The organism is Streptomyces sp. OR43 (assembly GCF_008042275.1).
In the GTDB taxonomy this organism is placed as follows: domain Bacteria; phylum Actinomycetota; class Actinomycetes; order Streptomycetales; family Streptomycetaceae; genus Streptomyces.
Genome location: NZ_RDBK01000011.1, coordinates 1 through 57,671 on the forward strand (window position 1 = coordinate 1; position 57,671 = coordinate 57,671).

Annotated in this window: 34 protein-coding genes and 1 pseudogene (1 of these 35 running past the window's edge); 21 read left to right on the forward strand and 14 right to left on the reverse strand. The window is 72.2% G+C overall.

Going from position 1 to position 57,671, the window contains the following annotated elements; genetic code table 11:
- Positions 1-196: 196 nt before the first annotated feature.
- The 3 genes from EAO72_RS07930 to phnE are packed head-to-tail and all read left to right on the forward strand — an operon-like array spanning position 197 to position 2,633.
- Positions 197-1,105 carry a phosphate/phosphite/phosphonate ABC transporter substrate-binding protein gene (locus tag EAO72_RS07930; protein ID WP_148016527.1) on the forward strand — a complete coding sequence of 303 codons (909 nt, stop codon included), beginning with the start codon at positions 197-199 and terminating at the stop codon, positions 1,103-1,105.
- Positions 1,105-1,818: a phosphonate ABC transporter ATP-binding protein gene (locus EAO72_RS07935; protein WP_148016528.1), complete on the forward strand. Its 714-nt coding sequence runs from the start codon at positions 1,105-1,107 to the stop codon at positions 1,816-1,818. Before EAO72_RS07930 ends, EAO72_RS07935 begins: the two co-directional genes overlap by 1 nt.
- Positions 1,815-2,633, forward strand: coding sequence for a phosphonate ABC transporter, permease protein PhnE (gene phnE / locus EAO72_RS07940; protein WP_148016529.1), 819 nt, complete (start codon positions 1,815-1,817; stop codon positions 2,631-2,633). Before EAO72_RS07935 ends, phnE begins: the two co-directional genes overlap by 4 nt.
- Positions 2,634-2,640: 7 nt before the next feature.
- On the opposite strand, the gene EAO72_RS07945 is transcribed toward phnE, so the two are convergent.
- Positions 2,641-3,531, reverse strand: a complete 891-nt coding sequence (locus tag EAO72_RS07945; RefSeq protein ID WP_148016530.1) for a helix-turn-helix transcriptional regulator — start codon at positions 3,529-3,531, stop codon at positions 2,641-2,643.
- Positions 3,532-3,763: 232 nt separating this feature from the next.
- Here EAO72_RS07945 and EAO72_RS07950 point away from each other — a divergent pair, with 232 nt between their 5' ends.
- Positions 3,764-4,780, forward strand: a complete 1,017-nt coding sequence (locus EAO72_RS07950; protein WP_148016531.1) for a zinc-dependent alcohol dehydrogenase family protein — start codon at positions 3,764-3,766, stop codon at positions 4,778-4,780.
- Between the two features lie 82 nt (positions 4,781-4,862).
- Positions 4,863-5,291, forward strand: a complete 429-nt coding sequence (locus EAO72_RS07955; protein WP_148016532.1) for a (R)-mandelonitrile lyase — start codon at positions 4,863-4,865, stop codon at positions 5,289-5,291.
- A 17-nt stretch (positions 5,292-5,308) separates the two neighbouring features.
- Here EAO72_RS07955 and EAO72_RS07960 read toward each other — a convergent pair whose 3' ends face one another.
- A complete protein-coding gene (locus tag EAO72_RS07960) occupies positions 5,309-5,986 on the reverse strand; it encodes a GAP family protein (protein WP_148016533.1) in 678 nt (225 codons plus the stop codon).
- A 306-nt stretch (positions 5,987-6,292) separates the two neighbouring features.
- Here EAO72_RS07960 and EAO72_RS07965 point away from each other — a divergent pair, with 306 nt between their 5' ends.
- Positions 6,293-6,778: a DUF1269 domain-containing protein gene (locus EAO72_RS07965; RefSeq protein ID WP_148016534.1), complete on the forward strand. Its 486-nt coding sequence runs from the start codon at positions 6,293-6,295 to the stop codon at positions 6,776-6,778.
- Between the two features lie 422 nt (positions 6,779-7,200).
- The gene (locus tag EAO72_RS07970; protein WP_148016535.1) at positions 7,201-11,292 is read left to right on the forward strand and encodes a S8 family serine peptidase; all 4,092 of its coding nucleotides are present in this window, start codon (positions 7,201-7,203) and stop codon (positions 11,290-11,292) included.
- 25 nt (positions 11,293-11,317) lie between these two features.
- Here EAO72_RS07970 and EAO72_RS07975 read toward each other — a convergent pair whose 3' ends face one another.
- On the reverse strand, positions 11,318-12,139 hold the full coding sequence (locus EAO72_RS07975; RefSeq protein ID WP_261991364.1) for a helix-turn-helix transcriptional regulator: 822 nt from the start codon (positions 12,137-12,139) through the stop codon (positions 11,318-11,320).
- Positions 12,140-12,332: 193 nt separating this feature from the next.
- On the opposite strand from EAO72_RS07975, the gene EAO72_RS07980 reads away from it, so the two are divergent.
- The 7 genes from EAO72_RS07980 to EAO72_RS08010 all read left to right on the forward strand — a co-directional run bounded on the left by EAO72_RS07980 (position 12,333) and on the right by EAO72_RS08010 (position 32,683).
- A complete protein-coding gene (locus tag EAO72_RS07980) occupies positions 12,333-16,082 on the forward strand; it encodes a S8 family serine peptidase (RefSeq protein WP_148016536.1) in 3,750 nt (1,249 codons plus the stop codon).
- A 247-nt stretch (positions 16,083-16,329) separates the two neighbouring features.
- A complete protein-coding gene (locus EAO72_RS07985; protein ID WP_148016537.1) occupies positions 16,330-19,626 on the forward strand; it encodes a S8 family serine peptidase in 3,297 nt (1,098 codons plus the stop codon).
- A 223-nt stretch (positions 19,627-19,849) separates the two neighbouring features.
- Entirely contained in the window at positions 19,850-20,707 is an 858-nt protein-coding gene (locus EAO72_RS07990; protein ID WP_261991365.1) for a helix-turn-helix domain-containing protein, read from the forward strand.
- A gap of 147 nt (positions 20,708-20,854) precedes the next feature.
- Positions 20,855-24,598 carry a S8 family serine peptidase gene (locus tag EAO72_RS07995; protein WP_148016538.1) on the forward strand — a complete coding sequence of 1,248 codons (3,744 nt, stop codon included), beginning with the start codon at positions 20,855-20,857 and terminating at the stop codon, positions 24,596-24,598.
- Positions 24,599-24,830: 232 nt separating this feature from the next.
- Positions 24,831-25,382 (forward strand): malectin domain-containing carbohydrate-binding protein, encoded by a 552-nt coding sequence (locus tag EAO72_RS08000; RefSeq protein ID WP_148016539.1) that lies wholly within the window; start codon positions 24,831-24,833, stop codon positions 25,380-25,382.
- Between the two features lie 96 nt (positions 25,383-25,478).
- Positions 25,479-29,069: a S8 family serine peptidase gene (locus EAO72_RS08005; RefSeq protein ID WP_261991366.1), complete on the forward strand. Its 3,591-nt coding sequence runs from the start codon at positions 25,479-25,481 to the stop codon at positions 29,067-29,069.
- A 20-nt stretch (positions 29,070-29,089) separates the two neighbouring features.
- Complete coding sequence (locus tag EAO72_RS08010) at positions 29,090-32,683, forward strand: S8 family serine peptidase (RefSeq protein WP_148016540.1); 3,594 nt, start codon at positions 29,090-29,092, stop codon at positions 32,681-32,683.
- Between the two features lie 91 nt (positions 32,684-32,774).
- On the opposite strand, the gene EAO72_RS08015 is transcribed toward EAO72_RS08010, so the two are convergent.
- The 3 genes from EAO72_RS08015 to EAO72_RS08025 all read right to left on the reverse strand — a co-directional run bounded on the left by EAO72_RS08015 (position 32,775) and on the right by EAO72_RS08025 (position 36,989).
- Positions 32,775-34,235: a M20/M25/M40 family metallo-hydrolase gene (locus EAO72_RS08015; RefSeq protein WP_148016541.1), complete on the reverse strand. Its 1,461-nt coding sequence runs from the start codon at positions 34,233-34,235 to the stop codon at positions 32,775-32,777.
- On the reverse strand, positions 34,228-35,292 hold the full coding sequence (locus EAO72_RS08020) for an S-methyl thiohydantoin desulfurase domain-containing protein (protein WP_148016542.1): 1,065 nt from the start codon (positions 35,290-35,292) through the stop codon (positions 34,228-34,230). Before EAO72_RS08020 ends, EAO72_RS08015 begins: the two co-directional genes overlap by 8 nt.
- Before the next feature lie 65 nt (positions 35,293-35,357).
- On the reverse strand, positions 35,358-36,989 hold the full coding sequence (locus EAO72_RS08025) for an OPT/YSL family transporter (RefSeq protein ID WP_148016543.1): 1,632 nt from the start codon (positions 36,987-36,989) through the stop codon (positions 35,358-35,360).
- Positions 36,990-37,242: 253 nt separating this feature from the next.
- On the opposite strand from EAO72_RS08025, the gene EAO72_RS08030 reads away from it, so the two are divergent.
- The gene (locus EAO72_RS08030) at positions 37,243-38,025 is read left to right on the forward strand and encodes an IclR family transcriptional regulator (protein WP_148016544.1); all 783 of its coding nucleotides are present in this window, start codon (positions 37,243-37,245) and stop codon (positions 38,023-38,025) included.
- 4 nt (positions 38,026-38,029) lie between these two features.
- On the opposite strand, the gene EAO72_RS08035 is transcribed toward EAO72_RS08030, so the two are convergent.
- The 5 genes from EAO72_RS08035 to EAO72_RS08055 all read right to left on the reverse strand — a co-directional run bounded on the left by EAO72_RS08035 (position 38,030) and on the right by EAO72_RS08055 (position 48,503).
- The gene (locus EAO72_RS08035) at positions 38,030-38,710 is read right to left on the reverse strand and encodes an AroM family protein (protein ID WP_148016545.1); all 681 of its coding nucleotides are present in this window, start codon (positions 38,708-38,710) and stop codon (positions 38,030-38,032) included.
- Between the two features lie 187 nt (positions 38,711-38,897).
- Positions 38,898-42,260 carry an ATP-binding protein gene (locus EAO72_RS08040; protein WP_148016546.1) on the reverse strand — a complete coding sequence of 1,121 codons (3,363 nt, stop codon included), beginning with the start codon at positions 42,258-42,260 and terminating at the stop codon, positions 38,898-38,900.
- A gap of 86 nt (positions 42,261-42,346) precedes the next feature.
- On the reverse strand, positions 42,347-43,366 hold the full coding sequence (locus EAO72_RS08045; RefSeq protein WP_148016547.1) for a DUF389 domain-containing protein: 1,020 nt from the start codon (positions 43,364-43,366) through the stop codon (positions 42,347-42,349).
- Between the two features lie 128 nt (positions 43,367-43,494).
- On the reverse strand, positions 43,495-45,390 hold the full coding sequence (locus tag EAO72_RS08050; RefSeq protein ID WP_148016548.1) for an alkyl/aryl-sulfatase: 1,896 nt from the start codon (positions 45,388-45,390) through the stop codon (positions 43,495-43,497).
- Positions 45,391-45,611: 221 nt separating this feature from the next.
- Positions 45,612-48,503 (reverse strand): M4 family metallopeptidase, encoded by a 2,892-nt coding sequence (locus EAO72_RS08055; RefSeq protein ID WP_148016549.1) that lies wholly within the window; start codon positions 48,501-48,503, stop codon positions 45,612-45,614.
- Between the two features lie 90 nt (positions 48,504-48,593).
- Between EAO72_RS08055 and EAO72_RS08060 the strand changes: the two are divergent.
- The 4 genes and pseudogenes from EAO72_RS08060 to EAO72_RS08075 form a co-directional block, all read left to right on the forward strand.
- A pseudogene (locus EAO72_RS08060) lies at positions 48,594-48,920 on the forward strand (helix-turn-helix domain-containing protein); the annotation flags it as partial.
- A 128-nt stretch (positions 48,921-49,048) separates the two neighbouring features.
- Complete coding sequence (locus EAO72_RS08065) at positions 49,049-49,603, forward strand: LemA family protein (protein ID WP_222724074.1); 555 nt, start codon at positions 49,049-49,051, stop codon at positions 49,601-49,603.
- The gene (locus EAO72_RS08070) at positions 49,600-51,174 is read left to right on the forward strand and encodes a DUF2207 family protein (RefSeq protein ID WP_148016551.1); all 1,575 of its coding nucleotides are present in this window, start codon (positions 49,600-49,602) and stop codon (positions 51,172-51,174) included. Before EAO72_RS08065 ends, EAO72_RS08070 begins: the two co-directional genes overlap by 4 nt.
- A 159-nt stretch (positions 51,175-51,333) precedes the next feature.
- Positions 51,334-53,559 (forward strand): serine/threonine-protein kinase, encoded by a 2,226-nt coding sequence (locus EAO72_RS08075; RefSeq protein ID WP_148016552.1) that lies wholly within the window; start codon positions 51,334-51,336, stop codon positions 53,557-53,559.
- 31 nt (positions 53,560-53,590) lie between these two features.
- On the opposite strand, the gene EAO72_RS08080 is transcribed toward EAO72_RS08075, so the two are convergent.
- Positions 53,591-53,878, reverse strand: coding sequence for a hypothetical protein (locus tag EAO72_RS08080; protein WP_148016553.1), 288 nt, complete (start codon positions 53,876-53,878; stop codon positions 53,591-53,593).
- A gap of 153 nt (positions 53,879-54,031) precedes the next feature.
- Here EAO72_RS08080 and EAO72_RS08085 point away from each other — a divergent pair, with 153 nt between their 5' ends.
- Positions 54,032-54,517, forward strand: coding sequence for a GNAT family N-acetyltransferase (locus EAO72_RS08085; protein ID WP_148016554.1), 486 nt, complete (start codon positions 54,032-54,034; stop codon positions 54,515-54,517).
- Positions 54,518-54,521: 4 nt separating this feature from the next.
- Positions 54,522-54,875 (forward strand): VOC family protein, encoded by a 354-nt coding sequence (locus EAO72_RS08090; protein WP_148016555.1) that lies wholly within the window; start codon positions 54,522-54,524, stop codon positions 54,873-54,875.
- Between the two features lie 63 nt (positions 54,876-54,938).
- Here EAO72_RS08090 and EAO72_RS08095 read toward each other — a convergent pair whose 3' ends face one another.
- On the reverse strand, positions 54,939-56,501 hold the full coding sequence (locus tag EAO72_RS08095) for a mucoidy inhibitor MuiA family protein (protein ID WP_148016556.1): 1,563 nt from the start codon (positions 56,499-56,501) through the stop codon (positions 54,939-54,941).
- An 8-nt stretch (positions 56,502-56,509) separates the two neighbouring features.
- Positions 56,510-57,671, reverse strand: partial view of a DUF4139 domain-containing protein gene (locus EAO72_RS08100; protein ID WP_148016557.1) — the 3' portion only. It continues 908 nt past the right edge of the window; 1,162 of the gene's 2,070 nt are visible here — the last part of the coding sequence; the start codon falls outside the window, past its right edge; its stop codon occupies positions 56,510-56,512.

Genomic DNA, 57,671 nt, shown 5'->3' on the forward strand with positions numbered 1-57,671 from the left:
CCCCTTCCCCCCGGCCGGACGACCCGTTGCCGACTCACAGATGAACAGTTGGCGACCTGTCCATACAAGCGTTGACCCGGGGCGGCTGTGCCTGACACGTTGGCCACAGCCGCCCCGGCGAGCGAGTCCCCCCACCCCGTTCGTACCGCCGTACCGCGCCATCTCCCCCGTGCTGCCACCGAACCCGGAGTCCACCGTGTCCGTCCGTCCTTTCACCCTCGCCACCGCGCTCGCCGTCGTCGCGGCGCTGTCCCTGACCGCCTGCGGCGGCAGTTCGGACGCCGCCGAGTCCGCCACCTGCCCCGGCGGCAAGGTCCGCTTCGGCGTCGAGCCCTTCGAGGACCCCGCCAAGCTCACCCCGGCCGCCGAGGTACTCGCCGACGCCCTGGGCGAGAGCCTGGACTGCGAGGTGGAGCTGACCATCACCGAGGACTACTCCGCCGAGGTTCTCGCCATGGAGAACGGCAAGCTCGACATAGCCATGTTCGGTCCCCTCGGCTACGTCTTCGCCAGCGGGCGGGCCAAGGCCGAGGCCGTCGCCTCGTTCGGGGACGGCACGGGCAAGGTGTCCAGCTACACCGCCGGCATCTGGGTGCCGAAGGATTCCGCCGTCACGTCGGTCGCCGGTCTCAAGGGCCACTCCCTCGCCCTGGCCTCCGTCGGATCCACCTCCGGCGACGCCCTGCCCCGCCAGGCGATGCTCGACGCCGGCCTGAAGAAGGACGACGTCAAGGTCAACTACGCCGGCGGCCACCCGGAGGCACTGCTGGCCCTCGCCAAGGGAACGGTCGACGCCGCCGAGATCAACTCCCAGCAACTGGCGAGCGCCACCGCCGCCGGCAGCTTCGACCCGGCCGGCTTCCGCAAGGTGTGGAGCTCCGAGCCGATCCCCAACGACCCGATCACCGTCCGCGGGGACCTCGACGCGACGTTCAAAAAGGCCGTCACCGACGCCCTGCTGAAGCTGCCGCCGGACAAGGTCGGCGAGATCGGCGCCCTCCTCGACGTCGACCCGCCCGCGCCGCTGGTCGCCGTGGACAAGTCGACCTACCAGCCGCTGTTCGACCTCGCCGCCGCCCTGAACCTGACCGAGAAGGACGTCTGATGCTCGCGCTGTCCGGGATCACCGTGCGGTACGGAGAGCGGCAGGTGCTGCACGGGGTGGACGTCGACGTCGCCCGGGGCGAACTGCTCGCCGTGCTCGGGGCCAACGGCTCCGGCAAGTCGACCCTGTTGCGCGCCGCCGCCGGCCTGGAACCGATGACGGCGGGCAGCGTCGGCATCGACGGGAAGCCGTGCGGACCGCTGGACATCGCCGTGGTCTTCCAGCACATCCACCTCGTGCGCCGGCGCAGCGTCCTGGAGAACGTGTGCGCCGGAGCCCTCGGCCGGCTGTCGCTGCGGAACTCACTGGTTCCCGCTCTGTTCCCCCGGGCCCTGCGCGAGGAGGCGATGGCCTGCCTGGACCGCGTGGGACTCGCCGACCGCGCGCACGAACGCGCCGGCCGTCTCTCCGGCGGCCAGCAGCAGCGCGTCGCGGTGGCCCGTGCCCTGTGCCAGCGCCCGCGCGTCCTGCTGGCCGACGAACCGGTGTCCGCGCTGGACCCGGCCGCCTCCGAGCAGGTGCTCGCGCTGCTCGCCGAACTCGCCCACGACGCGGGCCTCGCCGTCCTGGCGGTCCTGCACCAGCCCTCGCTCGCCGCCCGGCACGCCGACCGTGTGGTCGGCCTGCGAGACGGCCGCGTGATCCTCGACGGGCCGCCCGGCCAGGACGTCGACGCCCTGTACCAGCCCGCGGTCATGGAGGCCGTCTCATGATCGATCTCGAAGAGGTGCGGAGGCTTCCCGTCCCCGCCAAGCCCGCCCGGCCGCGGGCCACCGCTCTCGGAGCCGTGCTCGCCGCCGTGGTGCTCGCCGTCCACGTCATCGCGTGGAACACCACCGACATGTCCTTCGGCGCGCTGGCCGAGGGCTGGGGAGGCATCGCGGACTTCCTGGCCGACGCGATCCCGCCGGACCTGAGCTGGGACGTACTGGGACCCAGTCTCGACGGCGCCCTCGTCACCCTGTGGATCGGGCTGCTCGGCACCACGCTGTCCGTGCCGTTCTCGCTCCTCCTGGCCCTGCTCGCCGCACGGGGCACCGCCCCCACGGCGGGCGTCTACCAGGCGGCGCGCTCCCTGCTGTCGTTCCTGCGCGCCGTGCCCGACGTGGTCTTCGCCCTGATCTTCGTCACCGCTGTCGGTCTCGGTCCGTTCCCGGGCGTGCTGGCGCTGCTGCTCCACAACGTCGGCGTGATGGGCAAGTTGTGGGCGGAGGCGCTGGAGGACGCCGACCCCGGCCCCGTACAGGCCCTGCGTTCGGCGGGAGCGGGCCGGATCCAGGTGGCCGCGCACGCCCTGCTGCCGACGGTGACCCCTCAGATGACCGGGCTGCTGCTGTACCGGCTCGACGTCAACGTCCGGTCCTCGCTGGTGCTCGGCCTGGTCGGCGCGGGCGGCATCGGGTTCCTGATCAACCAGTCGATCAAACTGTTCCAGTTCGACGAGATGCTGACGCACATCCTGGTGGTGCTCGTCCTGATCGTGGCCGTCGACCGGCTGTCGGCCCTGGTGCGGCGGCGCCTGGCGTGACGGGAGGTCAGCCGGGCGTCTGCCGGGCAGGGGCGCCGGCCTCCCGGGTGGCCGCCCAGGAGGCGAGGAGGCGCAGGCCCTCCTCGGAGACGGAACCGGGTTCGGCGGTGTAGACGGTCAGCGTCAGGCCGGGCTCCGCCGCCATCTCCAGCCCTTCGAAGGCGAGGGTGAGATCGCCGACCGCGGTGTGGTGGAAGTTCTTGGTGCCGGTGCCGTGTTGGCGGACGTTGTGGGCGCCCCATCGCGTGCGGAACTCGTCGCAGCGGGTGGACAGTTCGCCGACGAGGTCGTGCAGGTCCTTGTCGTGGGGATTGCGGCCGGCCTCGGTCCGCAGGATGGCGACAGTGACGTCGGCGGCGAGTTCCCAGTCGGGGTAGAAGCGGTGCGCGGCGGGATCCAGGAAGGTGAACCGGGCGAGGTTCCCCTGATTGCCGGGTGTGGCGTAGACATCGTCGTAGAACGCGCGGCCGAGCGGGTTCACCGCGAGGACGTCCAAGCGGCCGTTGCGGACGAAGGCGGGCCCTCCGGTGATCGCGTCGAGCGTCCACTGCAGGCTGGCGTGCGGGGTCCACTGGCCCTTGGCGCGCCGCCGCCGGGGGCGAGTGAGGGCGTCCGAGCCGTCGGCTGCCTGAGCCAGATGGAGCAGGTGGGCGCGCTCGGCCTCGTCGAGCCGCAGCGCCCGGGCGACGGCTTCGAGGACGGCAGGGGAGACGCCCGCGAGGTTCCCGCGTTCGAGCTTGGCGTAGTACTCGACGCTCATGTCGGCGAGGGCGGCGACCTCGCTGCGGCGCAGGCCCGGGACGCGGCGTCTGCTCCCGGATGCCAGTCCTGCCTGGCCGGGGGTGATCTTGGCGCGCCGCGAGGTGAGGAACTCGCGGACCTCTTGCTGGTTGTCCACTCCCCGACCGTACGTCGTGCGCGTACCGGGAGGGATGTACTGCTGGTACACCCATCGACGGTGACTGGCCGGGCGCCGCGAATGGGGGTTACCTGGATGACGTGGCACTCCTTCCCGGCCGCCCGGCGGCCGGGGCGAGCGCCCCGGGCCCGTGCCGTACGGCACGATCCGGCCCCGGCAGCACACGGGCCGCCCGAAACGGCCCGGCCTCCAGTACGTAAGGAACCCCCTCATGCGCGGCGCAGTGATTCACGCCCCCGGCGATGTCCGCTTCGAGACGCTGGACGACCCGAAGATCCTCCACCCGACCGATGCCGTCATCCGTACGGCCGTCACCTGTGTGTGCGGCTCGGACCTGTGGCCCTACCGCGGTCTGGAACCGATCGGCGAGCCGCACCCGATGGGGCACGAGTACGTCGGCTTCGTGGAGGAGGTGGGCAGCGAGGTCACGTCCGTCAAGCCGGGGCAGTTCGTCGTCGGCTCGTTCGCCACCTCGGACAACACCTGCGCGAACTGCCGCAACGGCTTCCAGTCGAACTGCCTGCACCGCGCGTTCATGTCCACCTGCCAGGCCGACTACGTCCGCATCCCCAACGCCCAGGGCACCCTGGTCGCCACCGACGGGATTCCGGCCGAGGAGCTGTGGCCCGGGCTGCTCGCCGTCTCCGACGTCATGGGCACCGGCTGGTGGGCCGCCGAGGCCGCGGAGGTCCGGGCCGGCTCGACCGCCGTGGTCGTCGGTGACGGCGCGGTCGGCCTCTGCGCGGTGATCGCGGCCAAGGAGAGGGGCGCGGAGCGCATCATCATCATGTCCCGCCACGACTCCCGCCAGAAGCTCGCCCGCGAGTTCGGCGCCACCGACATCGTCACCGAGCGCGGCGACGAAGGCATCGCCCGGATCAAGGACCTCACCGACGGCATCGGTGCCGACAGCGTGCTGGAGTGCGTCGGCACGGCACAGGCCATGCGCCAGGCCCTGCACACCGCTCGCCCCGGCGGCAACGTCGGATTCGTCGGCGTCCCCCACGAGGTCGCGATCGACGGACAGGAACTCTTCTTCTCCCACGTCGGTCTGCGCGGCGGTCCCGCTCCCGTCCGCCGCTACCTGCCCGACCTCATCGAACGCGTGACGTCGGGCCGGATCGACCCGGGCAAGGTCTTCGACCTCACCCTGCCCCTCGACCAGGTCGCCGAGGGCTACCGGGCCATGGACGAACGCCGCGCCATCAAGGCCCTCCTCAAGCCCTGACCGCACCCTGCTCCCCGTTCCGTGGCCGGGCCGGGTTCTCCCCGCCCGGCCACCACCGCACCCCCGGCTCCGAAAGGCCCCCATGCAGTTCGTCACCCAGCAGCCCACCAGCAAGGCACCGGCGGAATGGTTCACCGGCGACGTCTGGTGGGACGTCATCGTCGCAGGCCAGGAGCCTTCCCGGATGCGTGCCAACCTGGTCCGCTTCGCACCGGGCGCCCGCACCCACTGGCACTCCCACGCCGTCGGCCAGACGCTCCACATCGTCTCCGGCACCGCCCTGATCGGCACCCGCGACGGCACCGTCCTCGAAGCACACCCCGGCCGTACCGTCACCTGCCCGCCCGGCGAGGAGCACTGGCACGGCGCCGCCCCCGACCGCTTCATGGAACACATCGCCCTGTGGGAGGCCACGGCCGACGGCGCCCCCGAGACCACGTGGGCCGAACCGGTCACCGACGCGCAGTACACCGGGTCCCGGCAGACGTACGACGGCCCGGCCGCCGAGTAGCGGGAGCCGGGCGGGCGTCAGGAGGTGAGACCGCTGAGGGCGTCGCCGACGTACTTCACGCCCAGCACCACCAGGAGGGTGGTCATGATCGCGCTGTTGTGCCGGGACATCCATTCCTTCCACCCGCCGAGCACCTCCGTGGCCTTGGCACCACCGGCGAGATAGACGCCGAGCGGGACGAGTGCGCAGAGCGAGGCGAGCAGGACCATGAGGACGGCGGCGACGGCCTTGCCGCCGGCACCGGCGGTGGAGCTCGCGATGGAGACGGCGCCGCCGACCGCCAGAACGAGGTTCTTGGGGTTGGCCACCACCAGGACGACGGCGAGGCCACCCGCCTTGCCCGGGCTGAACGTGTCGATGGCCTTCATCCAGCCCGGCGTGGCGGCGTCGTGCCCTGCACGGGGCCTGTCCTTCCACTGCTTGGCGGCGAACAGAAGGAAGAGCACACCGAGAGCGAGCTTGAGCCAGAGCGTCCAGGTGGCCGGTCCGTCGTCGCCGGAGGCGTCCGCGCCCGACCCGGCGAGGACCACCACGGTGACCACGGCCGCGACGGAGACGATCCATCCGGCGGTGAACGCCAGGCCGTTGGCCCGGCCCTTCGGCGTGGCGAGCATGAGGATCACCGCGATGAGCGGCAAGGGGCTGATGGCGATACCGACTGCGGAGGTCAGCATCTGACCGATGGCGTCACCCATGATCGTCCTCTTGTGTCATGTGGTCGTCCGTCCTCTTCCGTTCGGCCGTTGGTGCGAGGTTGTGCTGATCCTCACGGGCGTTCCCGGCCGGGGCGCCATGGTGGGAGCCGAACGAGTGAACGGGCCGGCAGGCGTGGCATTCCCGCCCGTTCCTGAGATGCGTGGTTCGTCCGTTCAGTTTTGAATGGTCGGAGTCCGGCGCCCCGGGGCCTCCCGTCCGGATCGTGCCCGACCCCGCGAGCCGGGCGTGATCCACACGAGAGGCACTGGCGGCGTCTCCGTCTGATCGCATCCCGCGGAGGATCCATGGCCACGCTGACCGTCTGGAAATTCGACTCGCCCGAAGGTGCCGCCGGTGTCGAGAGCACCCTCCTGGAGTTGCAGAAGCAGGAGCTGATCAAGGTGGTCGACGCGGCCACGGTCAGCTGGCCCGCGGACGCGACGAAGCCGAAGACGAAGCAGCTGAGCAACCTCGCCGGTCTCGGAGCGCTCTCGGGCACCTTCTGGCGCATGCTGTTCGGCCTGATCTTCCTCATGCCGCTGCTCGGTGCCGCCGTCGGTGCCGCCGCAGGCGCGCTCGGCGGGAAGATGGCCGACGTCGGTATCGACGACGACTTCATCGACTCGGTCAAGTCGAAGGTCACCCCTGGTACGTCGGCGCTCTTCCTCCTGTCGCAGGACGCGGTGGTCGATCGCGTCCGGGCCGCCTTCCCCTCCGGCCACTCCGAGCTGATCCAGTCGAACCTGGACGCCGAGAAGGAGGCCAAGCTGCGCGAGGTCTTCGCCGGCTGACCCTCCTCCCAACTGTTCGTGAGCCCGCCGTGCCGTGACGCACGGCGGGCTCCGTATGCGGGCAAGGGGGCGGCCCGGTGGCCCGGACGGTGGTGGACGTACGCCTCGTGGAACGGACCGGGATCGCCGGACGGCTCGGTGAGAACGGGATCGTCCCGGCCGCGCCCGAACTGTTCGGTGCCCCTTGCGGCCGCGCTTGAGGACGCCCGCCGGTGCACGGCCGCCCGGTCGTCCGACGGCCGCCGTCCGCGTAGCGCTTTCCGCCCCCGGCACCGCCGGTCCTCGCTCCGGGTGACCCGCCGCCGGTGGCGGTTTGACGACACGTCGTGAATCCGCCACCGGCCGCCCTTCCGCCCTGCTCCGACACGCGCCGATGATCGAGCGAACGTCACCGGCGCAGTCCAGAGCGGAGCAAGGCACCCATGACCCATGTCCCGGAACAAAGACGCCTGTCCCTGGTGATGGCGGCCGCCGTCCTCGCCGCCGTGGCGGGCACGGCACCCGCGGCCGCCGCCGCACCCGACCCGGGCCCCACGCCGAGCGCGCGCAGTGTGCTCGCCTCCCTCGACGACCAGGAGCGCGAAGCGCTGCACCGGATGGCGACGCTGGACCTGGGCGGACTCCACGTGACGGACAAGGCGGCGCTGAAGTCCTCCGACCCCGTCGACGTCATCGTGCAACTGCGGACGCCGCCCGCCCGGACCGCCCGTCTGCTGGCCGCCGCCCAGGGGCGCAGCCTCAGCGAGACGGACGCGCGCACCGCGGTGACGGAGGCACAGGGCGCGTTCCGTGACGTGCTGAAGGACATGTTCCCGGAGAAGCAGGCGACCGCGGGGAAGTCCGGAAAGCAGTCCGGGGCGCCCCGGCTGGGCCGTAGTTACACCCGCAGCTTCGACGGGGTCAGCCTCAGCCTGCCCGGTGACCGGGTCGCCGAACTGCTCGACCACGCGGAGGTCGCCTCGGTGTGGCCCGACAGCACGGTGAAGGCGCTCTCCGACCCGGAGGCCACCGGATCCGGCGGCCCGCAGACGGACGGCGACGACGGCGTGGCCCGCCTGCACGCCGAAGGCATCACCGGCAAGGGCGTCAAGGTCGGCATCATCGACACCGGCATCGACTACCGGCACCCCGACCTCAAGGGCGTGTACGAGGGCGGCTACGACTTCGTCGACGACGACGCCGACCCGATGGAGACCACGTACGACGACTGGAAGGCCTCCGGCCAGGCCGAGACCAACGCCGGTTCCACGTACTACACCGAGCACGGCACCCACGTCGCCGGCATCATCGCCGGCCGGGGCGCCGACACGAAGGCACGCGCCGCGCACGGCGTCGCTCCCGGCGCCTCCGTCCACGCCTACCGCGTCCTCGGCCCCTACGGCAGCGGCCGCACCAGCAACATCATCGCGGCCATGGACCAGGCGGCCGACGACGGCATGGACGTCGTCAACATGTCGCTGGGCGCCGCCGTCAACGACCCGCTGAGCCCGCAGTCCATAGCCGCCGACAACCTCGTCCTCGCGGGCGTCACCACCGTCATCGCCGCCGGTAACAGCGGCCCGAAGCCGGGCACCGTCGCCACGCCGGCCGCCGCGGCCCTCCCGCTGACGGTCGGCGCCCACTCCGAACCGCTGACCCTGCCCGCGTACACGCTGACCGCCGGACCGGTCACGGCCCAGGGCCGGCTGCTCGCCCAGCCCTACGGCGACGCCCTGGACAAGCTGGCGGACGGAGCCCTCGCGGTCATCGACGCCGGCACGGGCAGCGCCGCCGGATACACCGGCAAGGACGTCACCGGCAAGGCCGTCCTGATCCGGCGCGGCGGCATCCCGCTCGACGAGAAGGTGCGGCGCGCACAGGACAAGGGCGCCGCGGCCGTTCTCCTCGTCAACGACAACGCCGCCGAAGGGCACATCCCGTTCTACATCGGTGAGAACCCGAACTACGTCCCGGCGTTCTCACTGACCGCAGCGGACGGCGCCGCGCTGATGGCGGCCGGTGCCGACGTCTCGTTCACGTCGGCCGGAACCTTCCGCCTCGGCAACGGGTCGCTGGCCGACTTCAGTTCGCGCGGCCCGGTCTACGGCAGCGCCGCGATCAAGCCCGAGGTCACCGCGCCCGGAGTCAGCGTCCTGTCGTCCGTCCCGGCCGACATCGTCGACCCGGCCGGCGGCGACTACACGTACGCGTACGCCCGTCTCAGCGGCACCTCGATGGCCGCGCCGTACGTCGCCGGCACCGCCGCCCTGATGCTCCAGCACGACCGCGGACTGAGCCCCGACGCCATCAAGACGGCGCTGATGAACACGGCGACCTCACTGCCCGGCGACGTCAGCGTGTTCGAGGCCGGCGCCGGCGCGGTCGACCCGTACGCCGCCGTGCACGCCACCACCGCCGTCCAGGTCCCGGAGACCGTCCCGCACGTGACGGTCGACGGCACGCAGACCGAAGTCGACGCTGTCACCGGCGCTTTGGACCTCGGTGTGCTGCCGGTGGGCCGTGCCACGAGCCTCAAGCGCACCCTGCGCGTGGTCAACGACAGCGGCAGGCCCGTCACGTACGACGTGCGCACGGCCTTCGGCCGAGGCTCCGGCGCTTCCGCGGACGCCGACGCCGCGCACATCACCCTGGCCACGAGTGACCGGATCACGGTCGGAGCCCACGGCAAGAAGTCCGTCGCCGCCGCCCTGCGGGTGCCCGCCGGAGCCCCGGCCGGCTACTACGAGGGCACGGTCACGCTGACACCGCGGAGCGGCAACGGGCTGCCCGCGCTGCATGTCCCGTTCGGCATGCGGGTCGCCGAGTCCGGGTTCGCGGAGGTCGACATGACCAAGTCCGTCATGTCGACCGGACGCGGTTCCGACCAGGGAGCCGTCGGCGCCGGGGCGGCCACCTTCAACCTGCGGATGGCCGGACAGCTGCGCAGCGTCGACATCTTCCTCACCGACGCCGACGGCAAGGACCTCGGCTACATCGGCGGCATCAACACCGTCGGTCTCACCGAGGGCGTCCTCTACGGCCCGGCGACGGTAGGCCCCTGGTACTTCCCGTCGACCGGCGACAAGGCCACCCCGTTCGACCCGCGCGGCCGCTTCATCGACGACGGCCACTACAAGCTGCGCATCGTCGGCACGGACGCCGCCGGCGGCACCGACAGCGAACTGCGCGACGTGTACGTGGACACGCAACTGCCCACGTATGACGACGCCTACGGAGCCTGGGACCCGGCGCACCCCACGGTCGTCGAACAGCCCGCCGATGCCACGACGTTTCCCGTGACCGGCACCCTCCTGGACGCTCAGGCCGACGACATCCGCGATGCGGGCCTCGACATCGGTCAGAGCGACAACCGCCTGTACTACTCGCTCTACAGCCCGAACGCACCCGAGGGCAGCTTCCCGGTGGCGTCCGACGGGGCCGTGGACGCGCAGGTCAAGACCCCCGTCGGCCCGCCCGTCACGCGTCTCAAGCTCTGGCCCACGGACGCCGCGGGCAACATCAGCGGCATCCGCCAGGTCAACATCATGAGGAAGGGCACGCCCTATGTGGTCGGCGACGCGAGCGCCGCGTCGGCACGCGCCGGTGACCGTGTCACGTACACGCTGACCGCGCACGAGCTGAAGAACTGGAAGACGTTCACCTCGCAGTTCCGCTACGACGACCGGAACATCAAGCTCGTCTCCATCGAGCCCACCGCCGAACTGAAGGCACACGGCCCGTCCGAGATCCGACGCACCGACGTGTCGGCCGGATCGTCCTCGTACAGCACGCTCTCCTTCGATGTCGCCGACAGCGCGGGCCTCAGCGGCGACTCGATGCCGTTGCTGAAGGTGACGTACGAGGTGACCGGTGGCGTGTCGACGGCGAGCGCCGGACTGAGCACGGGAACCACCTCCGCCGTCGACACGGCGGGCACCAAGACGAACCTGAACATCCAGTTCTACGGTGCGGTGCGCATGCTCAACCCGACGTCGACCTTCGTCGCCCGCCCGGCCGTCCAGGCCCTGCTCACCAGGGAAGGCGCGTACGACAACGTCCGCGACCACACCGCCGACGGCATCGAGGCGACCCTCACCGCACCCGACGGCACCAGCCGTGAGGCGGCCCTGGACAAGACCGGCCGGATCTCCGTCAGCGGGCTGACCCCGTCCGACAAGCCGTACCGGTTCCGGGTGACGGCGCCCGGCCACTTCACCTGGACCGAGGACATCGACCTCGGCCTGGACGGCACCTGGGGTGTGGCCGGTAACACCGCCAGTTCGGCGGCCGCCCTCGTCGCAGGTGACGTGAACGGCGACGACGTCGTCGACGTCCGGGACGCGGCCGCCGTGTACGCGGCGCGCGGGACGGCCGACCGCGCCGCCGACATCGACCACGACGGCACCGTCGGCGCGAAGGACCTCGCCTGGGTGAACGACAACTACCTGGCGCAGAACAGCAGGGCCGACCGGTACACGGACCCGGTCAAGCGCCTGCGCGGCAAGTCGCTGGAGGACTACCTGGACCTGATGTAGCCGGACGGCCGTCGTAACGGGGTTCTCACACCCAGTTGTTGCGCATCGCGTACCAGCCCAGCTGGACGCGTGACGTCACGGCGGCCAGATCCATCAGCGCCCGCACCCGGCGCTGCACCGTACGCGGCGACGTGCCCAGCTGATGGGCCGTCGCCGCGTCCGTCAGTCCGGACAGCATCAGCTGCAGGATGCGGCGGTCGGTGGGACTCAGGTCGCCGTCCTCGCGCAGATACGGGCGCGAGCGGCGCCACACCGACTCGAAGAGCTCGATCGCCAGCACCACGAGCGGTGGCCGCAGTTCCAGCGACCGTCCCGGTTCCACCTGGACCATGGCCGTCTCGCCGTCCGCGATGAGCAGTTTGATCAACGGCTGGTCGACCACCCGGACGTGGTGGCCCCGCTCCACCCGCAGGTCCAGCGCGCGCAGAGCGGCCGGCTCGGAGAGGAAGTCGCGGTCCACGACGATGCGGTAGGAGGCATCCGGATTGCCGTCCTTGCGCATCGGCGGCCCGGCGCCGTCCGGCCGCGCCTCCTCGGGCCCGCCGGGCAGGGTCGTCGGTACGGGGGCCACCGTGTTGGCCCCGGACTGGAAGCCGAACAGCGAGGTACGGGCCGAGTACTCCATGTCGTAGATCCGGCGCGCCTGCTCCTCACGGCTCTCCCAGACCGTGACGAAGTGCTCGTCGTTCCCGCCCGCGCCCGGGTGCCACCGGCTCAGCAGCCGGGTCAGCGCGGCGTCGGTCCCGCGCAGTTGGTCCTGGAGCTCGACGAGTGACGCGCGCATGGCCGGGGCGGACGCCGCGGCGTCCGTGGGCCGGGGGGACGGATTCTCTGGAACGGACGACATGCCCCTAGTCTCGCCGCCGCCGTACGCACAGGACCAGGGACCCCCTCATCAGGGCGTTCCCGGTGCGTGGATCCGACGTGAGGCCGATGTCGGGAATACGTCATGGCGGTCACTCGCCAGCCCGAACACACCCATGAGGCGGCCGCATTGGCGACGCTGCTGGTTCATCATCCCTTTCGGCAGGAGCTGTTCCGTGAGACGTACCCGACCATGGCGGTCCACCGCCGCCGGCCTCGCGACCGTCGCCCTGATGGCCGTCGGCATACCCGCGGCGCACGCCGGAGCCGAGGCCACCCCGCTGACCGGAGCAGGCGAGGCGGCCGCCCGCACCGTGACCGTCACCCTCGTCACCGGTGACGTGGTCGACGCGCGACTGGCGCCCGACGGCCGGATCCTGTCGGCCGCACCGCGTCCCGTGGACGGCACCGACCACCCCGCCGCCGTCTGGCAGGACGGCACCCGCACCTACGTCTTCCCGCAGGGCGTCGAGAAGCTGGTGGACGCCGGACTCGTCGACGCACGGCTCTTCGACATCGGCAAGCTCGTCGCCGACGGCTACGACGACGCCCACTCCGCCACCGTGCCGGTGATCGTGGAATACGCCGGGGGCCGCATTCCGCGCACCGCCCGCCCCGGCGTCAGGACGACCGCCGCGCTCGACTCCATCGGCGGAGCCGGACTGGCCGTCACCAAGACGTCCGCCGCCGACGCCTGGAAGGACCTGGCCCCGGCGCAGGCCTCGGGCCGGGCGGCCGGCGGCGTCACCAGGATCTGGCTCGACGCCAAAGTCCGTGGGAACGCCGTCGACCCGCTCGGCACCCCGACCGTCCCCCTCACCGGAGCCGTCACCGCGCACAAGGCCGGGCTCGACGGCTCCGGCGTCAAGGTCGCCGTCCTGGACACCGGCGTGGACGCGGACCACCCCGACCTCGCCGGACGGATCACGCAGACCAAGGTGTTCGTCAACGGCCAGGACGCCCAGGACCGCACCGGCCACGGCACCCACACCGCGTCCACGATCGCCGGAACGGGCGCCGCGTCCGACGGCCGGTACGCGGGCATGGCCCCCGGCGCCGGACTCCTCGTCGGCAAGGTGCTCGGCGACGACGGCTCCGGCACCCTCAGCGGCATCGTCAACGGCATGGAGTGGGCCGTCGCCGAAGGTGCCCAGATCGTCTCCATGTCCCTCGGCGCCGACGGCTCCACCAGTTGCACCGGACCGGATGTCGAAGCCGTCCAGCGGCTCAGCGGCAAGGCCCTGTTCGTCATCGCGGCGGGTAACGCCTCGCTGCGCGGCACCGTCTCCACGCCCGGCTGCGCACCCAGCGCCCTCACCGTCGGTGCCGTCGACCGCAAGAACGAGACGGCGTCCTTCTCCAGCCGGGGTCCCTCCGCCGACGGGATCAACGCCAAGCCCGACATCGCCTCCCAGGGCGTCGGCGTCGTCGCGGCGCGCGCGGGCGGCCGCGACGCCCAGGCATACCAGTCGATGTCCGGTACCTCGATGGCCACCCCGCACGTCGCCGGCGGCGCCGCGCTCCTGCTCCAGCAGCACCCCGGCCTGGCCCCCGCCCGCCTCAAGGCGCTGCTCACCTCGTCCGCGAAGGACACCGACGCACCCGTTCTCGACCAGGGCGCCGGGCCGATGGACGTGGCCCGGGCGACCACTCAGCCCGTCGTCGGTGCCCCCAATCCGCTGCTGGGCGACTTCGCGTACCCGCAGGCCGGACTCGACCCGGTCGACCGTGCGGTCACGCTGACCAACGTCACGGACGAGGACGTCACGCTCACCGTCGCCGTCAGCGACGTCCGCGGCGACGACGGCTCCCGTGTCCGCGGCTTCGCCTCGGCCGCCCGCACCCGGGTCACCGTCCCCGCGAACGGTACCGCCGACGTGCCGGTGCGCATCGACCCCGCGGCGAAGCTCGACGCCGGTGACTACGGCACCCTGACCGGCCGCCTCGTCGGCACGGGCGCGCACGGTGTGCGCGTCACCGTTCCGTTCGGCGTGCATCTGGAGGTGCCGTCGGCCGACCTGATGGTCAAGGGCTTCGACCGGCACGGCGACCCGGCCTCCTCGCTCTCGACGTTCCAGCTGTTCGACGACCACCGCGACAGCGCTCGGCGGTACACGATCGGCTACCCGAACGCCGGCAGCACCACGATCCGGGTACCGCTCGGTACGTACTCCCTCGGCGGGATGATCATGACCAGGGACGAGCCGGGTGACATCGGCAGTGTGGCCTCGGTGTCCCAGCTCTACCGGCCGGAACTCACCGTGTCCGGCGACACCACCGTCACCCTGGACGCCCGCGACGCCGAACAGGTCGCGTGGGACACCGACCGGGCGAGCCGACCCAACGGCTTCGCGGTCGGCCTGACCCGCGGTCTGGACGACACCGACCGCATGCTTGCCGGCTATGCCACCGCCGTTCCGTCGTACGTCAAGGAGATCTACGCCCAGCCGGTCCGCCGCGCCGACAAGGTCACCTTCCTCGCCTCCGTACGGCAGACCGCGCCGCAGGCCCGCTTCACCACGGGCGGCGGACGGGTCCTGGACTCGCTGCCGGTGCAGAAGGCCACCGAGTTCGACGGCCAGGGCTCCGCAGAGGTCGTAGCGATCGGCAAGGGAACGGACGCCAACTTCGCGGCCCAGGACCTGAGGGGCAAGGTCGCCCTGGTCGACGCCGGTACAGGCGGCGGAAACGCCTACCTCTGGGACACCGCTGCCAGGAAGGCGGGAGCCGCCGGTGTCCTGGCCGCGGTCCCCGACAGCAAGGGCCGCTTCCAGATCACCGGCCCCGACGGGGGAGCGCCGCAGGCCACCATCACCTGGGACGACGCCCTCGCACTGAAGGCGGAGGCCGGGCAGACGGGTTCGGCGAAGCTGAGCTGGTCCGGCACCGCGACCGCGAACAGCCCGTACGTCTACAACCTGGCGTACACCTCGAAGGACGCGATCCGCCCCGGCATCCAACGGGTCCGTGACAGCAAGCTCGCCGCCACCGACGCCCGCTACCACGTGCAGCAGTCCACGGGCGACACCACGTACTGGTCCGATGTGAAGGTGGGTCTGCCCGGCATGGCCGCCGTGTGGGCCGGCGGCACGACGCTGCCGCTGCACGCCCCGCAGCAGCGCACCGAGTACTTCACGCCGTCCGGCAGCGAGGGGCTGACCTGGACCACGCTGATGCGCCGGGACCTCGGCACGACCAGCGGGACCGCGTACGACGGACCGCGCGCGGTGCGGCAGGGCGCGTCCACGGCGAACTGGTACAAGTCGCCGTACGGCCCCGTGCGCAACACCTACAGCCCCGCGCTGATGAAGCGTGACAGTAACCGGCTCACCATGACCATGGCCCCGTTCGGCGATGCCGGCGGTCATGACTCCACCCTCGGCCGGTTGGATGTCGGCACCCTTCAGCTGCTCGTGAACGGTGAGCCGCAGCCCCAGGTCTCGGGCATGTACGAGCTGCCCGTGGGGCAGGCCGACGTGACGGTGCGCAAGACATGGCGGCGGACCGCCACCGCGATCGACCGCGTCGGGCTGGCCTACGCCACGGAGTGGAACTTCCGCTCCGGCGCCGCCGACCAGGGCGCCCAGCGCCTTCTCGTCCCGGTGCTCGACCTGCCGTCCGATCTGCGCAACTCCCGCCCGGCGGGCGAGGCGACGACGATCGGCCTCGGGGCGGTCGTGGACGGTGCGGACGGTCCGGTCGCCCTGGAGAACGCCCGCGTCGAGTACGCCTACGGCAGTCAGACCACCACGGAGGCGGTCACCGACTGGCACCCGGCACAGACGCAGCGGTCGAACGGGGCCTGGCAGGCGGTCGTACCCGGTGACGCCCCCGCGGGCACCTTCGTCCACCTGCGCGTCACGCTGGCCGACGGGCAGGGGGCGCGGGTCGGCCAGACGATGGTCCGCGCCTACGAGGTCCGCTGAGACACGCCGCGGGGCCGCCCCTCCTGGGACGGCCCCGCGGGCGCACGGACATCGGCTCAGGACGGCGGCACAGCCGTACGCCACGGGGCCGGGCCGTCACACGACGGCCCGGCCCTTTCGTGTGCCCCGGAGCGGTGGCGGGTCTACGACGCGTCGTCAAGTCGCCACCATGCGAACGCCGTTGTAGCCCACCTGCGCTGCGAGGATGCGACGAATCCACGCTCAGTGAACCTTGGGGGTTCCTTTCATGCAGGTCAGATCCATCGTCGCGGCCGCCGGCCTGGTGGCAGCGACACTCATACCCGTCACCGTCGCGCAAGCGGCCGGCCCGCCGGGCCAGGACACCACGGGCCGGCCGGCCGTGCCCTCGACCTTCACGGTGCCGCTGCCCACCGGCGACACCGTCACGGTCGAGCGCTCCGGCACCGCCGTCCGCTCGGCCACCGTCACCCCGGCGCCCGGCCGCGAGGGCGTCTCCTTCACCACCAGTTCCGTGGGATCGGACGACGTCAGCGTCATCCCCGCGGACGCCGATCCGCTGCTCGCCGCCGGCCGGCTCGACCCCCGCCTCTTCGACGTCAAGGCGCTGCTGGAGGCCGGTTACGGCACGAAGGGAACCACTGCCGACGGCGGCGTGGGCATGATCGTCCAGCACGCCAAGGGAACCGGTGCGGCCAAGCAGGCCCGCAAGGCGGCCGGCAGCGCGGCCCGTCCCGGCCACGCGATCCCCCGTCTGGGCCTGACCTCGCTCGACCCGCACGGCCGAGCGGACGCCGCCGCCACCTGGAAGCGCCTCACCGCCGGCACCGGCCGCTCGCTGGCCGGCGGTGCGAACAAGCTCTGGCTCGACGGCCGGATGCACATCGCCCTGGACAAGAGCGTCCCGCAGATCAACGCCCCGCAGGCATGGTCCGACGGATACACGGGCAAGGGCGTCACCGTCGCCGTCCTCGACAGCGGCTACGACTCCGACCACCCGGACCTGGCAGGCCGGGTGACGGTCTCGTCCAACTTCCTCGGCGGCGGCACCGCCGAGGACGACAACGGCCACGGCACCCACGTCGCCTCCACCATCGCCGGCGTCGACCCCACCTACCGCGGGGTGGCCCCCGACGCGTCGCTGGCCGTGGGCAAGGTCTGCGACAACACCGGCTCCTGCCCGACCTCGGCGGTTCTGGCCGGCATCGACTGGGCCGTCAACACCGTCCACGCCAAGGTCGTCAACATGAGCCTGGGCGGGCCGGCCGACGAGACGGACCCCGCGATCGCGGCCATCAACGACCTGTCGGCGAGCAGCGGCACGCTGTTCGTCGTCGCCGCCGGCAATGACGGCGAGTACGGCACCGGCACGGTCGGGGCGCCCGCCATCGCCAACGCCACCCTCGCCGTCGGCGCGGTCGACGCCGACGACGAACTCGCCCCCTTCTCCAGCCGCGGCCCCCGTCCCAGCGACAACGCCGTGAAGCCCGACATCACAGCGCCCGGCGTCAGCATCGTCGCCGCGAAGATGGGCGGCGGCCACACCTCCAAGAGCGGTACGTCGATGGCGACGCCGCACGTGGCGGGCTCCGCCGCGCTCGTCGCCCAGGCGCACCCCGACTGGAACGGCGAACAGATCAAGACGGCGCTCATGAACAGCGCCGAGCCGAACGCCAAGCGCGCGCCGTACCAGCAGGGCACCGGCCGGGTCGACGTGGGCACCGCTGTGCGTCAGACGGTCCTCGCCTCCCCGGCGAACCTGACGACGACGGCCGGCTGGTCCGACAGGGCCGGCAAGGACACCGAGCAGACCGTCACCTTCACCAACTCCGGTGACAGCGCGACGACGCTCGGCCTGGCCCTCGGGAAGCCCCTCTCGCCCACCGCCCAGCCGGGCAACGCCGGGCAGTTCTCGGTCGACCGCGACCAGGTCACCGTCCCCGCGCACGGCACCGCGACCGCGACCGTCACCAACCGCGCCACGCTGTTGCCGCACGGCCCGTGGTCCGCGGTCCTCACCGCCTCGCAGGACGGCAAGGCCGTCACCCGTACGATCCTCGCCGTCAACAGCCCCGTTCCCAGCCACCAGGTGACGGTCCACGCCGAGCAGCGCGACGGCACCCCGGCGACCGGCACCGCCCTGCTGGTCAACCGCTGGACCGGCGACCGCTACCCGGTCCGCCTCACCGCGGGCACCGCGACGGTGACCGTGCCCGAGGCCCAGTACTGGGTCGGCATGACGATCAACAGCGGCACCGGCACCGAGCGGACCACGACCATGGCCGCCACCTCCGTCACCCCGATCGAGGACACCACGGTCGACCTCGACGCCCGCACCGCCGTTCCGGTCGCCGTCGACGTCCACGACCCGGCCGCCCGTGCCACGGCCGTGCAGGCCGCGCTCGCGCTGCCCGCCGGCACCGGGACGTACACGCTGAGCGTGGTCACCACCGGCGAGCGTGCCGGACAGTCCCTGTACGCGACGCCGTTCGCCGATGCGGACGCCAAGTACCGTACGTTCGCCGTGTTCGCGTCCAAGGACGCCTCCACGCAGTCACCCAGCCCGTTCTTCTACCACGTGGCACGGAACTGGAACGGCGGGGTGCCGGCCGCTCCCGCCTTCTCGGTCTACCGCCGGGACCTGACCGACGTGCGCGTGCACTTCAACGCCCAGGGTGCCCCCGCCGCAGGCACCACCGGCGCCGCGCCGGACGACGACGCCCTGCTGCCGCTCTTCATCGACCAGCAGGCCCGCTTTCCCTCGACCGTCCGCGACTACCGCACGGCCGGCGAGTGGCTCGACCGGGCCACGATCGCCGGCCGCCAGTCGATCGTGACCTCGACGCAGGCCTTCGGCCCGCACGCCCTGCGCCGCCTGGACTTCGCGGCCGCGGTGGTCGGACCGGCGCTCCCCGCCGTGGCCGCCTACCGGGTCAAGGACACCGTGGTCTGGGCCGGAACGCCGTGGTTCGTCGACGGCGACGGCACACGCGGCGGCACCGACTGGGGCGCGACGGGAACGCTCAAGCTGGCGAAGGACGGGCAGCAGGTGAGCCAGTGGAGTGCCGTCGGCAGCGGCAAGTCCGTCACGGCCCCGGCCGGTCCGGGCCGGTACACCCTGGACGCGGACCTCACCCGTGACCAGGCCTATGCCGCCCTGTCCACCCGGCTGCAGATGCAGTGGGCCTTCGACTCGGACACCGACGACGGGGCCGGCACCGTCCTGCCCCTGATGGCCGTCCGCTTCACCCCACACGGTCTCGACGCGTCCGGCGGCGCCGCTCGCTTCGCGACGACGCGGGTGGACGTGAAGGTCCAGCGGGCACCGGGAGCCGTGGAAGCCACCGTCACCCCGGTGAAGCTGGAGGTCAGCTGGGACGACGGTGCCACCTGGCACACCGTCAAGGTCACCGCCGGTAGGGGCGGAACGCCGCCGCACGCCGGACTGACCGCCCCCGCCGGCGCCTCGTACGCGACCCTGCGCGCCACGGTCGCCGCGAGCGACGGCAGCTCGGTGAAGCAGACCGTCACCCGGGCCTTCGAGGTCAACAAGTCCCTCGGTTAGACGGGACCGTGAGCGGGTCGGCGCCCCCTGGGGAGCCGGCCCGCTTTCGCGTTCGCAGGGGTGGCGAGGATACGACATGACGTACTTTCGCCATCGTCGCTCCCCGGACAGTGGCGCCCCGCTCAACGGCCAGTAATCCCAAGGTAAACGGGCCCTTCCGCGCTTCCGCCGAGCGGCTCCGGGCCCGGGGAGACCGTTGTGGCCCTCGGCGAGACTGAGGCTCATGTCCACGTCCAAGCCCCCGCTCGATCCCGGAAATCCCCCGAGGACCACCCAGGTGCCGGAGCGCGCGTCCCGTCCGCCCGCCCGCGAACCCGCGCACGACGATGAGCCGGCGGACATGGCGGAGAGCTTGCAGGCCGTCTTCCGGCAGCTGGGGGAGGACCTGCGGCGCGCCGAGTCGGCCGTGGCCGGCCTCGTCCGTGGCCGGCCCGCGGACGACGGTCTGGTGTACGTGGAGACCGTCGACGGCCCGGTGGCCCAGGGGCGCAGGGTCCTGGAGCTGGAGACCGGTGCCCGGCACACCTTTCAGGCGTTCCTGACCGGACTGAACACCGTCACACCGGTCCCGAAAACCTTGACGTCGCCCGCGGACGCCGCGCCTCCCGGCTTCGACTCGGTCCCAGGCGTGACCTACCAGCTCCTGGTCGACCGCGACTTCCTCGCCGAACCGGCCGCGGTGGCCGCCCTTGAGGAGCGGGTGCGCCGAGGTGAGCAGGTCCGGGTGATCGACAGCCCACTGCTGAAACTGGCCATCGCCGACGGTGAGGTCGGCATGGTCCAGCTCGACCCGGAGCGCGCGGTGCTGCTGAGGCAGCCGCTCATCATGCTGGTCACCGAGCTGTTCGCGGCCGCCTGGCGGCACTCCCGCCCGTATCTGCGCGAGGTCGCCGAACTCGCCCCGGTCGACCGGCAGATCCTCCAGCTGATGCTTTCCGGCCTCACGGACGCGGCCACCGCCAAGCAACTGGGCACCTCGCCGCGCACCGTCCAGCGCAGACTGCGGGCGCTCATGGACCTGGCGTCGGTGACGTCCCGGCTCCAGCTCGGCTGGTACGCCATGCGCAACAACTGGATGTGACGGCCGGTCGCACCACCGGATGGCGAGGCGGCGACAGCGCGCACGCTGTCGCACACTCGCCACCGGTACGCCTTGTCGTGGCGCGCGGGGATCCGCGAGGCTCCGGGGGTCTCCCTGCACTTCCCCCGTGTCGACAAGGAGTCCCGCGTGCCCGGATCCAGACGGTTCCCCCTCCTGGCGGCGGCCGCCGCCCTCGCCCTCGGCGTGAGCGGCCTCGGCCAGACGCCAGGCGTGGCCGCCCCGTCCGCCCCCGAAAGTCCCGGCCGAGCAGCGCAGCCCACCGAGCACCAGGTCACGCTCGTCACCGGCGACGTGGTGCGTCTGACCCAGTGGCCGGACGGCCGTCGCTCGGCGATGATCGTCCCCGCCGGGGGCGGCACCGTCCGCCACAACGCGTTCATCAACGAATCGTCCGACGGCCTGTTCGTCATCCCCGAACAGGCGCAGGAGCTGGTCGACGCCGGCAAGGTCGACGCGTGGCTGTTCAACGTCAGCGCCCTGGTCGAGCAGGGGTACGACGACGCGCGCTCCGCGGACCTGCCCCTGATCGTCTCCTACGGCTCCGGTGCACGCGCGGCCCGTGCCGCCGTGCCCGACGGCGCCGCGCGCACCCGCACGCTGGCCAGCCTCGGCGCCGCCGCGCTCCGTACGCACAAGAAGCAGGCCCGGACGTTCTGGGACGAGGCGGTGCGCCCCGGAAGCAAGGACGCGAAGGCCACGCTCGACGGGGGAATGACCCGGATCTGGCTCGACGCCAAGGTCACGGCCTCGCTCGACCGCAGCGTTCCGCAGATCGGCGCCCCGGCCGCCTGGCAGGCCGGCTACGACGGCAAGGGCGTGAAGGTCGCCGTGCTCGACAGCGGCATCGACGCGACCCACCCCGACCTGAGCGGCAAGGTCGTCGAGTCCCGCAACTTCACCACCGAGGGCGACGCCGACTCGGTGGTCGACAACAACGGCCACGGCACCCATGTCGCCGACACCGTCGTCGGCAGCGGCGCGGCCTCCGGCGGGAAGTACAAGGGCGTCGCCCCCGGCGCGCAGCTCGTCATCGGCAAGGTGCTCGACAAGAACGGCCAGGGGAGCACGTCCGCCGTTATCGGCGCCATGGAGTGGGCCGCGCACACCGGTGCCAAGGTGATCAGCATGAGCCTGGGCAGCGGCCCCGGCAACGGGGACGACCCCTCCAGCCTGGCCGTCGAGCGCCTGACCGCGGAGACCGGCGCGCTGTTCGTCATCGCGGCCGGCAACGACGGACCCACGCCGAACACGGTCGCCAACCCCGCCGCCGCGCCCTCCGCCCTCGCCGTCGCGGCCGTCGACCGCAACGACGCCACCGCGTCGTTCTCCAGCCGGGGCCCGCTCACCAACGGCACGCTCAAGCCCGACATCGCCGCGCCCGGGGTCGGTATCGTCGCCGCCCGCGCCGCCGGTACCTCCAGGGGGCAGGTCGTCGACGAGCACTACACGGCGCTCAGCGGCACCTCCATGGCCACCCCGCACGTGTCGGGCGCGGCGGCCATCCTCGCCCAGCAGCACCCCGACTGGTCGCCGCAGCGGCTGAAGGACGCCCTGATGTCGACCTCCGAGTCCGTGGCGGGCGCCACCGGATACGAGCAGGGCGCGGGACGGGTGGACATCGGCCGGACAACGGCCCGGACGCTCTTCGCGACCGGTTCCGTCGGCTACGGCTTCTTCAAGTACGGCGCGGCGAACGAGCCGGTCGCCCGCACCGTGACCTACCGCAACGACGGCGACACCTCGCGGACCCTCGACCTGTCCGTGCGCGGTGACAACGGGCTCGGCACCCCCCTGCCCGCCGGCATGGTGACCCCGTCCGCCGACTCCGTGACCGTGCCCGCGCACGGCACCGCCGAGGTCGTCCTGACAGCCGACCCCGAGGCCGGACCGAGCGGACGCATCAGCGGAACGCTCACCGCCGCCGATCGCGACGGATCGGGCGCCGTGCACACCGAGTTCGGCCTGGTGAAGGAGGACCGCGTGGTCGCCCTCACCGTGCACGCCGTCAACCACGCCGGACAGCTCGCCTACCGCAACAGCGACGTCAGCCTCTACAACCTGGACACCGGCGCCCTCTCCACGCTTCCCCTCAACGCCAAGGGCGACGTGGTCTTCCGCGTGAAGCCGGGCACGTACAGCCTGATGGGCTTCCTCGCCGGGTTCGACGAGGCCGGCAAGCAGGTCGTCGACTTCACGCTGGCCGGTGATCCGCAGTTGGTCGTCGACAGTGACCGCAAGCTGACCCTCGACGGCACCGCCGCGAAGGAGATCAAGGTCAGGACACCGACCCCGGCCGAGCACCGCGGCCTGATGGCCGGGTACGAACGCTCCAGCGGATCGCGTTCGGCGACGCAGATCGCGCAGCTCGACCAGTACGTGGACCACGTGTACGCGCTGCCGACCGAGAAGACCACCCGGGAACACTTCACCCTCTTCACCCAGTGGGTGATGTACACCCCCGAGATCCGCATCGACGCGGTCGGACACGGCGTCGTGCGCAGCCCGGAGTACGTGGTCGGCTCCCCGAAGCTGGACGGCGTCTCGCTGCGCCGGGTCGTCCCGGTCGGCACGGCCTCGGCGGTCGACCTCACCGGGGTGGACCTGTCCGGCCGGATCGCGCTGATCCGTGCTTCCGCGGACCTGGCGCTCACCGACCAGGTCACGGCCGCGGCGAAGGCGGGTGCGAAGGCGGCGCTCGTGTACACCACCGCGCCCGGCCGCTTCCTCGCCTCGGCGGGCACGGCGACGCTGCCCGTCCCCGCGCTCACCCTGGACGCCGGGCCGGGCCAGGAGCTTGCCCAGCAGGCCGCGTCCGGACACCAGGTCCTGCTGATCGCCGCGGAGGCCGAAAGCCGGTACGCGTACGACCTGCTCTTCCCGTGGGACGGGCAGATTCCCGAGGACACCATGCTCAAGGCCGACACGACCACCACCGCCCGGGTCGAGGCCGACTACCACTCCCACACCGAGAACCCCTTCGCCCAGGACCTTCGCTGGGCCTACCGGCCGGGCCAGGCGACCGCCACCTCGTGGAGCACACCGCGACCCCTGCCCGCGCCGATCCACCGCACCGAGTGGGTGTCGGCGAACGGAGTGACGTGGCGCCACCTCGTCTATCTGGACAAGGACTGGGGCAGCCACTACAGCGGCCCGATGACCGACTACAGCCCGGGGCAGGTCGTCAAGGAGGACTGGCTCAAGCAGGTGGCCCGCCCCGCCGTCCCCGAGAACGACCCGGAGTACATCCCGGTGCGCGGTCCCGCCACGATGAACCTGGCCATCACCCCATGGACCGACTCGGAGGCAGTTCACGACGGCGTGTACTCGTACGCCACCGACACGTTCTCCACCCAGCTCTCCGCACACGGAGAGGTGCTGGCGAAGCGCATCACCGCCGTCGGTTCGTTCCCCGCTCCGTACGCCGAGCCGACCGAGTACACGCTGACCATGGACAGCGCCCGTACCGCCGACTACTGGAAGATGTCCACGCGCACCCACTCCGAATGGCGCTTCACCTCGGCCCGCCCGGAGTCGGGGACCGCTCCGCTGCGGCTGCTCCAGCTCTACTACGACCTGCCGCTCGACCTGCTCAACCGGGGGCCCGCGGGTGAGAGGTTCGGCTTCACGGTACGTACCGAGGAACCCGGCACGGCGGGCCCGGTCAGAGCGCGGACGATGACCGCCGAGGTGTCGTACGACGACGGGACCACCTGGCGGAAGGCGTCGGTGTCCGGTGGCGCCGACGGCCGGTTTACCGTGTCCATCCGCCACCCCGTGGGGGCCGGATACGTGTCGCTGCGGATCGGCGCGCAGGACGCCGACGGCAACTCCGTCCAGCAGACCATCACCCGGGCGTACGCCGTGAAATGACGGGACCGGCCCGCCCCGCCGGGTGCCCCCGGACGCCGCCGCGTCCGGGGGCACCCGGCGTTGTGGACAGTGCGCTCACCCCCGTCCGGACGGTCGGTTGGCGAGAGGGCGCCATGTCGCCAACTCGCCAGCCCTCAGCGCCCGGTGACGCGGTGTACCGCTCCCATACTGCTGTGTGGTCACCACCGCGCGATCATCCCGCGGCCCTCGTACGGATTTCCTGTGAAGGAGAGTGCGTGTTGAGGCAAGTCCCCCCACGACGGCGCGCCGTCGTCGCAGCCCTGGTCTCTGGTGTCATGAGCCTGCCACTCATGGGGGTGCTGCCCGCGTCGGCGGCGGCGCCGTCCGAGCCGAGCCCGTACGCACAGAAGACAACCGGGCCTACACCGAGGGCTCGTACGGCTACCTCGGCCGCACCGGCACGGTCACCACCCGTCAGCCCATCGCCGGCACCGACGACCGGGCGCTGTACTCCAGCGCCGCGAAGGGCGCCTACGAGTACCGCTTCGACGGTCTCCCGGACGGCACCTACCAGGTGGAGCTCGGCTTCGCCGAGCTGAGCAACACCCAGCCCGGCAAGCGGGTGTTCGACGTCCTCGCCGAAGGCGTCCAGGAACTCCCGGACGTCGACATCGCCCTGGAGGCGGGCGGCACCTACCGCGCACTGGCCCGGACGTTCACCGTCCACGTCGTAGACGGACAGCTCAACCTGCGGTTCGCGAGCCCCTCCGATCAGCCGCTCGTCAACTCCATCCGCGTCACTCACCGGCCCGACCTGGGCTGACCTCGAACCCCGGCGCGGTGCGGACCGGCCTCCGGGTCCCGGTCCGCACCCGCGCCGGCCCTGCATGAGAGAACCCTCCGGAAAGAGAGTGCGTACGTGAGACAGCAACTCGCGCGACGGCAGGGCCTGATGGCCGCCGCGCTCACCCTGGCCATGGGGGTGCCGCTCCTCGTAGCGGTGCCCGCCTCCGCGGGCCCGGCCCCGACGCCCGCGGCCCAACTGCTGGGCAAGGCCGACACCGAGGTGGTCCGGCAGCTGGACAAGAAGGACACCACGACGTTCTGGGTGCAGCTCGGCTCCAAGGCCGACACCTCGGCCGCCAAGCTTGCGAAGACCCGGGTGGGCCGGGACAAGGCCCTGATCGCGGCCAAGAAGCGGCACGCCGCCACCACCCAGGCCGGCATCGAGGACCTGGTGAAGCAGGCGGGGGCGCACTCCACCTCGTACTGGATCAGCAACACCCTCAAGGTCACCGGTGACAAGGCCCTCGCGCAGAAGATCGCCGCCCGCCCGGAGGTCGCCTCCATCGCGGCCGACAAGCTCCTCCAACTCCCCGAGGAACTGCCCGCCGAGCAGGAACCGACGGTCAACGGCGTCGAGTGGAACCTCGACAGCATCAACGCGCCCAAGGTCTGGGACGAGTTGGGCATCAACGGAAGCGGCATGGTCGTCGCCAACATCGACACCGGCGTCGACTACCAGCACTCGACGCTGATGAACAAGTACCGCGGTCTGAAGGCCGACGGCACGTACCAGCACGAGTACAACTGGTTCGACGCCACCGCGAGCTGCCCGGGCGACGCCCCCTGCGACGACCACGGCCACGGCACCCACACCATGGGCACCATGGTCGGCGACGACCACGACGGCAACCGGATCGGTGTCGCCCCGGGAGCCCGGTGGATCGCCGCCAAGGCGTGCACCCCGACGGGCTGCCCGCAGGACGCGCTGATGGCCGCCGGCCAGTGGATCCTCGCGCCCACCGACCGGGGCGGCCAGAACCCGCGCCCGGACCTGGCCCCCGACGTCGTCAACAACTCCTGGGGTGCCGATATCATCGACACCTGGTACAAGGACATGGTCCAGGCATGGACCGACGCCGGGATCTTCCCCGCGTTCTCCAACGGCAACGACGGCCCCGACTGCGCCACCGCCGGCTCCCCGGGTGCCTACACCAACAGCTACGCCACCGGCGCCTTCGACAGCGCCGGCGACATCGCGTACTTCTCGTCCCGGGGCGCCGGCGAGGACGGTGCCGTCAAGCCGGACATCGCAGCCCCGGGCGTCGACGTCCGTTCGGCCGCCCCCGGCGGCGGATTCGCCGTCATGTCCGGTACGTCGATGGCGTCACCGCACACCGCCGCCACCGTCGCCCTGATGTGGGCGGCGTCCCCGGCGATACGCGGCGACGTCGCGGCCACCGAACGCCTCCTCGACCGCACCGCCCACGACGTGGACGACACCACCTGCGGCGGCAGCGCCGAGAACAACAACGTCTACGGTGAGGGCCGGCTCGACGCCTACGAGGCCGTCGTATCCGTCCCCCGCGGCCCGCTCGGCGGCCTCACCGGCAACGTCACCACCGACGGCGCACCGCTGGCCGGCGCCACTGTGGAACTCGACGGGCCGATGAACGCCCTCGCCGACACCCACGCGGACGGCACGTACAGCCTGCCGAAGCTCATGGTCGGCGACTACCGGGTCAAGGTCACGAAGTTCGGCTACACGACCGCCGAGTCCACCGCCACCGTCACCGAGGGCGCCACCTCCACCCGCGACCTGGCCCTCGCCCTCGCGCCCATCGGCACGCTCACCGGTACCGTGACCACGCTGTCCGGCCCCGAGGCCGGCGCGAAGATCGTGGTGGCGGGTGCCCCCGCCGACACCTCCACGACGACGGCGGCCGACGGTACGTACGCGCTCCGGCTCCCGGCCGGTGCCTATCAGCTGACGGTCTCCCCGGTCTCCCGCTGCGCCACGATGGGATCGTTCGGCGTCCAGGTCGTCGCGGGCGAGGCCGGTAAGGACCTCGCCCTGCCCAACCGCAGCGACCGGTTCGGCACCGTCTGCCGGACCACGCACGACACCGCGTTCCCGTCCGGCGCCACCAAGCTCAGCACCAGCAGCGACTACGACGGCTCGGCCACGGTCAAGTTCCCCTTCCCTGTGGCGCTGTACGGAAGGACGTACCGGCAGGCCTCCGCGAACATCGAGGGCTTCCTCGCCTTCGAGACGTCACTCAACGTCAGTGCCAACCGGACCATGCCCTTCCCTGGGCTCCCCAACGGATCGCTCTACCCGTTCTGGGACAACCTCCAGCTCGCCACCGACACCGGCGACATCTACTGGTCCACCCGCGGTACCGCCCCGCACCGCGAGATCGTCGTGGAGTGGCGCGACGTGGTGACATCCGCCGCACGCACGCAGAGGCTCGACTTCTCCGTGGTGATCGGTGAGGACGGCACGTACTCCTTCCACTACCGCAACCCCGTCGGCGGCGACTACGCGAAGGGTTCCGGCGCCACCATCGGGGCCGAGAACGCGGACGGCACCGACGCGCTGCAGTACTCGTACAACGAGACGTCCGTGAGCGACGGCCTGGCGGTCGAGTTCCGGCCCACCCGCAGCGCGGCCTTGACCGGCACCGTCACCGACGGCAACGACGCCAAGGCGCTCGCCGGAGCCACCGTCACCGTCGAGCGTGACGGCGAGCCCGTCGCCACCGGCACCACGGGGCCCGACGGCACGTACCTGGTGCAGACGCCGGTGACCGGCGACAAGACCGACTACGACGTGACCGTCACCGCCGCGCACTACGGCACGGGCACGCGTACCGTCGCCCTCGCGACCGGCGCCACGGAACAGTTCTCCACCGCGCTGGCCACCGGAAAGGTCACCGCCACCCCGGCCACCGCGACGACCGTCGTCGTGCCCGCCGAGGAGAGCAGGCAGCGCACCCTCACCCTTGCCAACCCCGCCTCCGACACCGGCTACTCGGTCACAGAGGCCGGCGGCGCCTCCTGGTTCAGCGCCGCACCCGCACAGGGGCGGCTGGCCAAGGGCGGTGAGCAGAAGGTCGTCCTGACCTTCGACACACACGGTGTGGCGCCCGGCACCGCCCTCAAGGGCACCGTCGTCATCGCCTCCGACAGCGGCCGGGCCCCGGAGATCAGGGTTCCGGTGACCGTGTCCGTGCCCGCCTACCGCACGGCGATCGACGCCGGCGGGGCCAAGGCGTACACCGACTCAGCCGCCGACGCCTGGACCCCGGACCGGAAGTACACGGCCGGCTCGTACGGCTTCGTCGGTCAGTCCACGAAGGTGAGCACCACCAACGCCATCGAGGACACCACTGACGGCAAGCTGCTGCGCACTGCACGCGAGGGCGCTCTGGAGTACCGCTTCGACCAGGTGCCGAACGGCACGTACCAGGTGGAGCTGGACTTCGCGGAGCTCGGCAAGGTCACGGCCGGACAGCGCCTCACCGACGTCCTCGCCGAGGGCTCCGTCCGCCTGCCCGACCTCGACATCGTCGCCCAGACCGGCGGCAGCTACCGGGCGCTCACCAAGTCCTTCACGGTCACCGTCACCGACGGCCAGCTGAACGTCCGGCTGGTTGCCACCGGCGCCGAGAAGACCCTCGTCAACGCCGTCCGCGTCACCCAGCGTCCCGACCTGAGCAGCTGATCCCCATGAGGAAAGCAGACGTGAACCGACACAGAACACCCCGGTGGCGAGGACTCCTCACCACCGCGCTCGCCACGACCCTCGGCGCCCCGTTCCTGGGCGCGCTGCCGGCCGTCGCCGACACCGAACCGGTCCCGCCGACCACACTGCAGAGCAAGGCGGACAGCGCCCTGCTCAAAGACTTCACCCGGCACGACAAGGTCTCGTTCTGGGTGCAGCTCGCCTCCCAGGCCGACACCTCCGCCGCGAAGAAGGCCACGACCAAGACCGGTCGGGGCCGTGCCGTCCTGAAGGCGAAGACCGCGTACGCCAAGACCTCGCAGCAAGGACTCACGGCGCTGCTGAAGCAGGCCGACGCGTCCTACACGTCGTACTGGATCAGCAACACCGTCAAGGTCACCGGCAGCAAGGCCCTGGCCGCGAAGATCGCCGCCCGCTCCGACGTCGCCTCGATCGAAGCCGACGACACCGTCCCGCTCCCGCCCGCGGTCAACGGCACCGACGAGGCCAAGGTCGACGGCATCGAGTGGAACGTCGACCGCATCAACGCCCCCAAGGTGTGGAACGAGTACGGGGTACGCGGTGAGGGCACGGTCATCGGCAGCATCGACACCGGCGTTGACTACCAGCACCCCGCCCTCGCCGCCGCCTACCGCGGCCTGAAGACCGACGGCACCTACGACCACGCCTACAACTGGTTCGACGCGACCCACACCTGCGGCACGGCACAGCCCTGCGACGACCAGGGCCACGGCACCCACACGATGGGCACCATGGTCGGTGACGACGGCGCCGGCAACTCCACAGGCGTCGCACCCGGCGCAAGCTGGATGGCGGCCAAGGCCTGCACCACGCAGGGCTGTCCGCGCGACGCGCTGCTCGCCGCCGGGCAGTGGATGCTCGCGCCGACCGACGCCGACGGGGAGAACCCGCGCCCCGATCGCGCCCCCGACGTCATCAACAACTCATGGGGCTCCGACAGCCTGGACACCTGGTACCAGGCGATGGTGCAGTCGTGGCGGGACGCCGGGATCTTCCCGGCCTTCTCCAACGGCAACGCGGGACCCTACTGCGACACCGCCGGCTCCCCGGGCGCGCTCACGAACACGTACGCCTCGGGCGCCTTCGACAGCAACAACAAGATCGCCTCGTTCTCCGCACGCGGACCGGGCATCGACGGCACCGTCAAGCCGAACATCTCCGCCCCCGGCGTCAACGTCCGCTCCGCCACCCCCGGTGGCGGCTACGCGGCCAAGTCGGGCACGTCGATGGCCTCACCGCACACCGCGGCCACCGTCGCCCTGCTCTGGTCGGCCGCCCCGGCGCTGCGCGGTGACGTCACCGCCACCGAAGCGGTGCTGAACAAGGCCGCGATCGACGTCGACGACACCACCTGCGGCGGCACCGCGGCCTTCAACAACGTCTACGGCGAAGGCCGGCTCGACGCGTACGCCGCCGTCAACGCGGCCCCGCGCGACCACGTCGGCGCCCTCACCGGCACCGTCACCATCGGCAGCGAACGGGCCGCCGACGTCGAGGTCTCCGTGGCCGGTCCCACGCACGCCACCCTGACCACGAAGAAGGACGGCACCTACGCCTTCCCGCGGCTGGTCTCCGGTGCGTACACGGTGACCGTCACCAAGTTCGGCTACCTCACCGACACCGCCGGACTCACCGTCACCGACGGCGACTCCGCCACCCACGACACGGCACTCGCCACCGCACCCACGGGCACCCTGACCGGTACCGTGCGCAGCGACTCCGGCACCGAGGCCGACGTCGCGATCAAGGTGCAGGGCACCCCGGTCCGCGCCACGACCGCGGCGGACGGCAGCTACAAGCTGACGCTGCCCGTGGGCGGCGGGTACCGGATCAGCCTGACCCCGCTGAACCACTGCGCGGCCACCATCGGCATCGTGACCGACATCGCCACGGGCACGGCCACCAAGGACATCGCCCTCGCCACCCGCACCGACGCCTTCGGCACCACCTGCCGCCAGGTGTCCGCGGAGTACCCGACCGGCGAGACGAAGATCGATTTCCCGCCACCGTCGAGGGCCTACTCCGCGGTGACGCTGCCGTTCCCCGTCGCCCTGTACGGCCACACGTACGACAAGGGATGGATCACCCGCGACGGACAGGCGATCTTCGGCTACCTCTCCGTGCTCGACAACACCCCGCTGCCCGACAAGGCCCCGGCCAACGGCGCGCTCTCACCGTTCTGGGACCAGCTCGCCATGGACGCCTCGTCCGGCATCTACACGACGGTCCGTGGCACCGCCCCGCACCGCGAGTACGTCGTCGAGTGGCGCGACATGCTCATCGCCCGCGACACGAGCCGGCGCATCGGCTTCGCCGCAGTGATCGGCGAGGACGGTACCTACTCCTTCCACTACAAGGGCATCGACCCGAGCGCGAAGGGCTTCGAACAGGGCACCGGCGCCACGATCGGCGCGGAGAACCACGACGGCACCGACGCCTTCCAGTACTCGTTCGACCAGCTCTCCGTCCGTGACGGCATGGCGATCAGCTTCCGGCCCGAGGGCCACGCGGTCGTCTCCGGCACGGTGACCGACGCCAACGACGGCAAGCCTGCCTCCGGCGCCACCGTCACCGTCACCCGCGACGGGACGAGCGTCGGCACGGCGACCACCCGGGCCGACGGTGCCTACCTGACGCAGGTCCCGGTGACCGCGGCGACCGACTACAAGGTCACGATCACGGCGCCGCACTACGCCACGGCGACCCGCACGGCCGAACTGGGCAGCCTGTCCGCACTGCGCACCGAATCCGCCCTGACCACGGGCGCGGTGCGGGCGGACAACGCGGCCGGCTGGCAGCTGATCGTGCCTGCCGGGGAGCGGCGCGAGCGCACGCTGACCCTCACCAACGACGGCTCCCCGGCCCCGTACACCGTCGCGGAGAAGTACGGGGCGACCTGGCTGAAGGTGGCCCCGGCCTCCGGCACCCTCGGCGCGGGCGCTCGGCAGCAGGTCACGCTGACGTTCGACACTACGGCCGCCAAGCCCGGCAGCGTCCTCACCGGAACCCTCGTGCTGACATCGGAGAGCGCGCGTACGCCGACGCTCTCCCTGCCGCTGAAGCTGGTCGTCCCGGCGTATCGGAAGGGTGTGGATGTCGGCGCGGACACCGCGTCCGTGGATGTCCTCGGTGACGCCTGGACCCAGGACCAGCCGTACGCGGAAGGCTCGTTCGGGTACGTGGGCGACAGCACCACGCTCACCTACACCCGCAAGGACATCGCGGGTGCCGGCAGTTCCCAGGAGCAGCAACTGCTGCGCTCCGGCCGAGAAGGCGTCGGCGAGTACCGCTTCGGTTCCATCCCGAACGGCGTCTACCAGGTGGAGCTGGGCTTCGCCGAGCCCGAGGGCGTGAAGCCGGGGCAGCGCGTCTTCGACGTGACGGCCGAAGGCGTGGAGAAGGTTCCGAACGTGGACGTCCGCCTGGAGTCGGGCGGCGCCCGGACCGCCCTGTCCAAGACGTTCACGGTCAAGGTCAGCGACGGGCAGCTGAACGTGGACTTCGATTCGGTCACCGGTATGACGTTGGTCAACTCGATCCGGGTGACACACCGCCCTGATCTGACGAGCTGATCCGGCACATCCGAACCAGCACCAGGGCCCGCTCCGGAAGCGTCTTCTTCCGGGGCGGGCCCTTCGGCGCGGGCGGGTGGCAGCGACTCGATCAGACCGCGCGGGCCCGCAACGCGTAGTCGTTGAGGACCAGCGACAGACTCGACGTGAGGCGTCGCGCGTAAGGAACGTGGAGGGACTCGTTCGGGCCGTGGGCGTTCGCGCCCGGGCCCAGCACTCCGCAGGCCAGGAACTGGGCCTCGGGGAACTGCCGGGTCAGCTTCCCCATCAGCGGAATCGTGCCGCCCTGCCCGATCCGGGCGACGTCCGCCCCGTCGAAGCAGGCCCGGCTCGCCGCCGACAGTGCCGCCCGGAGCCACGGCTGTTCGGCGGGTGCGTGCCAGCCGTCCGCGAGGACCCGGTCGGGCGTGAACCGGACCGAGGTGCCGTACGGCGGGTCCGCCTCAAGGATCCGGCCGACCTCCGCGAGGGCCGCCGCGCTGTCCACCGTGGGCGGCAGCCGCAGCGAGACCTTCACGCGTGTGCGGGGGCGCAGCACGTTGCCCGCCGACGCCACCGGGGGCATCCCGTCCGCTCCGGTGACCTCCAGACTGGGGCGCCAGGCCCGGTTGAGCAGCAGTTCCTCGGGATCGCGCGTCACCGGGGACGCGTTCCCGTACCAGTCGAAGCGGCCCCAGACCTGCTCGCCCAGCAGCGCCGCCGCCTCACGCGTCTGGGCGCGGCGCTCGTCCGGCACCTCGCAGTGCAGTACGTCCGGGCGCAGCGCACCCGTCGCGCCGTCCTCCAGCCGGTCCAGCAACCGCCGCAGCACCCGGAACGACGACGGCACCACGCCGCCCGCGTCCCCGGAGTGGGCGCCGTCGCCGAGGACCCGCACGTCGAGCGTCCCGCCGCAGGCCCCGCGCAACGACGTGACCAGCCACAGGCGTTCGTAGTCGCCCGCTCCCGAGTCCAGGCAGACCACCAGGCCCACCTCGCCGATGCGCGGCGCGAGCAGGGCGAACCAGTGGTCGAGGTCGGGGCTGCCCGACTCCTCGCCGGCCTCGAACACACCGACGCAGCGCGGCCGGGCCGCGCCCTGCTCGGCCAGTGCCCGCACCGCGGTCACCGACGCGGGCAGCGCGTACCCGTCGTCGGCGCCCCCGCGGCCGTACAGCCGGGGGTCGTCGTCCACCGGTTCCCAGGCGGTGCGGCCCCCGGTCCATCCGTCGCCCTCGGGCTGCTTGTCGAGATGGCCGTAGAACAGGACGGTCTCCGGCGCCCGCGTGCCCTCGCCCGGGACCTCGAAGAAGATCAGCGGTGTGCGTCCGGGCGCGCGCAGCACCTCCACCCGCAGGCCGGGCAGCGGCACGTTCCGCAGCCACGCGGCCGCCGCGTCGACGGCCCGGTCGAGGTGGCCGTGGGCCTCCCAGTCCGGGTCGTACGCGGGGCTGACCGCAGGGAAGCGGATGTGCTGCCGGACCAGGGGGAGCACCTCCGTCTCCCACTGGGCGTCACAGAACTCCCGTACGGGGCCGGCCTCGGCGACACCGGCCGGAACCTGCTCAGGCATCGGCGAGGATCTTCTCGGCCGGGGCGAACTCGATGCCGAGCAGCTCCTCCACCGGCGCGTACACGTCGGGCATGTACATCGTCCGGGAGAGCAACAGGTTCTCGGCCGGGGCGACCAGGACGCTGACCTGCTTGCCGACCTCGACGTCCGCGGAGGCGAGCGGCTGCCCGGCCTCGTCGAACGTCGTGATCAGATCGGGGAAGGACGCCCGGCGGGCACCGGCGACATCGAGCGCCATGTACTCGTTGACGAAGTACAGGGTGGTGCGCGCCGGGTCGTCCAGGACGGCGACGCCGACGTCCAGGCCCTCCCGCTGCTCGCAGCGGTACTCGCGCACCGTGCCGGTCACGGCGATCTCGCCGCCGAGATGCTGGGCGGCGCCGAGCACACCGCCGGCCAGGAAGCGGCGGCCCAGTTCGATGGCGAAGCCGATCGCGCCCGGCGCGCCGTTGCGCACCGCGTAGCCGACCTCGACGGGGTTGCGGGCGACGCCGACCCAGCCGCCCGCCTCGACGGAGGCGCGCCGGACGACGTTCGACGTGGCCTCCAGGCGGCCGGAGACCGAGCCCTCGACGTACGCGTACGGCTTGCCGCCCGCGTAGCCCTGGGAGGAGAGGTAGTCCTCCTCCTGGTGCAGGCCCATCGCGCCCATCACGCTGGACGGGTGAGCGCGGCCGTTGCAGGCCAGGTCGATGACGGGCAGGCCGGTCATCGCGGAGTGGAACCAGCCGTTGATGGTGGTCTCGGCGCCGTTCTCGTTCGTGTGGATCGCGACGAGCGGGCGCGGCAGGTCGCGGCGGAGCAGTTCCAGGGCGCGCAGCAGGTGTGTGGGCAGCACCTGCGGGTCGGGCGCCGCGGGGGCGCCGACCAGGGCCACCGTCGCGGTCAGGTCGTCGGCCGCGAACTCGTCGGCCGTCCACAGCTCCGGTATGCCGATCTGGAGGGCCAGTTCGGCGGTGCGCAGACCCCGCTCGACGAATCCGCCGCCACCTCCGCCGAGTACGGCACCGCCGTACACGGCCGCACGGATGTCGTCATGGGTCAACTGTCGCTTCACGGGGGTCTCCCAGGGTGGTTCTGTACAGGGTGCGAGAGGGGGTACGGGCCGTTCGGCTGTGCGGCCTACTTGGCGGCCTTGAACACGCCGTTGCCGAACGAGTAGAGGGCGTCACCGGCGATCGCGCCGCCGGCGAAGACCTCCAGGTCGTCCTTGGCCTTCGGGCCGAGGACGCGCGGGGCGAGGACGCGGACGGCGATACCGGCGGCGACCATCCAGCCGGCCATGGGCGTGGTGATCAGCAGCCCGGTCGCCAGCAGGATGCCGAGCTGGCGCTTGGAGCCGCCGATCAGCTGCACGAGCGCGCCGGGGATCGCCCACAGGGCGAGGTCGCGCGCGGTCTCCGCGGACGGGCCCGCCTTGATCGCGGCGACGTACGCGGCGTCGATCGGGGCGGTCTGCCCGTTGTCGAAGAACATCCGGTACGAGACGAGGACGACGACGATGGCGACGCCGAAGCCGATCATCGCGGCGATCAGCTGCTGACGGCGGCCCTCCAGCTCGAAGGCCGGGTCGGCGTTCTCGCCCCGCAGCAGATGGCCCGCCTTCAGGTCGTAACCCATGTCGGCGAACGCCGGGCCGGTCGCGGCGGTGAAGCCGGACAGCACGACGAGCGCCTCGGGCGGGAAGCCGATGAGAATGCCGAGCAGCAGCGTGATCAGGGCGATCGCGAAGGCGGGGAACCAGCCGGAGTGCATCGACGCGATGCCGACGAGCAGTTCGTGCAGGAACGCGGCGACGGAGGCGTACAGGAGGAAGCCGATCAGCATGCCCGGGCTCATATGGGTGGCGGCACCGGTGCCGAAGGCGAGCAGGACCGAGATCACGAGGTAGGCGCCGAAGCCCAGCCGCATGGACCGCCCCAGGCGTCGGGCGCCCTCCGGCGCACCGGCCTGTCCGGTCGCGCGGGTGTCGCCCGCCGGGGTGCGCCGGGCCTGGAGGATGGTGCGGCCGACCTGGACGAGGGCGACAAGGCCCGCCCCCATCATCATGCCGTGAGGCAGGTACATGGCGCCCAGGTCGAGCCCGAACAGCGGGTCGGCGTACTGGTTGAACAGCAGGCCGACGCCGAAGGCGGCCATGGCACCGAACCCGCCGATCAGGGCCACGCCGAACGCCGACATCGGCAGGGTGAACGCGGCGCCGACCAGACCGGTCAGCAGACCGAGGCCGAGGACCTTGGCTCGGCGGCCGCCCTCGTCGCCCGCCTTGATGGCCTGGGCGGCGGCGAGCCCGGGCGGCCAGGGGTTCTTCGCGGGGAAGGCCGGGGTGTCGTACATCCGGTAGAGCAGCCAGGCGTCGACCAGCATCGCGGCGGCGACCCCGATCAGCATCGGGATGATCATGTCGTCCATCCCGAACAGGAACGGGATCCCGATCGGCAGGAACAGGCTGTTCGCGGCGCCGAACGTGGCCGAGGAGATGCTGGTCTGGGCGAGGTTCTGGGCATGCACCGAGCGGAAGCCGCGGAACATGACGAGCGGTACGCGGGCCAGCGTCATCGCGGCCAGGGCGCCGATCAGCGAGGTGCTCGGGGTGACGCCGAGGGTGGCGAGCAGTTGTACGCCCACGATCGCGCCGAACACGCTGAGCACCACGGTGAGGATCAGATTGCCGGGGGCGAGGGCGCGGGGATGGCGCAGGCCCTCACTCGCGGGGGGCGAGGTCTCGGCCTGGGGAGAGGCGTCAGTGCTCATGGGTCTTCGGTGCTCCCGTGCGGGTGGGCGCCTTGTCAGTCGCCTGGGGAAGTTCTAAAATGTGGAACAGCATCTGAGTATCTGGATCTCCCTGGATCATCCACATGGCTCATTCCGCCGTCAAGGGCTCAGCCGGGATTCTCGGAATGTGGGCGGTCCGGAGTGGCGGACGAGGGGTGGTCGGGAGGACGCCCGGGCGCCCTTTACGATCGGACGACACGACTCGGGGGAGCTCGGGGGAGGCGGGAGAACGGTGAGCACACTCGCCAACGCGCGCGATGTCCTGCGGTTGATGGCACGTCTGCAGCGCGATCTGACCGTGACGGACGTCGCGGGGGCGCTGGATCTGCCCAAGAGCTCCGTCTCGCGGACGCTCAGCATGATGGCCGACTACGGCTTCCTCGACCGCGACCCGACGAGCCGCGCCTACCGCCCCGGCGTACTCGTCATGGAGGCCTCGTACCACTTCCGTGCCTCGCGCAGTACGGCCTCTCTCCTGGAGGAGGAGCTGGCCAGGCTGGTTGCCGACATCGGCTACACCGGATACGTGGACGTGCTCGACGGCCCCGAGTCGCTCGTGCTGCACATGCGGCTCGGGACGACCGGCGCCCTCCAGGCGTACACCCCGGCCGGCACCCGGGCACCCGCCTACGCCAGCTCCATGGGGCGGGCGCTGCTCGCCCGCCTGGACGACGCACAGGTGCTGCGCCTGGTCGACGCCCGGCTGGAACAGAGCACGGGCTCGGCGCCGCGCACCCCCGGTGAACTGACCTCCTGCCTGGCCAGGGTGCGCGCCGACGGCTGGGAGTCCTCGCGCGGCGAATACGTTCCGAACGTCGCCGGAGTCTCCGCGGCCGTACTCGACAGCGACACGGGGCAGATCTTCGGCATCGGCGTCGCGCTGCCCGCGCCCGAGCTGCACGACGGGAACGCGGCCCGCTTCGGCCGCTCCGTACGGGACGCCGCCCTGCGCGTCGGCAAGCGCATCGGCGACCCGTACTGGCTGCGGTACGTCGAGCCCGACGCCGGCCGCTGAGGCGTCAGTCCAGCAGGGGCCCGAGGGCGGCGCCCACCAGTGCACCCGGCGTCAGGACCGGCACGGTGAGCCCGGCCGCGCGCAGGGACCGCCGGTGCCGCGCCCCGTACCCCATGCAGTCGAGCATCAGGACGTCCGCCCCGGCCTCGAGGTGGGTGCCGGCCGCCGCGAGCAGGGCCGCGTCGTCGTCGGCGTAGGGCGAGGCCGTGGTGAACGCGGGGTCGGGAACGACGGTCCGCCACTTCTCGCGCGCCTCGGTGACCTGCTCGGGCAGCGGAACGACGAACCCGACCCGGCTGCCCCGCAGGACGGTGCCGACGTATCCCGTGACCAGGGCGTCCGGCTCGACGAGCCGCGCCCGCCGGGTCCGCAGGCCGGGGAACTCCCCGGTGCACAGCAGCACCACGACGTCGGCGCCCGCCTCCTCCACCTGATCGATACGGTCCTGCAGCGCGGCACCGACGGTGTCCGCGTCCAAGGTCACGGAACTGCCGTCGGCCAGCCGGCTCAGAAGGGTCGCGCCTCCTTCCGTCGCCCCGAAGCGGAGCTCGGCCTCCTGGCGGGTCAGACCGTCGAGCACACCGGCGTGCCGTACGCGTGCGGTCGCCGGCAGATGCGCCTCGATGGCTTCGGACAGGTCCGGACGCGGGGCCTGACCGATGGTCAGGAAGGTGAGCGTGTGCACGGCGGCGCCTCATCTCTGGGGAGTTCCATATACTGGAAACGAGTTCCGCATTAATGTAGACCGTCGTGGTCGCCACGCAGAGCACCCCCCGGGCCATGCCCGGGGGGTGCTCTGCGTGGCATGCGGCAGCCCGGCCATCAGCCGGGGGTGGCGTCAGGACAGTGGCGGGGCCTCCCGCGGGCGCCTCTCAGGCGTGGCCGGCATCGCGCAAGAGGTCTTGCGCCCAGGCGGCCCGGCGCGTCCCGGCCGGGTAGGGCAGGAGCTCGGCCAGCGACTCCGCCCGGGCCAGTTCCGCGGCCCCCTCGGCTTCCTCGGCGAGCGCGGTCAGCGAGGCGCCGAGCGCGATCCGGGCCTCCACCTCGGCGAGATGCTCCCCGGTACGTTCCGCCCGCGACACCTCGGCCAGAGCGAGCTGCCGGGCGGTTTCGGCCCGGCCGCAGAGCAGCTCCCCCCAGGCCGCCAGCACGGGTGCCTCGTCGCCGAAGCGGTCCAGGACCCGGAGTACTGCCTCCGGGCGCCCCGTGTCCAGGGCGAGTTCCGCACGCGCGGTGCGTACCGCGTGGCTCGCCCGCCGGTCCCCGAGCGTGGTGGCGACCGACTCGGCGCGGTCCAGGAGGACCTCGGCGGCGGCTGCCTCGTTCAGGGCCCACCGGGCACGGGCCAGCGCCGCGAGCGCGTACGGAAGACACCATGTCTCGGCCGGTTCCGCGCCCGCGACGGCGGCCTCGGCGAGGGAGAGGGCCTGTGCGGGTTCTTCCAGGAGCAGCCGGAGTTCCGCGAGGTTCGCCCGCTCGAAGGCGGCGGCCGCCGGGCCGCCGGACCGTTCGGCGAGGCCGAGGGCGCGCTCTCCCCGGTCGATCGCCTCGCGCAGACGGCCGGCCCGGCGCGCGTTCTCCCGCAGCATCGACAGGACCGATCCGAGCAGCGTCGGGTCTCCGTAGGCCTCGGCCGGTGCCAACGCCCTGTCGCCCGCGGCGCGTGCCAGGTCGAAGTGGCCCGCGAGCCCCAGGTTGCTCGCCTGAAGGACGAAGGCGCGGGCCTTCAGACCGTGGCTCGCATGCCCCGGTACCTCCTCCGCCGCTGTCAGGGCGCGTTCGGCGGCAGCGCACCCGTCGTCGTAATGACCCTGGGTGCTGAGGATGACGGACAGCGTCAGGAAGTGACCCGCCGTCGGTTCGGGAGAGGTCTCCTCCGTCACGGGATGCTGCCGCAGGACGGCGAGGCCGGGTGCCGGGGACCCGGTCCTGACCAGCATCTCCGCCAGCAGTGCCGCCGCGAGGACGCGGTTGTCGTGGTCGTCGAGCCGTTCGAACTCGGCCAGGGCCGGGCGCAGGGCGCCCACCGCCTGCTCGAAGTGACCCATGCTGCGCAGCACCTGGGCGTGCGCGAGCCGGGCGCGGCCCGCGTCGACATCGAGCCGGGCTATCAGGTCCCGGTAGTAGCGGTCGGCCGTGTCGTTCGCGTACAGGGCCGCGGCCCGTTCCGCCGCCAGGCGCAGGTACTCGGCCGCGCGGGCGTCGTCGGCGCGGGCGAAATGCGAGGCGAGTGTGTCGACGGCGTCGGGACGGCGCCGTCGTACCGCCTGCGCGAAGGCGCCGTGCAGATGCCGGCGACGGACGGCGGACAGCCGCTCGTAACAGGTGAGGCGGACCAGCGGGTGCCGGAACGCGATGCCGGTCTCGTGCCGTCCGGTCACGACGACGGTCCGCTCCTCGATGAGCGCGGCGCCGATGGCCTCGTCCAGAGCGGTGATCGCCGCGGCCCCGGAAAGGGGCGGGTGCAAGCCGTCGGCGGCCACGTCGAGCAGCTCGGACAGGGCCGTCTCGGCGCCGCCGACGGACAGCGCCTCCACCACGCGGCGTGTGTTCCCGTCGAGACGGGCGAGCTTCTCCGCCACCAACTGCCGTACCCCGTCCGGCGCGACGCCCTCGGGGTCGTCGACGCCGAGGTGCCGTGCGAGCTCGCCGGCGAACAGCGGGTTGCCCAGCGACAGTTCCCATACCCGGTCCCACCGCTCCGGGCTGTCCGTCCCGGCCCCGGAAGCCGAGGGCGCGACATCCCGCGCCACCGCCAGACACGCCTCCCGGTCGAGGCGCTGGACGATCACGTGCACGACCTGCGGCTGCCGCAGCAGAGCCGTGAGATCCACCACCCGGGGACCGGAGTCGGCGAGTTCCTCGGCCCGGTACGTCACCAGGACGCGCAACGGGAATCCGGGACGCGAAGCATGCCGGGCCAGGTGGCTCAGCAGTTGGTACGAGCCGGAGTCCGCGGCGTGCAGGTCGTCCAGGACCAGCAGCACCGGCTGCACGGCGGCGAGTTCGGTGAGCAGACCGGTCGTGGCGCGGAACAGCCGGTCGCGTTCCTCCTCGGGGCTGCGGTCGCCGGGGGACCGTACCTGCCCGAGCGACGGCAGGAAGGCCGCCAGTTCCGGGTACTCCGAGCCCACGCGGGCACGTTCGGCCACGTCCCGCTCGGCCAGCAAACCGTCCAGCGCCTCCGCGAAGACGCCGTAGGGCGTGTGCCCCTCCGCGTCGTGTCCGGCGCCCCACAGGACCGCGGATCCGGAGGCGGCGGCGAGCCGCGCGGCCTCGGCCACCAGCCGGGTCTTGCCCACACCGGCCTCGCCGGTCAGTACGCGGACCGGCGGCCCTCCGGTGGTGAGGAGCTGGTGCAGCAGCTCGTCGCGGCCGCGCAAGGGGGCCACGTCCGGGCTCTGCAGGGGCGCGGGCAGGGCCACCCGGGCCGGGCCGGGCTTACGCGTGGTGGCCAGGGCGACCCGGTGCAGCCGCTCCGTCTCCGGGCCGGGCGGGACGCCCAGTTCGGCCGCCAGCGCCTCACGGCACAGGTGGTACTGGCCCACCGCTCGCCGTCGCAGACCCTGGCGTATGTAGGCGTCGATCAGAATCCGGTGCGCCGCCTCCTCGGCCGGGCTGGACCGCAGGACGTGCTCCGCCGTCGCTGTCGCCTCCTGCACAGCGCCCCGCTCCAGGTGGGCCGAGGCCAGCGCCAGGTGCATCTCGTTCGTCAGGGCGGTGAGCCGTGCCCGCCGCGGTTCCGTCCACGAGAGGTACCGGTCCTCGGGTAGCAGCTCGCCCGTGAACAGGGCCAGGGCGTCCTTCAGCGCGACGGGGTCGTGCGAGGCCAGCGCGGACTCGGCGGCCTCCTCGGCATGGTCCGTGTCGACCCAGACGGTGGCCGGGTCGAGGGAGAGCATCGCCCCGTCCGACACGAGGTACGAGGACGCGGCGCGCGGCGCGAGCTCGGGCTCCAGCGCGCGCCTCGCCGCGTGCAGCGCGACGCGGAGATTGCCGGCGGCGGCGTGCGGATCGGTGTCCGGCCAGCAGAGGTCCATGATCTGCTCACGGTGCAGCCGGTGGCCAGGAGTGAGGGCGAGCAGCTTGACCAGCGCCTGGGCCGTCAGCCGCGGCCACCGGCCGGTCGGTTCGGGACAACCGTCACGTGTGACGTGGAAACGGCCGAAAAGGTGCAGACGCAGCAAAGGGGCGATGGGGTGACCGGAGGTGGGGAAGGTTTGCTGCGTGTTCATGGGGGCGCCACTGTAGCCGAGCACCCTGAGCCCGCAGGGCCCGGGGCGTGGCGCCCGGCAGTGTCCCGGAGCCCCGTGATCCCAGGTCAGCCGAGGGACGCGTCCCGCACGGTGCAGGTGTCCGTGTCCGCCGGACACCAGTGGGTACGGCCGCCCACCAGATGAAGTTCGAGGTCCGCGTCCCGCATGCCGTTGCGGTCGAGAGCGGCACGCAGCGCGGTGGGCGCCGGCTGGGGCGGCAGCCCGAGTACGCCGATCACCACGACGCCGTTGCGGCCCTCCACGGAAGCGATCTGCCACTTCCCGGTGGCCGCCCACTTCTCGGCGACCGGGCGGGCGTCGGCGGCCAGGGAGCGGTCCCGGGCGACGCTGATCGTCCCGGTGGTCAGCGGCACGGCGATCAGGAGCATGAGTCCGATGACGGCCGCCAGTGAACCGCCGTGGAACCGTCCCACGGCGAAGCCCGACTCCCGCGCCACGCCCCGTACGCCGAAGACGAGGAAGACGACCGTGCCGGTCGCCACGATGGCCGCCACATTGGTCGCGAACAGGAGCGTGGACTCGCCGGCGTCGTGATAGCGGCCCACCGTGAGCAGGAGCCCGGTCACGGCCAGCGGCGGCACCAGGGAGATGGCGATCGCCACACCCGGGAGGGTGTCCGAGATGTCCGCGCGCACGAGCGCGAAGGCGCCCACGGTGCCGGTGGCCAGCGCGGCGAGCAGGTCGATCAGACGTGGGCTGATCCGGGACGTGACCTGGCTGTTGGAGGCGAAGCTGTCCGGCGGTGCGGCGATCCAGCCCAGCAGCATGCCGACCGCCACCACGGCCAGCGCACCGCCGAAGACCAGCAGGACGCACCGCACCACCTGCGAGCGGTCGGCGAGGACCAGCGCCAGTGCGCTGCCCAGAATGGGAGTCATCAGCGGAGCCACGATCATCGCCCCGATGACGGTGGCCGTGGAGTCGCCGACCACGCCCGCGCTCGCGATGACGGACGCCAGGACGAGCAACCCCCAGAAGCGGGTCGAGCCGGGGCTGCGCAGACCGCGTTCGATGAAGAGGGCGTCGCTCATCCGGCGGAGGGTGGCGGCGTCGACAGATGCCATACGGGTTCTCCTTGCCGAAACAGCTCAGGGACCGGGCAGGCGCGGATCAGGTAGGCGCGAACGGGCAGGCGCGGACCGGTCAGGCGCGGACCGGGCTGTGCCTGACCGCGCCGCCGTAGCTGGCCGGATCAGGGAGTGACGAGGGCGAAGTCCGGGTCCGGGGGACTGAGGTGGCCGAGGAGTTCGGTGATCTTCGCCGCGTCACCGGTGATGGTGGCGCGCCCGGCGAGCTCCGACGGGGGGAGGCTGCCCAGCAGGACGCCACGCAGCGCGGCCTCGTCCAGGGCCACCTCCACGTCGGGGGAGGAGACGGCCGGTCCGGTCCCGGCGATGTGGGTGAGCACCCCGTTGCGCAGCCGCAGGGTGACGGGCTCGCCGTCCGTCACGTTCCAGCGCACGCTGATGTCCGCGTCCCAGCTGCGAGGGCCGTCGACCCGGATGGACAGGGCGTCGAAGAGCTGGTCCAGCGACAGCGCGCGGAGGAAGTCCCCGGACGCGGTGGTGGTCGGCGACCCGACCGGTCCCCGGCGGAGTTCCAGAGCGCCCGTCAAATAGAAGTTGCGCCAGGTGCCGTTCTCGCTGCCGTACCCCAGCTGCTCCAGCGCGTCCGCCTGCAGAGCGAGGGCCTCCGCATGCGTCGGGTTCGCGAAGACGACATGGTTCACGACCTGCGCGACCCAGCGGAAGTCGCCTTCGGCGAACGCGTCACGCGCCCGGCGCACCACCTCGTCGGCGCCCCCCATGAAATCCACATACCGCGTGGACGCCTCGACGGGCGGGTGCTCCCACAGATGGGCCGGGTTTCCGTCGAACCAGCCCATGTACCGCTGGTAGATGGCCTTGGTGTTGTGGCTGACGGATCCGTAGTAGCCGTGGGTGTGCCAGGCCCGCTCCAGCGCCGGAGGCATCTCCATCGCCTCGGCGATCTCCAGGGGTGTCATTCCCTGGTTGATCATCCGCAGCGTCTGGTCGTGCAGGTAGGCGTACAGGTCGCGCTGCACGGAGAGGAACTCCTGTGCCTTCTCCCGGCCCCACACGGGCCAGTGGTGGGAGGCGAAGGCGACATCGGTGGAGTCGCCGAACAGGGTGACCGCCTCGGTCAGGTAGCGGGCCCAGACCCGCGGGTCGCGGACCTCCGCACCCCGGAGGGTCAGCAGGTTGTGCAGGTTGTGGGTCGCGTTCTCGGCGAGGCAGAGTGCCGCGTGGTCGGGGAAGTGGATGTTCAGCTCGGAAGGGGCCTCGGTGCCGGGCGTGAGCTGGAAGACCATGCGGATGCCGTCGACGGTCTCCGTCTGCCCGGTGCGGGTGATGTCGAGCGTCGGCGGGATCAGGCCGACCGAGCCCGTCGAGGTCGTCTGCCCCAGCCCCGCGCCGATCTGTCCCTGCGGGCCCTTGGGGAGGGCGGCCCCGTACATGTAGGCGGCGCGGCGCGCCATCGCCGTGCCCGCGTACACGTTCTCGCTGACCGCGTGCTCCAGGAAGCCCTCCGGTGCGATCACGGGCACGCCACCGGCGACCTCCTCTTCGCTGAGTACGCCCTTCACTCCACCGAAATGGTCGACATGACTGTGCGTGTACAGCACGGCGGTGACCGGGCGGTCGCCGCGATGGCTGCGGTAGAGCGCGAGGGCCGCGGCGGCGGTCTCGGACGAGATGAGCGGGTCGATCACCAGGACGCCGCGCTCGCCCTCGACGACCGTCATGTTCGACAGGTCGAATCCGCGGATCTGGTAGATGCCCTCCACGACCTCGAACAGTCCGTGGTCGGCGACCAGCCGGCTCTGCCGCCACAGGCTCGGATTGGCGGTGGGCGGGCAGTCCTGGGCCAGGAACCCGTAGGCGTCGAGATTCCAGACGGACGTACCGTCGGCTGTGCTGATCTCGCTGGTCTCCGCCGTCCCCATGAACCCGCGCCGGGCGTCGTCCATGTCCTGGGTGTCATCGAACGGGAAACGGCTCAGAACCTCCTCGTTCGCCCGGCTGATCGAAGACTCGGCAGGCTTGGACTGGGTGTTCCCGGACATGGTGCGCTCCCTCGCGACGGACAGGCGGCAGCCCGTCGGCGGCCCCGTCCGCCAGCCTTGCCGCAGTGTCACTCACCTGCCAGCAGGGCTACTCCGAACGGATCAGGCGTGGGCGCGGGCGGTGGCCGACCGGAGGCGGCACCCTCCCGGCGGAGCACATGAGGAGAGGCGGCCGGGCTCCCCAAAGCCGGCCGCCTCCCGTTCATGACTCCCCGGTCAGATCAGCAACGGCCGGCCGGGCGGTCGCGCTTCACGAGGTTCGTGTAGCCGGTCGTGCCGTCCAGCCACAGGACACGCTGACCTTCGTCGGCCGTGCCGAACGCCTGCTCGCCGCGGTTGCAGGACATCCGCTGCGGGCCGCCCTTGCCGTCGGGCGCGACCTGGTACAGCTTCGCCATCGTGTCGTTGGCCCACCACGTGGCCGGCGGGGTGCTCGTGATGCTGACCGCGTCGTCCGAGGCCGTCAGCGTGTAGGCGTAGAGGGAGCCTTCGCCCGCCTCCGGGGTGACGGTGACCGGGTTCGAGCCGTCGAGGCCGGCGCGGCGCACCGCGGCCTTGCCGGAGTCGGTGAGGTCGTTGTCCTCGATCCAGAAGACACCGTCGTCGGTGATCGCGGTCTGGCCGATGCCCATGGCGTCGTCGGCGGCGGGCATCGTCGTCTTGGTGTGGGTCGCCGTGTCGAAGACCTCGACGCCGACCTTCATGTTGCCGTTGGCGTCAGGGGCCACCTTGGCGTAGGCGATCTTGCCGTCCTTGATGGAGGCCAGGCCCGAGATGTTGTAGGGGCGGCCGCCGTCGACCAGACCGGTCTCGCCGGTCTTCATGTTGACGTACCGGACGTTCGTGACACCGTACTGCGGGTTGAGGGCGGTGTACGCGACCCAGTCACCGTCCACGACGAGGCCGGTGACGTCGCTGCCGATGCCGTCGACCCTCTTGGCGAGGCCGCCGCCGACCGGGCGCGCCATGATGAAGATGCCCTGGCTGCTGTAGTCGGCCCACACCACCGTCTTGCCGTCGGTGTTGGCGTAGACGTTGTAGTCGCCGTTGTTGGCGCTCACCAGCTGCGGCTGGCCCTTGCCGGAGGTGTTGCCCAGCCACACCGAGTACGGCTCGCTGCCGTCCTCGTTGGAGCGGGAGACGGCGTACTTGCCGCCGGCCGCGCCCACGCCGGTGCTGGCGATGTTGACCTTGGAGACGAGCGTGTCGGTGTCGACACCGAGGGCCTTCTCCCAGCCGGGGACGATGCCGTGCGCGTCGAAGGACCGCTTGACGATCGCCAGCTGGGCCTTGGTGGCACCCAGCTCCTGCGCGGCTGCGATGACCGCGGCGCGGCCCTCGGTGAAGCCGTCGAGGGGGGTCATGTACGCGGACAGGGCGCGGTAGACGTACTGGTCGGCGAGCTCGGCGCCCAGGTCCTGGCGCATGTCCCACAGCGCGCCGGAGAAGATCGTCGAGTTGAGGTGGACGCCGCCGTTGTCACCGCTGTAGGTGACGCCGATGAAGTTCTTCGACGTGGTGGCGCCGTCGTTCAGGTCGCGCAGGGCGCACTCGCGGGGGCCCGCGGTGGTGCACAGGTCCTCACCCAGGAGACCGGCGTCCGGGTCGTCCATTGACTGGCCATTGGCCTCCAGGTCGATGGCGTTGCCGAAGTAGTCGGCGAGCGCCTCGTTCATGGCACCGGACTGGCCCGCGTAGACCAGGTTCGCGGTGTGCTCGACGACGCCGTGGGTCATCTCGTGGCCGACGACGTCGGTGTCGGCGGAGAAGGTGCGGTAGTCGCCGCCGCCCTGGCCGTACACCATCTTCTGGCCGTCCCAGAAGGCGTTGTTGTACGGCTGGCCCCGCTGGACGACACCGACCAGGGAGTAGATGTAGCCGTCCTGGCCGTCGAGGCCCTTACGACCGAAGTGGTTCTTGTAGTAGTCGTACACCTTGCCGGCCGCCCAGTGGGCGTCCACGGCGCCGGAGTTGGTGTACTCCTCGCCGAGGTCCGGGGTGGCTGGCTGGAAGTACTTGACGCCGGTGGGCCAGACACCGGAGGCACTGGACGCCTCACGGCCGCGGGCGTCGTACGTGGCGATCATGGGGCCCGCGTACGGGGAGTCGTCCACGCCCCGCTTGCTGTAGTCGATCATCTGCAGGAGACCCTTGGTGTCCTTGTACAGATTGATGTCGACCTTCTGGCCGTTGTAGCGGACGCCGCTGCCCTTGACGACGAGCTGGTCGGCGGCCGCGGTGGTGGCGTCGGCGGGGGCCTCGACGCCTTCCGTCGCGCCGGTGCCCGTGCCCGTGGCGCCGAAGGTCTTGATGCCGCTGTACTGCATGACCGGGAAGCCGGAGTGCGCGTCGATGTACACCTCCTGCTGGACCGGCGAACCGTCGGCCGGGTTGGTGCCCGTGACGGTGATGTGCCGGGTCAGCACGCCGGTGCCCTGCGGGAGGATCGTGACGGCCCCGGCCGTGCCGGTGAACTCGGCCCGGCCCGGCTTCTCGCCCTTGGCCGGGGCGCGCAGCAGCCCGCCGCCCAGCTGGGTCGTGACGGCGCCGACCGCCCGCTCGATGGCGGTCTCTTCGGAGATCTTCGGGGCGACCGAGTCGAGCTTGAGCTCGGTGAAGTAGTTGCCGGAGGTGCCGGTGACGGTGCGCTTGCCGTCCTTCTTGGTCATCCGGACCAGGTACTGGCCGCCCAGGACCTCGACACCCTTGTACTTCTGCTGAAGACGGACCGTCTCCTTGCCACCCTTCTCGGCCGTGGTCCCGGCCGTGGCCAGGTCCTTCGCCGAGGTGTCCGCGATGTGGTAGCGGCTCTTCTTCGCCTTCAGATGTCCGCGCGCCGCGTCGGCGGCGCTGCCGGTGGCGGTCACCGCCTCGTGCAGGTCGGTGACGAGCGAGGGGGTCTCGGTCTCGGTACCCGGCGTCACCTCGGACGCGGAGGACGCGGGGGCGGTGTCCGCGTGCGCGGCCGGTATCGCCGTGACCAACAGGCCCGCGGCGGCCAGCACCGCGGCGAGCAGCGAGGCCACCCGCGCGGCGATCGCCGCGCCGCCGCGGACCGTCTCGATGCCGGTGGCACGTGGGGTGTTCACCGAGCTCAGCAGCTGGGCACGCATTGTTCACACCCCCGCTCCGGTACTTGCATGTCGCTATCCGATATCCGTTCATGCAGCAGTGGCACCGGAGGGGCACCGTGCGGAGTTCATCCGCCGACCGACGCGGCGGACCCGACGGCCTCCGCGCTGGTGGTGAGCGACTCGCTCCTGAGCAACGCCCTGGTGCCGCTCTTCGAGGCGGTCTGGGAGCGGGCCGTCCCCATCGGGTCCGTCACGCACGACCGGATCACGGACGAGGACCGGGAACTGCTGACCATGCTCGCCTCCGGCCTGAAGGACGAGGCGATGGCCCGGCGCCTCGACATCCACGTGCACACGGTCCGCCGCCGCATCACCCGCCTGATGCAGGCCCTGAACGCGGAGACCCGGTTCCAGGCCGGGGTGCAGGCGGCCCTGCGGGGCTGGCTGACCGTATGAATCAGGCCTGTTCAGGGTCGCCCGCACCCCGGCCGCCCGGACCTTGACGGCCGGAATATGATCACGTCGATCGGCCAGGGGGGCCAGATCCTTGTGGGCCTCTGGGGGGCGACGCCGTGGGTGTCATCGTGGGTGCAGTGGTTGCGGTACTGGTGGTCGTGGGCGTGTGGTGGGTCGTCCGGACCTACAACCGGCTCGTCCGGCTGCGGAATCAGACACAGGCCTCGTGGGCCCAGATCGACGTGCAGTTGAAGCGGCGCCACGACCTGATACCGAATCTCGTCGAGGGGGCGCGCGGCTACGCCGCCCATGAGCGCGGGACCTTCGAAGCGGTCACCGCCGCGCGCGGAGCGGCCGTGAGCGGCGAGCTCGGGGTGACGGAGCGGGCGGCCGCCGAGGACACGCTCACCACGACGCTGGGGAAGCTGTTCGCGCTCGGCGAGAGCTATCCGGACCTCAAGGCCGACCAGCACTTCAGCACGGTGCAGGCCGAGCTGAGGTCCGCCGAGGACAAGATCGCGTACGCGCGGCAGTTCTACAACAGCGCCGTGCAGAGCTACCACACCGCCCTGGAGAGCTTCCCGGGGAACATCGTGGCCGGGCTGGGCGGAGCGCACGGGAGGCGGGAGTACTTCGAGGCCCCCGGTGCGCCGCAGGACCGGGTCCAGGTGAGATTCGCGTGACACACATCGAACAGCTCTACTGGGGCGGCGCCGCCCTGATCGTGCTCTGGCTCGTCGTCTTCGGCTTCGCGCTGGCCGTCACCCGCAACGGCGTGGTCACCCCGGGGCCGGCGAGCCAGGAGCTCGGGGACGAACCCGAGTCGCCGGCCGTCGTCAGCCTGCTCGGCAACGGCTGGCGGGGAGTCGAGCACGCCGCCGCGGCCACCCTGCTGGACCTCGCGGCCCGCGGGCTCGTCGAGCTGCGGCAGCCGGGCGACGACCCGGCCCGCAGCAGCGTTCACGTCACCGAGGCCGGCCGGGCGGCGCCGACGCTGCTGCCCTACGAGCGACGGGTGCTGGACCGCGTCAGCGCCCGCGCGGTGCACGGCGCCGCGCCCATCGGGGCGATCGCCTTCCGCGACGTCAAGCGCGCCGTCGCGTGGAACGCCGAGCTGCGCAAGGAGATCATCGGCGAGGCCAGGCTGCGCGGCCTGTCCCGGTTCCGGTTCGCACCGTGGCTCGTCAGCGCTCTGCTGTTCTGCGCGTTCGTGCCCGGTGCGCTGTTCACCGTGGCGGCGGTCATGGGAGGTCACAACCTGCGCGCCGCGCTCGCCGTCGGTGTGGCGCCGGCGCTCCCGCTGATGTTCCTGCTGGGCAAATCGCTGGGGGAGCGGGCGACACCCAGAGGACTGGAACGCGCCGGACACTGGGCCGGACTGCGGTCCTGGCTGACCGCGCACGAGGACTTCGCCCGGCTGCCGCCCGCGGCCGTGACCGTCTGGGACCGCTATCTCGCCTACGGGACCGCGCTCGGCGTCACCACCCTCGCCAGCCGGCTCCTCGGCTTCGACTCGGGAGACCGCCGACGTGTGTGGTCCTCGTACGGAGGGACCTGGCGACCGGTGCGGATCCGCTACCCGCGGCTGCGCCCCGGGTTCGGCCGCTCGACGGTCCGCCTCCTGGACCTGGCGGCCGGGGCGGGCGTGGTCGCGGCGGGCCTGTGTGTCTTCGCGGTGCTGCGGCAGCCCGACTGGTCGGTCGGCTTCGAGGAGTACAGCGAGCACGCGTGGCGCCGGCCGGGACTCGTGCTGAGTGCCGGCTGGGTGGTCAGCGCACTGCTCGGGCTCGTGGTGGCCGGCAAGTTCAGCCGCTGGGCGCTGCTGGGGGCGTTCCTGGCGATGATGCCCGGCAACTTCGAGCAGGGCGAGCACGGCTGGTTCATCGAAGCGGCAGCTCAGGAAGGACCTGTGCCCGCCGAGGTGGCGGCGATCGTGGCCTTCGGCGCGCTGGCCGCGTACTTCGTGGTACTCGCCTGCCTGGAGCGCCGGGAACCCGACACGATCACCGGCGAGGTGCTGCGGATGGAGTCGCGCAAGGGGAAGGGGGCGGCCCGCTTCCTGGTCCTGGACGAGGGGGACACGGACGTGACGACCGCCTGGGCGCTGCCCGCGACCTCCCAGGGCATCGCGACCGGCGCCCGGGTACGGCTCGGGGTCTCGCGGGGCACCCGCACCATCCGTTCCGCGGAGCTGCTCAAGGCCGCGATGCCGGAGGGCGACCGGTTGAAGCCCGCCAGGCAGGACGCCTCCTGAGGACGGAGCCGGGCCGCCCGGGGCAGGCGAGCGCGGTTCCGGGCTCCCGGTTCGTCACCCGCTTTGCTCCGCCGTCCCGTCCTGCGGCTAGTTTGTGTGCAGGACAGATACGCACGCCCGTGGAACCAGGGGTTCACGGGGGACGGGAGGACGGGAAGAGTGTCGCTGCGCGCAGGTGACCCGGCCGAGATCGGCGGCTATCCGCTCGAGGCGCGGCTCGGTTCGGGCGGCATGGGCACGGTCTTTCTGGCCCGTACGAGTTCGGGGCGGCCGGTCGCGATCAAGCTGATCCACCAGCAGTACGCGGGGGACGAGGAGTTCCGCACGCGCTTCCGTCAGGAGGTGGCGGCCGCGAGGCGGGTGAGCGGCGCGTTCACCGCCGCCGTGGTCGACGCCGCCCCCGACGCCGAGCAGCCGTGGATGGCCACGACCTATATCGAGGGGCACACGCTCGCCCAGTACATCGCGGCGCACGGCCCGCTGGACGGAGGCGAGCTGCGCAGGCTCGCCATCGGGCTGGCGGAGGCGCTCCGCGACATCCACCGGGCCGGCGTCGTCCACCGCGACCTGAAGCCCTCGAACGTCGTGCTCTCGCCCGAGGGTCCCCGCGTCATCGACTTCGGCATCTCGCGCGCCGTGGACCAGCAGACGCTGACGATGACGGGACGGGTCATCGGTACGCCGCCCTTCATGTCGCCGGAGCAGTTGCAGGCGCCGCGTGGCGTCGGACCGCGGTCCGACGTCTTCTCGTTGGGGACCCTGCTCGTGTACGCGGCGACCGGCCACGGGCCCTTCGACTCGGACAGCCCGTACATGACGGCCTATCAGGTGGTGCACGAGGAACCGTCGCTGGACGCCGTCCCGGTGGCGTTGCGCGCGGTCGTCGAGCCGTGTCTGGACAAGGAGCCCGAGGGCCGGCCCTCGGCGGACGAACTCCTCGTGCTGCTGCGGGACCTGCCGGGCGATCTCGGCGGGACCGGCGTGCACCGGGCGGGCGCGGGCCGCACCCGTGACATGAACACTCAGCATCACTTCGCGACGCGGCCCACCCCGGACCCGACCGCCCCGGCCGGTTCCGGCGACGGGAGCACCGCCATCGGGCGCCGGCTGCGCAGCCGGTGGCGGCCCGTGCTCGCGGCGGCGGTCGCGGTGGCGGCGATCGGCGGGGGAGCCGCCGCGATGAAGACGGGGGACTTCGGGGGCAACGGCGACGGCGAGAAGGGCGACGGCGTCGCGGCGGCGGGTGCCGCGCTGCCGGACGGCTTCAAGCCGTGGCGCAGGGCCGTGGAGGCCGGTGACGAGGACATTCCCGACGAACTGCGATGCGTCGCGCGCGGGGACGCGCTGTTCTGCGGGGGCGGCGGTGTGGTCGCGACCCGCATCAGCGCCGTGGACGGCTCGTCGCGGTGGACGGCGAAGAGCCCGGGCGTCCCCGTCCAGGGCATGCACCTGGTCGGCGTCACCGACGGCACGGTGCTCGGCTACCGCTTCGCCGCCCAGGACGCTCCGCAGGGACCTGCCACCGAGGTGGTGGCCCTCGACGCGGACAGCGGCCGGGAGCTGTGGTCCGTGCCGTCCGGTGCCCAGTCGACGGCGGTCACGGGCCGGACCCAGGACGCCGTTGTGATCGGCTTGGCGGTGGTGACCGTCGACGCCTCCAACTCCCGCTTCGAGGCCCGGGACGCACACAGCGGTGAGCTCAGCTGGACGACCGCGTTCCCCGCGGGTACACAGTGCGCCCCCGTCCCGGCGGGCCCACGGCTGTTCGCGATGTGCGCGGCGGATGACGAGATCAACGCCTTGGAGGTGCGCCGTCCCACGCTGTACGCGCTCGACCGCGCCTCGGGAACACTGGGCAGCCCTCTCGCGGTCGACGGTCCCGCCGTGCCGGTGGGCGTCGCCGGCGCCACGCTCGTACTTCTCCAGGAACACCGGGAGGGACCGGAGACGACCGGCTACGACGGGGTGGCGCGAGTCGACCCCGTCTCGCGGAAGGTGACGTACTCCCGGCTGGCCAGGACCTACGCGGGAACGCCCGGAATGGCGGACGGCACCGTGTACGTGAGCGGGCAGACCGGACTCGTCACGGCGCTCGACCCCGCGACGGGCCGGAAGAAGTGGTCCCGGCAGACGGGTGTGGAGGGTGCCGCGGGCCCCGCGGCGGGAGCCGGCGCCCTGTATTTCAGCTCGGCGTCCGGCCGGGTGGTCGCCCTGGCGCCGAAGGGCGGAAAAGTCCTGTGGACGACGGATCCGCAGGCCGACGGTGTGGCGGGTGAGCAGGGCGCGAGCCCGCGCGTCACCGTCGCGGGGCGTGCGGTGGTCGTGGCCGCGGCGAAGAACACCCTCTTCGCCTTCGACGCGCAGAATCCGCCCGAGGCGGGCTGACCCCGGGCGAGCGGGACGCCTCGGACCGCGCTCACCCGAGCCCGCGATGGGCGGCCCACAACACCCCGGCACGGCCGGCGGCGTCGGCGATCAGCGCCGCCAGTTCGGGGTCGTCGGGGACGGGGAAGGACACGTACGCGCCCCGGCCGCCGGCGACCGGTCGGCCGTACGCCTTCGCGGCCAGACGGCCGTCCGGGAGAAGCCGGACATTGAGGGTGGTCAGTGTGAACGCCTCACCGCGCCGCGTGTCCGTCCAGCGGAGGGCCTGAGGGACCGTGACATTGATCGCCAGAGCGGTTACTTCCAGGTCGCTGCTCATGGAGGGATGATCGCATGCGAGGTTTCGTGGCCGGCCGGTTGAACGCAACCCACCGCCCCGTACGGCCGCTCCGGGAGTCCGCTGGGCGGCCGTCGGGGGCGGGCCGGGCCGGTCGGGTCCGGTGCAGGACACTGGTCGACGGAGGGAGAGTTGATGCATCTCAGTACTGCTGTCGACGGGGACCTGACGCGGCTCGTTCCGACGTCCGAGGACGACCTGCATCTGCTGGCCGGCTGGTTCGCCGACCCCGGCTTCGTGGAGCACTGGGGTGGGGTGCCGGTGTCGCGCGAGGAAGTGGCTGCCAAGTACGTGGGACGTCGCCGCCCCGAGGTCGAGTCGTTTCTGGTGCTCGCGCGGGGAGAGCCCGTGGGCTATGCGCAGTACTGGTACGCGGGCACTGCCGAAGGCGGTCTCGACCTGGTGCTGGTCGCCGGCGCACGCGGCCGCGGCCTGGGACCGGACGCCGCCCGTGCGCTCACGAACCATGTGTGTGGAACCCTGGAATGGCAGCGGGTGACGGTTGATCCGGCCGTGACGAACGTCCGTGCCGTGCGTGCCTGGGAGAAGGCGGGCTTCCGGCGTGTGCCGGGCGAGGGCGAGGCCCTTCTGCTGGAGTACCGCCCGACGAGAGGGTGCTGACGGGATGGCGAACCGATGGGCCGGAGTGACGGTCGACTGCGTCGACGTGGCACGGGTGGCGGGCTTCTGGAGCGCGCTGCTGGACCGCCCGCAGGGGCCGTCCGAGCCGGGCTGGATCTATCTCGGCCACCGCGACGACCCGCAGCCCCGCCTCGTCTTCCAGCCGGTGGCCGAACCGAAGCGGGGCAAGGTACGCCTGCACCTCGACATCGCGGTCGACGACATCGAGCGGGGCATGGCCCAGGTCATCGCCCTCGGCGGCAGGTTCACCGGAGAGCGGCACGCGTACGACGAGGGTGTGGTCGTCGTCATGACCGATCCCGAGGACCACGAATTCTGCATGGCCCAGTACTACTGACCCGGCGCCCGTCAGTCGGCGCGCGGCGCCCACCGCCCGCCGTCCGTCATCCGCAGCCCGGAGTCAGAGACCGCTGACCTTGCCGCTCGCCGACAACTCGTACACCAGCGTGACCGTGCGACGGCCGCCCGGCGGGAGCGCGACGTCCCAGCGGGCGATGCCCTCCGCGTCGACCGCGTCCGGCGCCGGGGAGCACGCGTCCTTGTGCAGGCGTACCTCCACCGCCGAGACCTCGGAGACGGGTACGCGTTCGCGGACGGCCACCACCCGGTCGCCGTGCTCGCCGGGAGCGGAGAACCGGGACAGATGCAGCCGGACCGTGCGGGTGACCACCGTCCGCTGGGTGAGTCCCGCGATGTCGCGGGACTCCTCGGTCTCCCGGACCACCCGGTGGTCGTCGCGGCTGCCGAAGGCCAGCTCGACGGGGGAGCCCGGGGCGGTGAAGTCCAGCGTGCCGCGGCCGCTGAACCCGCTGCCGCGGACGAGATCCACGGGCCCGGCGAGCAGCGCGTGGCCGGACCGGTTGTCGAACCTCACCACCTGGGTGACCAGGGGCGACAACTCCGGTGAGCAGGCGTACTCGCTCGCTGCGGGTGCGGTGAAGGCGGACAGCCGGACCCGGTGGGCCGCGCCGTCCCCGGGGACCGAGACCGGTGCCGGGGACCTCAGCACCCGCGCCTCGCCGCCGTCGTCCACGCCGGGCAGGCCGAGCACCGTCGCCGGTCCGAGGGTGCCGATCTCCTCCTCGCGCAGTTCGACCTCGACCGTGCGGCGCTCCGCGGCGGTGCGGTCCTTGAGCGTCAGCCGGTCCTCGTCCAGCCGGGGCGGATCGGTGGCCAGCGCCGAACGGGCCGTCGACAGGGTCAGCCGTACCCCGGACCAGTCCTCACCGGTGCGCTGCCAGACCATCGCGTCGGTCTCCAGCGTCAGGCCGTCCCCGTCGAGCACCGCCCGGTAGGCGGGCCGCCACAGTGCGCACGGGGTGAGATGGCTCAGACGCAGCCCGACGGGACCGGCTACGGCCGTCCTCACCGTCAGCTCGATGTGGCCTACCAGCTCGGCCGGCTCCTCCTCCGACAGGTCCAGCGCCCGCTGGACGTCCGAGAGTTCGGCGGCGAGAGCGGCCAGCCGAGCCTGTACGGTACGCAGTTGCTCGGCGTGCACGTCGCGCTCGGCGTCCACCCGGTCCAGCTCGCGGGTCCAGCGGGGCCGCTCCGTCTCCCCGAAGCCCGCGCCCTCGCCGATCTCCCGGAGTAGGTCGCCGGCGAGGCGCCCGAGCAGGCCGAGGCGGGCGGTCAGCCGGTCGCGTCGCTGTCCGAGCTCGCGCCGCTCCTCTTCGAGGGCGTGCACGCGGTGGCGCAGCGCGGAGTCGTCCTCCGCGGGAGGTGACGGCTCGCGCGGCGTCCAGTCGCGGACGATCCGCACGTCGAGCACGGTCGCGGGGTGATCGGAGGTCAGCTCCGCATGGAGCGTCCGGTCGACGGCCAGCGCGCTGACCGGTCCGAGACGCAGCCGCTGGATCCCGGCCTCCAGGTCGAGCACGGTGGAGCGCTCGATGTGGGCACGGTCCTCCAGACACGTGACGGCGGTGACGGGGAGAGCGATCGGCTTCGGGGCCGTGGACATGAGGTGGGTCAGCTCCTGCGGTTTCCGCCGGCCAGGGCCTTGCCGGCCGGGATACGGATGGCGTAGCCGCCGTCGAGAGCGGCGGTGGTGCCGGCGGGCAGGTCCCGTCGCCACACCCGGGTGCCGGGCGCATGACGGTCCGGCCCTTCGCCCTCCTCGGGGACCGTCCAGTCGGCCCGCTCCTCGATCCTGACATCCGGCTCGGAGGAGACCGGAACCCGTTCGCGCACCTCCACGATGACGGGCCGCGCCAGCCGGTTGGCCAGCTCCACGTGGACGCGGTGGTCGAGCACCGTCGTGTTGTTGCGCAGGCCCGCGGTCGACTCGTGCAGGTTCGTACGTCGCGTCACCCGGATGCCCTCGGCCGGCCCGAGCCCCACCCGGCGCTCACCGCCGGGTGCCAGCGTGGGCAGCGCGGCGGTCAGCAGGAACTCGTCATCGACGACGACCTCCACCGGGCCGGCCAGCAGCGCCTGGCCGGTGGCGTTGGACAGCACCAGCGTGCCGTACACGACCGGCTCCACGGACGGCACGCAGAGGTACTCGGTGCGCAGACCGACGGGGATCTCGCCGACGGTGACGGTGTGCCAGGTGCCGTCCGACGGGACGTCGGCGCGTGCGGCGGCGTCGAAACGGTGGTCGAAGGAACCCGCAGACTCGCGGGGACGCACGGCGTGACCGGGCAGCGGCAGCATGGCCGCCGCCTCGGCGCGGCGGCGGTACTCGGCCGCGACCGGATCGAACGGGGAGCCGGGGAACAGCAGGCCCCGGCGGCCGCCCTGCTCGTCCGGCCCGGCCAGGGTCAGCGCGGCGTAGTCGAGTTCGGCGCTGCTCGGCTCCGGCGGACCGGCCACCGGCACGGGAGGAAGCGGCGCGGTCATGCCGGGCGCCGGCGGTGCCATGGCGGCGGGCGCCTTCGCGCGGGACCGGCCGGCCGAGCGCGACCTGGTGAGCGACTGAGCCCCGGCCGGCGGCGCCGGGGCGGGCACCGCGCCGCCGAAGGCCTCCGGGAGAGGACCACCCACGGCGACCGGCGGTGGTGGCGGAGCACCGTAACCCCGCGGTGCGGGCGGCGGAACGGAACCCGGCGGGACATCGTCCGCAGAACCCGGCCAGACGCCGGCGGCCACGGCCTCGCTCGCCCGGACCGGAGCGGGGCCTGCCGCGTCG

What these genes read in the sequence shown, in the direction of transcription:
- EAO72_RS07935 (WP_148016528.1), top strand. Translation starts at nt 1,105, where the DNA reads ATGCTCGCGCTGTCCGGGATCACCGTGCGGTACGGAGAGCGGCAGGTG.
- phnE (WP_148016529.1), top strand. Translation starts at nt 1,815, where the DNA reads ATGATCGATCTCGAAGAGGTGCGGAGGCTTCCCGTCCCCGCCAAGCCC.
- EAO72_RS07950 (WP_148016531.1), top strand. Translation starts at nt 3,764, where the DNA reads ATGCGCGGCGCAGTGATTCACGCCCCCGGCGATGTCCGCTTCGAGACG.
- EAO72_RS07955 (WP_148016532.1), top strand. Translation starts at nt 4,863, where the DNA reads ATGCAGTTCGTCACCCAGCAGCCCACCAGCAAGGCACCGGCGGAATGG.
- EAO72_RS07960 (WP_148016533.1), bottom strand. Translation starts at nt 5,986, where the DNA reads ATGGGTGACGCCATCGGTCAGATGCTGACCTCCGCAGTCGGTATCGCC.
- EAO72_RS07965 (WP_148016534.1), top strand. Translation starts at nt 6,293, where the DNA reads ATGGCCACGCTGACCGTCTGGAAATTCGACTCGCCCGAAGGTGCCGCC.
- EAO72_RS07970 (WP_148016535.1), top strand. Translation starts at nt 7,201, where the DNA reads ATGACCCATGTCCCGGAACAAAGACGCCTGTCCCTGGTGATGGCGGCC.
- EAO72_RS07975 (WP_261991364.1), bottom strand. Translation starts at nt 12,139, where the DNA reads ATGTCGTCCGTTCCAGAGAATCCGTCCCCCCGGCCCACGGACGCCGCG.
- EAO72_RS07985 (WP_148016537.1), top strand. Translation starts at nt 16,330, where the DNA reads ATGCAGGTCAGATCCATCGTCGCGGCCGCCGGCCTGGTGGCAGCGACA.
- EAO72_RS07990 (WP_261991365.1), top strand. Translation starts at nt 19,850, where the DNA reads ATGTCCACGTCCAAGCCCCCGCTCGATCCCGGAAATCCCCCGAGGACC.
- EAO72_RS08015 (WP_148016541.1), bottom strand. Translation starts at nt 34,235, where the DNA reads ATGCCTGAGCAGGTTCCGGCCGGTGTCGCCGAGGCCGGCCCCGTACGG.
- EAO72_RS08025 (WP_148016543.1), bottom strand. Translation starts at nt 36,989, where the DNA reads ATGAGCACTGACGCCTCTCCCCAGGCCGAGACCTCGCCCCCCGCGAGT.
- EAO72_RS08040 (WP_148016546.1), bottom strand. Translation starts at nt 42,260, where the DNA reads ATGAACACGCAGCAAACCTTCCCCACCTCCGGTCACCCCATCGCCCCT.
- EAO72_RS08045 (WP_148016547.1), bottom strand. Translation starts at nt 43,366, where the DNA reads ATGGCATCTGTCGACGCCGCCACCCTCCGCCGGATGAGCGACGCCCTC.
- EAO72_RS08050 (WP_148016548.1), bottom strand. Translation starts at nt 45,390, where the DNA reads ATGTCCGGGAACACCCAGTCCAAGCCTGCCGAGTCTTCGATCAGCCGG.
- EAO72_RS08055 (WP_148016549.1), bottom strand. Translation starts at nt 48,503, where the DNA reads ATGCGTGCCCAGCTGCTGAGCTCGGTGAACACCCCACGTGCCACCGGC.
- EAO72_RS08080 (WP_148016553.1), bottom strand. Translation starts at nt 53,878, where the DNA reads ATGAGCAGCGACCTGGAAGTAACCGCTCTGGCGATCAATGTCACGGTC.
- EAO72_RS08085 (WP_148016554.1), top strand. Translation starts at nt 54,032, where the DNA reads ATGCATCTCAGTACTGCTGTCGACGGGGACCTGACGCGGCTCGTTCCG.
- EAO72_RS08090 (WP_148016555.1), top strand. Translation starts at nt 54,522, where the DNA reads ATGGCGAACCGATGGGCCGGAGTGACGGTCGACTGCGTCGACGTGGCA.
- EAO72_RS08095 (WP_148016556.1), bottom strand. Translation starts at nt 56,501, where the DNA reads ATGTCCACGGCCCCGAAGCCGATCGCTCTCCCCGTCACCGCCGTCACG.